Below are 57,433 nucleotides of genomic sequence, written 5' to 3'. Positions count from 1 at the left end.
TGCCGCGCTTAATTGAAGCTTACATGACGTACATTGCTGCGATTAAAGCAGGATTTGTCGTTATTCCAAGCTCAGAAATGTTGCGTAAAAAAGATATTGAGTATCGTATTGGGCACGGAGAAGTGAAAGCAATCGTAAGTTACGAACCGTATATTGGACAATTCGACGGCGTAGAAGCGGTGGAATCTCTTCAAAAATTCGTCTTGAGCGAGCGTTCAGTAGATGGTTGGAAAAATTTAAAAACAGCATTAGAAACAGAAAGTGACATGTTAGAAATGGCGAAGACAGATAAAGAAGATATGGTCTTTTTATCTTATACGTCAGGGACGACAGGAAATCCGAAAGGTGTCGTTCATACGCATGCGTGGGCATACGCTCATTTACGTACGAGCGCCCCAAATTGGCTCGGAATTGAAGAGAATGATGTTGTATGGGCAACAGCTAGTCCTGGGTGGCAAAAGTGGATCTGGAGCCCATTTTTAGCAACTCTCGGTTCAGGTGCAACAGGATTTGTATATAACGGCAAATTTGAACCAAAAACATATTTAAATTTATTAGATGATAATAAGGTGAATGTGCTCTGTTGTACGCCGACTGAGTATAGATTAATGGCAAAGGTAGAAGACTTAAGTGCGTACAATTTAGAAGCGTTACATAGCGCTGTATCGGCTGGTGAGCCGTTAAACAGAGAAGTTATTGAAACGTTCCAAAGGCATTTTGATATTACGGTAAGAGACGGTTATGGGCAAACGGAAAACACATTACTCGTTGGGATAATGAAAGGGATGGACATTAGACCAGGATCAATGGGAAAACCGACGCCAGGCAACCATGTTGATATCGTAAATGAGGAAGGTATTCCGGTGCAGGTAGGAGAAGTTGGTGATATTGCAGTTCACATTGAAACACCAGCACTCTTTAAACAATATTATAAAGACAATGAGCGCACAGCGATGCAATTCCGCGGTGATTATTATATTACCGGTGATAAAGCGAAAAAGGATGAAGACGGCTATTTCTGGTTTGAAGGGCGCGGTGATGATATTATTATTAGCTCTGGTTATACAATCGGACCGTTTGAAGTAGAAGATGCGCTTGTAAAACATCCTTACGTAAGAGAGTGTGCGGTTGTCGCAAGCCCTGATGAAATTCGCGGAAGTGTCGTGAAGGCATTTATCGTGTTAAGAGAGAATATAGAAAAGAACGAAGAAACATTGATTCCAGTACTTCAACAACACGTCAAAGAACTGACTGCACCATATAAATACCCTCGCAAAATTGAATTTGTAGATGAACTACCAAAAACGATTTCCGGAAAAATTCGCCGTATTGAACTTAGAAAACAAGAGATGGAGCTTCCTTCAAAATAATTTTGAAAATAGGGAAGTAAATAGTTGAATGAAATGCAAAACGTATGATATGATAAAAACGAACATAAGTTCGATTTTATAAACTAAAAAATGAGGTGTCCGTATGATTTTAGGTATTAATCCGTACTTAGTTTTAGATGGTAGTGGGCAAGAAGCTGTACAGTTTTACAAAGAGGCGTTAGACGCAAAGGTAGAAGTAATGCAAACTTTTGGTGACATGCCTGAAAATCCAGAATACCCGATTCCAGCTGAAGCAAAAGAGCGCGTTTTACATGCTACTTTAAAAGTTGGTAATACGGAACTTATGATTTCTGATACATTCCCAGGTCAAGGGCATGCAATTGGATCTCAAGTAACAATCGCAATTCAAATTAGTAATGCAGAAAAAGCGAAAGAAGTATTCGATAAGTTACAAGAAGGTGGAGAAGTTATTATGCCACTTCAAGAAACTTTCTGGAGCCCAGCATACGGACAATTGAAAGATAAATTTAATATTGAATGGCAAGTTACAACGTCTACTACTGAACAAAAGTAATTTTTAGAAAAGCACCATGTTTTGAAATGGTGCTTTTTTCTATACAATAAAAATAAGGGGGATGAAATATATGGGGGAAATTTGGTATGGTGGAACCATTTATACAATGAGAGAAGAAAACGAAAAAGTGGAAGCTGTTTACGTTGAAAATGGCATCATTGTGGATAGCGGGAATAAAGAAGAGTTAGAGAGCCGACATTTTGCGGAGAAGTTATACGATTTAGAGGGGAAAACAATGATTCCGGGGCTCGTTGATAGCCATATGCATCTTATTGGGCATGGAGAGAGGTTGCTTCGTCTAGATTTATCAAATTGTACATCATATAGCGAAGTGCTTACCTTTGTTAAGAAGCGAGTAGAAGAAGCGCCACAAGGAACATGGATTATCGGAGAAGGATGGAATGAAAATAATTTTACAGATACAAAACATGTTCATGTACATGATTTAGATGAGATTTCTAAAGAACATCCGATTTTATTAAAGCGCGTTTGTCGCCACGTGACATGGGTGAATTCATACATATTGCAAGAAGCGAACATAACGGAAACGACGCAAGATCCAAAGGGCGGAAAAATTGGTCGTGACTCATTAAATAAATTAACAGGACTTTTATATGAGCAAGGACAAGAGTTAATTAAACATGTTCAGCCCGAAATAGACGGAGCGTATTTGCAAAGTGCTCTGCAAACAGCTATTTCAGACTGCTGGCAATACGGATTAGTTGGCGGACATACGGAAGACTTAAATTATTATGGTGGCTTTCAAAAAACGTACAATGCGTTTTCACACGTTGTAAAAGAAATGCCATTTAAAGCACATTTGCTCGTTCATCATGAAGTAGCGAATGAACGAAAAGAATATGGAAATGAGCACTATATTGAATTTGGAGCGATGAAGATTTTTTCTGACGGTTCTTTCGGCGGAAGAACCGCTTTATTAAGTGAGCCGTATGAAGATGCGCAGGAAACGAATGGAGTTGCGATTTTTTCACGGGAAGAGCTTGCAGGGTTAGTGAAGAAAGCACGTGATTTACATATGCCGGTTGCGATTCATACAATCGGTGACTTATCGCTAGAATATGTCATTGATGCGCTTGAATTATATCCACCAGCAGAAGGATTACGTGACCGTATTATTCATTGCCAGCTAGCTCGTGAAGAGTTGATTGAAAGAATGAAACACTTGCCAGCTATTATTGATATTCAACCGGTCTTTGTTTCATCAGATTTTCCATCAGTCATTGAAAAACTAGGAGAACATCGTCTTCGTTACGCGTACGCTTGGAAGACATTGCTGGACGCAGGATTACATTGTAACGGGGGATCTGATGCACCAATTGAACAAGTGAATCCGTTTTTAGGTATATATAGTGCTGTTACACGTAGAAGCTTTATTGATGGTGTGTGCTATATGCCAGAAGAAAGATTAACAGTATATGAGGCAGTTTCTCTATTTACGACAGGAAGTGCGTATGCAATTGGAAAAGAAGCAAAGCGAGGACAAATTACAAAAGGATATGAAGCAGATTTTACGATATTAGCCCGCGACATATTTGAAATTGATGCGGAAGAAATAAAAGAAGTACAAGCAGAAATGACTGTCATTGATGGGGAGATTGTTTATAGAAAAGATGTCTAAAAGTTTGAGGAAACGGCCTGAAAATACATTTTGGTGCTGCTTCCTCTTTTTAGATAGGTTGATGATATTGTTAATTTTTGTCGGTAAATTGATATTTTGGGTAAAATCGTTGATATATTTTGACTTGTGATAGATATATTCGAAAAATCGTTGATATAATTTCATATACTGTTGTCCTGTTCCAAAATATTTTGTGAAACAGCGTTAAGTTGCATGTGATAAATAAATAACCCTCGAATTATGGAAATCCCATAATTCGAGGGTTATTTGATTACTATAAAAACGTTCTCTGTACTTTTTCCCAGAAGGAATTGTTTTTTAATTTAACAGTTTTAATTTGTTTATCGCTTAAACGAACAACGGCTTTTTCCACTTGTTTAATGCTAAGTGCTTCGTTATCCATTCCGATAACAGGATAATCATTGCCATCTGGTTTAAGGGTTAAAGTTAGCGTACGCTCGTGATTTAAAAGGAACGGTGATCCGAGTGTACGGTATGTGTTGTTATTTAAAGATGCTAGTTCGCTTACTTGGAAACATGGGATAAGTGGATCGACAACTGCACCATGTAATGATTTATTGTAAGCGGTACTGCCTGTTGGTGTGGAGATAACTAATCCATCACCTCTAAATGTTTCAAAATGTAAATTGTCGACGTGTACATCTACGACAAATGTTTTAATGATGCTAGAGCGTAATGAAAATTCATTTAAACAATGGAAAGATGTACCGTGATCTACATCTACTTTAATTGTTGGATATTTTCGCACTTCAATTTCGTTTTTTGTAATTTCTTGAAGGGCTGTATCAACGTGATCGATGTGGAAATCGCAGTAGAAAGAAATTTCATCTTTCGTAGAAATACCTGCGTATAAGCAATCTTCTCTAAAGCCAGTTTTACGAACGGCTTGTAAGAAAGTTCCATCATCTCCAACGCTGACGATAGCGTTTGCATTTTTTGGATGATCTAATATGGTAAATCCATTCTCCTCTAAAATACGATATACTGGTTTCATTTTTTCAACGAGCGTTACTTTGTCATCACCATAAAAGAAAAATAAATTGCGACGATTTGCCATTATGTATCCCTCCACTGCAGTTAAATTTTCTAGTCTTAGTGCTGCATATCATGAAAATGTATTCTGAATAATATGCTCAAATAGTATATTTCGATATAAAATATCAAAACCCTTTTTTATTTTTAGAAAAATTTTTATATTCAATTTTATCAAAGGTTGTTTAATGATGAATAAACTTGTCGATAATGGGTATGGAGTGAAAGGATGGTACGAATGAAATGGCTCGTAATTGGAATGATAATTCTTCTACTTTTTATTTTGCTAATACTATTATCGAAAATATCGCTTAAGGTGACGTTTTTATATTCAGAAATGGAAAAGCAATGTTTATTTCAAGTGAAAATATGGATGATTCAATATACGTTTGATGTATTGGAAAGAATTGAAAAACAGCAGAAAAAGACGGGGCAGAAAATCGAAAAAGCTGAGGAAGATGGCGGAATAGATAATAAAATTATGGCACAACTTGATAGCATTGGAGAACTGATAAAAAAGCTTCAAGAAGTTCATACTATTGTTAAAGATTTTCTCAAACGAGTGAAAATCAATAGTTGGAAGTGGCATTCACAAATTGGAGCAGGCGATGCGGCTAGTACTGGAATTGTCACTGGGTATGCATGGGGGACAAAAGGAATGGCTGCTGGAGTTGTAGGACAATATATGCATATTGTCGACGTACCAGAATTTGAAATTACACCTGTTTTTCAAGGGAAGGGATTTGCATCAAGATGTGAATTGACAGCTTCCTTTCATATATTTCGTACTTTGAAAACAGCGGTAAAACTACTCATGTTTATGAGAAAACAAAAGTCTGGTATGACAGATAAATCTGTTCAAGCATAGGGGGGATATAGAATGGACCATCCAATTCAAGGTTTAATGACAACCGCAATGCAGCATTTAAAACAAATGACGGATGTAAATACAATTGTTGGTGACCCGATTAAAGCAGCAGATGGAAGTGTAATTCTTACCGTTTCGAAAGTAAGTTTTGGATTTGCTGCTGGTGGAAGTGAATTTGGCAAAGTAGAGCATTCAGGCCGTCATCCATTTGGAGGAGGTAGCGGTGGTGGAGTTTCCATTAATCCTGTTGCCTTTCTCGTTATAAATGGAGAAGGTGTGAAAGTTTTACATTTAGATAAACAAACACATGTCATTGACAAAATAATTGAATTAGCGCCACAAGCTGTTGATAAAGTGAAAGAAATGATGGATAAACGAAAAGAAGATGATCCAGAATTTCAAATTTAAGGAATAAAGAAGCTAATCAATGGATTAGCTTCTTTATTTTTTTGTAAATAAAGCGATTTTATTTGCATTATCGATAGGGACAAACTATCATTTACATTGTACATATTTTGTTTAAATAAGGGAGGATTTTTAAGTGGCAAATGTAACTTTTAAAGGTAACCCAATGACTTTAGTTGGAACAGAAGTTAAAGTTGGCGATCAAGCGCCTAACTTCCAAGTATTAGCAAATGACTTATCTCCAGTAAGTTTAGAAACATACAAAGGTGAAGTGAAATTAATTAGTGTTGTACCTTCAATCGACACAGGTGTGTGTGATGCACAAACACGTCGTTTTAACCAAGATGCAGCAGGTATTGAAAATGCGAAAGTATTAACAATTAGCGTTGATTTACCATTCGCTCAAAAACGCTGGTGTGCAGCTAACGGTTTAGAAAACGTTGCGACACTTTCTGATCACCGTGACCTTTCATTCGGTGAAGCTTACGGCTTAGTAATGAAAGAACTTCGTTTACTTGCTCGTGCAGTATTCGTAGTAGATAGCAATGACAAAGTAGTTTACGTAGAATACGTAAGCGAAGGTACAAGCCATCCAAACTATGAAGCAGCATTAGAAGCAGCTAAATCTGCGAAGTAATGTGAAGGAAATGACCTCTTATAAAGAGGTCGTTTTTTCTCATATATTGCTGCACAATGGTACTAATATATGAGAAAAGACGTTACATCATAAACAACTTGAAGGGGAGCTCTTTACAAGAGGTCGCTTTTTCTTTTTGGAAAAAATCACTTTGTGGTATGATATAAGTTATGTGTAAAAGAGAGAAGGAGGAATGTACGTGAGTCAGGCAGTAGAAACATTATTTTCTATTTTTGATTCTTCTACGGTAGTTTTACGTAAAGAATTAGATGTAACATATTTAGAGGCGCTTGTAGAAACAGGTGATAACTTGTTTGAGGGAGCGATTTTACAAGAGGAATTATCCGAATCAACAATTGAAAGGTTGAATCGTGAATATAGTACGTTTAATGAAGAAACATATAAAGGGGAAGAAATTCGTAAAGCATTTCAGCTAGCCATTTTAAAAGGAATGAAAGAAGGCGTGCAAGCGAATCATGAAATGACGCCAGATGCAGTTGGAATGTTCATGAGCTACTTATTCCATAAATTTATGCAAGGTCAAAAAGAAATTACTGTTTTAGACCCTGCAATTGGAACAGGTAACTTAATGACTACAGTGTTTAATAGCGCTAAAGAAGAACTAGCAATGAGTGGATTTGGTGTAGAAGTGGATGAAGTGCTAATTAAACTTGCTTTAGTAAATGCGAATTTACAAAAGCATGCAATCGAATTCTTCCATCAAGATGGACTAGCACCACTTTATATTGATCCAGTTGATGCAGTCGTTTCAGATTTACCGATTGGTTACTATCCAAACGAAATCGGTGCAAGTGAATATACGTTAAAAGCAGATGAAGGAATGTCATATGCGCATCACTTATTTATTGAACAAAGTGTGAAACATACGAAAGAAGGCGGGTACTTATTCTTCTTAGTACCAAACTTTATTTTTGAAAGTGATCAAGCGCCAAAACTACATGCATTTATTAAAGAAACATGCTTTATTCAAGGATTGTTACAACTACCTGTTTCCATGTTTAAAAACGAGAAAAATGCAAAAAGTATATTTGTTCTTCAAAAGAAAGGCCAAGATGTAACAATGCCGAAACAGGCACTACTAGTGGAATTACCTAAATTCTCTAACATGAAGGCTATGGAGAACATTATGGATCAATTGAACACTTGGTTTGCAACACATAAATAATACGATATATATGTAACAGGGTTAGTAATTCATGTAGTACAGTTGTATAGGATTTGTCATATTTTTTAATATATACAAGATTTAACTGAATTTTTTTGAAATCTGTAATATATTTTTTTTCTTGGTGTTACAATTTTTTCACTTGAAATATATGTCGGACGATGTTTAAATTAAAATCGTGAGTATAAAATTTATTAATGATGAAACGTTTTCATTATGAGTGAATTTAATTAGATAAAATCGAGCGGTTTGTGGAATGATCCACACAACTACCAAGAGAAAAAGGGGCGAAAGACTAGATGTCAAAAATCATCGCGATTAACGCAGGAAGCTCTTCCTTAAAGTTCCAATTATTTGAAATGCCAAGTGAAACAGTATTAACAAAAGGTTTAGTAGAACGTATCGGTTTAGAAGATAGTATCTTCACTATTACTGTAGATGGCGAAAAACAAAAAGAAATTACAAACATCCCAGATCATGCAGTAGCAGTTAACATGCTTCTTAAGAAATTAACTGAAAACGGAATCGTAAAATCTCTTGATGAGATTGGCGGTATCGGTCACCGTGTTGTACACGGCGGCGAAAAATTTGCTGATTCTGTTTTAATTGATGATGAAGTATTAGCTGATATCGAAGAATTAAGCGATTTAGCACCACTTCACAACCCAGCAAACCTTGTTGGTATTAAAGCATTCCAAGAAGTACTACCAAACGTACCAGCAGTAGCAGTATTCGATACAGCATTCCACCAAACAATGCCGGAATCTGCATTCCTATACAGCTTACCATATGAATACTATGAGAAATTTGGCATCCGTAAATACGGTTTCCACGGAACTTCTCATAAATACGTAACAGAGCGTGCGGCTGAATTATTAGGTCGTCCACTTGAAAGCTTAAGCCTACTTTCTTGTCACTTAGGTAACGGTGCAAGTATCGCAGCAGTAGAAGGCGGTAAGTCTATCGATACTTCTATGGGCTTCACTCCACTTGCTGGTGTAACAATGGGTACACGTTCTGGTAACATTGACCCTGCGTTAATTCCATACATCATGGAAAAAACAGGCCAAACTGTAGAAGAAGTAGTTAGCGTATTAAACAAGAAGAGTGGTATGTTAGGTCTTACTGGTTACTCTAGTGACCTACGTGACATCATTGCGAAAGAAGAAGAAGGCGACCACCGTGCGAAAGTAGCACTTGACGTGTTCGTAAGCCGTATCCATAAATACATCGGTTCTTACACAGCTCGTATGAAAGGCGTTGACGCTATCATCTTTACAGCTGGTGTAGGTGAAAACAGTGCGATTATTCGTGAGCGCGTATTAGAAGGCCTTGAGTACATGGGCGTATACTTCGACGTAAAACGCAATAACGTATTCGGTGAAGAAGCATTCATCAGCTTCCCACACTCTCCAGTAAAAATTATCGTAATTCCAACTGACGAAGAAGTTATGATTGCTCGTGACGTATTACGTCTTGGAGATATTGGTTAATATATGCATGAAAAAGACGAGATCCTAAAGGATTTCGTCTTTTTTCTTTTATATATATTTTAAAATTCGATCTGGATATAGTATTTTTTCCTTTTGAATGAATGCAGTGAGGGGAATCCATTTTGCATATGAGGCTGTTTGTTCAGCTTTTATATTCAGCATTTCCATTTCATAGCGACTTAGGCTGTAAATAAAGAACACGCGATGTACAAGCATATTTGCAAATATGATACAATAGAAAAAAATCGAACGAGGTGGTTGTTGCGATGCGATCGAAGCGAGAACAAGCCATTTTAGAAAATATAAAAGAGTGGGAAGGGCAATTAGTAGAGCAAGAAGCGACCGATTTTCAAAAGATGTTTGATAAGTGGTTGCATACTACAGTTGCAAAACTACCTGAGAAAAAACGAAAAGACTTTTTTACGAAAGCAGATGGATGGCTCTTTCATTTGCATGCACTTATTCAAAGTTCACAATCACAGTTAGATGCACGTAATCGTATTTTAGGAACGTCGAGATTATTTAATGAATCAATTGAGCAACTTGAAGATTTGAAGGCGTTATCTATTGATCAATTAACATACATAGCAGAGCAGCAAACAGCACGTCATCGTCTATATTCATTCGTACAAGGCGGAGCAACAGGTGCTGGCGGTCTATTATTATTAACGGCTGATTTTCCGGTTATGATTGCATTAAATGTGAAGGCTGTACAACTTATTGCGACATCATTTGGACATGATGTGAACAAGCCGTATGAAATGATGCTTGCGTTAAAGGTATTTCATGCAGCATTACTACCGGCGAGACTTCAGCAATATGCATGGTACAATTTACTGAGAGAACTTGAGCAAGAAGATTCATTCTTTTATGAAGGAGACGAAGAGGTGTTAAAGCCAGCTTCTACTGAGGTTGTGTTAAAACAAATTTTGAAGACATTTTCGATTTATGCTCTTCGTCGTAAATTATTCCAAGGCATTCCTGTACTTGGAATGGCAATTGGCTCTACAGTGAACTATCGCTTAACGAGGAATGTTACTGAATTTGCAAATAAGTTTTATCAAGTACGCTACATATTAGAAAAAGAAAAGAGAGCATGAAAAAAAGCGAGAGGCCGAAGCCTTTCGCTTTTTAGTTTGTCGCATGTTTTTTGGACATTGGAATAGATACTGGTTGCTTTGCTGCTTTCTTTTCTGTTTTTGGATAGTAAATTAAATCCAATGTTTTTGCCTGTACGGCAATCGAAAGAATAGTAAAAGCAATTTCTGTCCAATTTAAATAATATAATGAAAGCGCAAGAACAATCGCGTCAAAGACGAAGAAAATTTGCCCAATTGTAAACCGAGTTCGTTTACTTAATATAATTGTTAAAATATCGTCTCCACCGGTTGCACCGCCAAATCGCAATATAAAACCGAGTCCAATACCAGCTAACGCACCACCAACTACTGCAGCTACAAATAAATTATTTGATAAATCTACCGTAAAAGGAGAATAATTTTCCATAAGGGAATAAAATACTCCGAATGAAAGTGAACCTAAGAATGAATAGCCAACCATTTTTCTACCTAAAAATGAAGCACATAGTAAAATAATAGGGATATCCATTACTACAGTTGAAATAGATGGTGAAATATCATAAAAATTTTGGATAAATAGTGCAATACCTACAAAGCCACCTTCTGTTAAGTGGTTTTGGAAGTGAATGTGATATAGCGCTGCTGCTAAAATAAATGAACCGATTAAAACCATAAAAACTTCTTTAATAATTTGTCGACTTTGGATGTTCCTCATCGTTATTCCTTCTTTCCGTAGTTAGTAGTCCTTTTGGTGTTGTAAACTAACTACGAGCTCACATGTAGCTTTCAGTTAGTTTACGTAAAACTAACTACGCTATATGTCGCTGAAGAAATAACGAATAATCCTCTCGTCCATCAATTCTCCCTACCTTCGTTTTAGTTTAAGTCTTAAAGCGACTAAACAAAACGTGGAGTAGAATTCTTCATTTAGCAATCCTGCTCTTCTTTGTTTTGTTTAGCTAGTAACAATTAAGTCCTAAACAAAACGCTATGTGTAAGAAGAGTCTTTTTTTTGCCAAATTATCCTTCGGGCAATCATAATTTCCCCACTCTCGTATTTTTTTCGCTAGACTAAAGTATCTGAGCTGAAAAATACGCTACGTGTATGATTCGTCAATACGATGCCACATGCTCCTTCGAGCGATCATGATATCAAAATCCCTTCCTTCAAGATTTATATTATTATATCATACTTTCAAAAAATGTATGCGGATGGAAACCGACAATAACCGGAGGGAATCTACAAAAAATGTTATGTTTAAATATTTTTGTAGAAAAGCCTAAGTTATTTTGCAGGATTGGGTAGTTTTTAGAAGTTTGTCCAATAAGTAAGAAAAGAAGAGTTTTCATTTAGTTGTATTGTTTTCGTCACTTTTATCTTTAAAAAATGCATCCCAGCTAATCACACTTAAAAATGTTAGAGCGATAATAATGAAAGCACGCATAATTTTGAGGCCTCCTTTTGTACATAGTATATGAATCCCTTACTTTGTGATGTGTCATTTTTTTACAGATTATAATTGTTATGAGATTATATTAATATAGATAGATGAAAGGGAGGATGGAGATATGCTAAAAGACATGTTTAAAAGAAAAGAATTAAAATGCGTTTTATGTCAGAAAAAGATTGAATATGAAGAAGAGCTAGTTGCTTTTGTGAAGTTGCCGAAAGAAAGAAGTATATTAGTAGGCCCGTTTGATGTATGTTTAGCAAAAACGGCGCAAGAAATATATTGCAAAGCTTGTTACGACAAAAAAGCATGACCCAAAGTACTCGAGGGGCATGCTTTTTTCATTGGTGTGCTTTTCCCTCAGATACGTTTTGGGTTAGACGATACCAAAGCCAAAGATCGTTAATAATTGAAGCAAGATCAGCAATCTCAGAATTAAGCCTACAGGAAATTTCAAAATTCTCTTCGTTATTTAAACAATGTTGTTTTTGATTAATATGACGTTCAAGCTCTTGTATACGATCAGGTATTTTTCCGCGAACTTGCTCCCATTTTAATAAAATAGCTTGCTGCATTTTTTCGGGGATATCTTCCCAGTCTTCTTGTAAATGTGGAATTTCAATTCCTAGATGTTCATCGTATAAGAAATACTTTTCCATAAGTTCACCCCCGTTTTCCTGCTTATATTGTACATAAAAACAGAAAGAAGTTCGACGGAATTGTTTGAAAAAAATTGAAAATGACCCTTGATACATTTTTTAAAAGGTGTTAAAGTATGAATTATTATAAAAGAAAATGAATATTTATTCTTTAGGGGGATGCAAAATGGAGAAGAAAAAAGTTGTATTAGCATATTCCGGAGGTCTTGATACTTCCGTTGCAATTAAATGGTTACAAGAGAAGAATTATGATATTATCGCGCTTTGTTTAGACTTAGGGGAAGGTAAAGACTTAGCATTTGTAAAAGAAAAGGCACTTTCAGTAGGTGCAATTAAATCATATATGATTGATGTTCAAGAAGAATTTGCAAATGAATATGCATTGATGGCGATGCAAGCACACACGTTATACGAAGGGAAATACCCTCTTGTCTCTGCATTATCTCGTCCGCTTATTGCGAAAAAATTAGTGGAAATTGCAGAGCAGGAAGGCGCAAGTGCAGTTGCACATGGATGTACAGGGAAAGGGAATGATCAAGTTCGTTTTGAAGTTTCTATTCAAGCGTTGAATCCATATTTAGAAGTTATTGCGCCTGTACGTGAATGGAAATGGTCACGTGAAGAAGAAATTGCATATGCAAAAGAAAATGATATACCGATTCCAATTAATTTAGATAGCCCGTTTTCAATCGATCAAAACTTATGGGGACGCAGCAACGAATGTGGAATTCTAGAAGATCCATGGGCAGCGCCGCCAGAAGAAGCATACGAGATGACATTGGCATTAGAAGATACACCGAATAAACCAGAGTTTGTAGAAATCGGATTTGAAGCAGGAGTACCGACGACTTTAAACGGCGCTGCATATTCAATTTCAGAATTAATTAAAACGTTAAATGCACTTGCTGGAAAACATGGCGTTGGACGTATCGATCATGTAGAAAATCGCCTTGTCGGTATTAAATCTCGTGAAGTGTACGAATGCCCAGCGGCAATGACATTAATAACAGCGCATAAAGAACTTGAAGATTTAACACTTGTGAAAGAGGTCGCTCATTTCAAACCGATGATTGAGCAAAAACTAACAGAGTTAATTTATAACGGTTTATGGTTCTCACCTTTAAAACAAGCACTCAATGCTTTCTTACAAGAAACGCAAAAAAATGTAACAGGTACAGTGCGTGTGAAATTATTTAAAGGTCATGCGATTGTAGAAGGACGTAAATCTGAGTACTCTTTATATGATGAAAAACTTGCAACGTATACTGCCCAGGATGAATTTAATCATGATGCAGCAGTCGGATTCATTTCATTATTCGGTTTACCTACAAAAGTATACAGCCAAGTGAATCAAAAGAAGGTGGAAGCGTGAGCAAACTTTGGGGCGGACGTTTTACAGAAGAAGCGGAAGCATGGGTAGAAGAATTCGGAGCTTCTATTTCCTTTGATAAGCAATTGGTTAGCCAAGATATAAAAGGGAGTATCGCACACGTAACGATGCTAGCAAAGCAAGGCATCGTTACGAAAGAAGAAGCGGAGAAAATCAAGATAGGGCTTCAATATTTATTAGAAGAAGCGAAGGAGAATAAACTTCATTTCTCGGTAGAAGCGGAAGATATTCACTTAAATATTGAAAAAATGTTAATTGAACAAATCGGTGAAGTAGGAGGGAAACTTCATACAGGCCGAAGCCGTAACGATCAAGTGGCGACAGATATGCACTTGTATTTAAAAGAAAAAGTAGAACATATTATAAAAGCTACAAAACAATTGCAAACTGTTCTTGTTCATCAAGCGGAAAATAACATTGAAACAATTATGCCCGGCTATACGCACTTACAGCGTGCACAGCCGATTTCATTTGCTCATCATATTCTTGCTTACTTTTGGATGTTAGAGCGAGATGTGAATCGTTATGAAGATTCGTTAAAGCGTATTAACATTTCACCATTAGGAGCAGGAGCACTAGCGGGTACAACATTCCCAATTGACCGAGAATATAGTGCGGAGCTTCTTGGATTTAACGGAATCTATGAAAATAGTTTAGATGCGGTAAGCGATCGTGATTTCATACTGGAGTTTTTAAGTAACTCATCTATGCTCATGATGCATTTATCACGCTTTTGCGAAGAACTTATTTTATGGAGTAGCCAAGAGTTTCAATTTATTGAAATGAGCGATCAATACGCAACGGGAAGCAGTATTATGCCGCAGAAGAAAAATCCAGATATGGCGGAGCTCATCCGCGGAAAAACAGGCAGAGTATACGGTAATTTATTCAGTTTACTTACAGTAATGAAAGGATTACCGCTTGCTTACAATAAAGACTTACAAGAAGATAAAGAAGGAATGTTTGATACAGTAAAAACAGTAGAAGGATGCCTTCATATTATGGCAGGCATGCTAGAAACGATGACTGTAAACAAAGAAAAAATGGGGCAAGCTGTGACGCAAGATTTCTCTAACGCAACAGAAATTGCCGACTATTTAGCAAACAAGGGACTGCCGTTCCGCCAAGCTCATGAAATTGTCGGGAAACTAGTTCTTCATTGTACGCAAAAAGGAATTTATTTATTAGATGTACCACTTGAAACATATAAAGAAATGAGTCCGTTATTTGAAGAAGATTTGTATGAGGTTCTGTCACCTTATGCAGCTGTAAAGCGTCGTAACAGTGCTGGCGGGACAGGGTTTAAGCAAATTGAAAAAGCTTTGGAGAAGGCGAAGGGGTTAGTCGGAGAGTTTGTTGGAAGTTAAATGATGTATGATATAGAAGGTAAGGTGCTTTTTTAGAAGTACCTTACCTTTTTGTATTTAGATTTTTAGGTATGTATCTATCATTTCATAATTATGTTTCATAATCATAAAATGATGCTTCTCATGAATCGCTAAAAGTTGAATAGATTGAATAAGGTTAGGATAGTGAGCAATCGGATCTAAAAATACGATATGTCCTGCAATATTTTCTTCTGTATTTTGAACTAGTTTTTTTATTTCATCTGTTTCACGTGAAAGTAAGTCTTCTAATTCTGTTACATTCATAGAATCATAAACTTTTTTTGAAGGGATTAAAATCCAAGGTGCTTTCATTCCTCTGCCATGCTTCTCCTTGTATTCGGCATAAATGTCATGAATTTCAGTTGCGAATGGGGTGTTTCTTCTTAGTTTGGCATAGGGGATAAGAGTGAAAGAGAATTTAATCGCTACTTTTAGCATCCTTGTAATTAAATATAAGTGATAAAAGTGCTCCCCAATAGACCATTTTCCGTCCTCTTTCCTATACCATAGTTGTTCTTGTGAAAGTGAATGAAGCTTAGGAAGAAACTGGTTTCTTTGCACATGTAATGTGTGAAAATGTTTTGAGATATTTTCAGATTGCATATTTTGGTATCCTCCATATTTTTCCTAATTATAACATTTTTCGTATGGATTTAATTAAGCCTAGAGCAATATGCTCTAGGCTTAAAGTTTCATTGATTAATCATACTTGTGTCGATCTTCTGTGATACGAATATACTCAATATCCATTAAATCTCGAAACAGCGCACCATGACTTAGTTCAACGCCATGTTTTTCTTTAAAATGTGAGCATATTGTATTTAACATTTCAATCTCTTGCTCGTTGACATCTAAAATAATACGTTCATGATCTCCCATATAAATCCTCCTTTTCTAAACACATATATTTTGTCCGTCTATTTCTAAAAAATGTATGTTAATGTAATGTTAGGAAATGAGAAAGGAATGGAAGATGAGGCGTATTTATTTTATAGGGTTAATTTTGTACACATTAATTGTGCTACATGTGGCATTCCCATCAATATTTTCATTTGAGAATGTAGAAACAGTGCATGTTGCGATATTTATCTTTACTCTATTTGTAGTAGATTGCTGTATTTCTTTATGGCTTTCGAGAAAAAAGAAAGTACAAGGTGCAAAAGATAAAAAAGAAATAGAACGGAAAAAGAGAAAACGTTCATTCTGGATGACAACGTATTGTTTTTCATTAGTTATCACGGCTGCTTTTGCAAGTGAGCATATTCCGCTAGAAAGGTTAAATATCGAATTTTGGGCAATTGTATTTGCATGTTATTTTTTCATGCATTTTCTTCCTTATATGAAAGAAAGGCGAGGAGAAGAGGAAGATCCGATTGAAGAAGAAGCGAGAGAACAAGAGAGTAAGAGAATAGAAGAGGAAATAAAGAAGCTTGGCGAACAAAAGTGGTATTTAAAATCTAAAATCATATATGTTCTTTGTTTCATTACGCCGCCAATCGGTTATTTGTATGTTTTCTTGCTTCGTAAAAAAATGACAGAAGATGCAAAGCAAACGTACTTAACGGTTGCGACGATCATGATGGCACTATGGTCTTTGAAGTTCCTTCCGCCCTATGTGCTGGCAGTTACCGTTGTTGTTGTTGTTGTTGTTGTTGTTGTTGTGGCTTGTCTTGTATTTATAGTGAAGTTTGTGAAATGAAAAACACCAAGCCCATGTGGACTTGGTGTTTTTTTATTATAAATTAAAGATCACCTTGCTCCTCATCACCACGAACAACAAGGACATCGCATTTCGCATAGCGAATAATATGTTCAGAGACGCTACCAATTAGGAAACGTTCTACAGCATTTAAACCAGTTGCACCACACATAATTAAGTCCACTTTATTGTTTGGAGCAATTTCTTTTGAAATTTTAGATTTAGGATTACCGAATTCTAATACAGTTTCAATTTTTTCAAGGCCAGCTTCAAGCGCAGTTTTTTTGTAGTCTTCTAATAAGTCTTCTGCAAATAGATTTGCACGTTCAGCAATTGCTCGGCTATACGCCTCTACTGCGGAATATGCTTTTACATCAACAATATGAGCGATTGTTAATGTTGCATTGTTTCGTTTTGCAACTTGAATTGCTTTTTTAAAGGCTTTTTCTGCTTCTTTAGAACCGTCCACCGCAATTAAAATATTTGTATATGTATTATTCATAGTAAATTCCTCCCAATCATTTTTATAACTGTTTACAACTTAATTATAAAACAAATTATGGTAATGTGCCTGTTAAAACGTTACAGAATTTTGAAAACTCTGTTTTGATTCTTTTTAGTTGTAATTGGAGCGAGAACTTGTTACATATGAAGTATAGCAATTTAAAAGGAGGCAGTTTTGTGAGACATGCGCTCATTACAGCCGGTACGAAAGGTTTAGGAAAGCAAGTAACAGAAAAGTTATTGGCTAAAGGGTATTCAGTAACAGTAACGTATCATAGCGATACAAGTGCTATGGAAACAATGAAAGAAACATGTAAAAATATGGAAGAACGTCTACAGTTCGTGCAAGCTGATGTCACGAAAAAGGAAGATTTACATAAAATGGTAGAAGGAGCGGTGAGCCGTTTTGGCAAAATTGACTTCTTAATTAATAATGCTGGTCCTTACGTATTTGAAAGGAAAAAATTAGTCGATTACGAAGAAGACGAATGGAATGAAATGATCCAGGGTAATTTAACAGCGGTGTTTCATTTATTAAAACTTGTCGTGCCGATTATGAGAAAACAAAACTTTGGCCGTATTATTAACTACGGATTTCAAGGAGCAGATAGTGCGCCTGGATGGATTTATCGTTCAGCTTTTGCAGCTGCGAAAGTAGGGCTTGTTTCGTTAACAAAAACAGTTGCTTACGAAGAAGCAGAATACGGTATTACTGCGAATATGGTTTGTCCTGGTGATATAATTGGTGAAATGAAAGAGGCGACGATTCAAGAAGCGCGTGAGCTGAAAGATAGTAACACACCAATTGGTAGATCTGGAACAGGTGAAGATATCGCAAGAACCATTTCGTTTTTATGTGAGGACGATTCCGATATGATCACCGGTACAATCATTGAAGTGACTGGTGCTGTTGATGTTATTCATAGACATCGATAGAATTGAATAAAAAGAACTTTCTAATAATTGGACAGTTTATCCTTTATACTGAGAGGTAAGGATAATACTGTCCTTTCATGTAAGATTAAATCTATCGGAAAACTTGTATTATTTTTTGTCAAATATTGAGATATTATGTTAGAATATAAGAGCGTAGAAAGCGCTTTAAAAAATGATTCAGGGGTCATTTCATAACTCAAGGGGGAACTAATAATGCGTATCGGTATTCCAACAGAAATTAAAAACAATGAAAACCGTGTGGCAATGACGCCAGCGGGAGCTGTACATTTAGTACAAAATGGTCATGAAGTTTTTGTTCAAAAAGGAGCAGGTATAGGATCAGGCTTTACAGATGAAGAATACGTACAAGCTGGTGCGAAACTTGTTGAAACTGCTGAAGAAGCATGGAATCAAGATATGGTTATGAAGGTAAAAGAGCCAGTTGCAAGTGAATACGGTTATTTCCGCGAAGGTTTAATTTTATTCACATACTTACACTTAGCTCCAGAACCAGAATTAACAAAAGCATTAATTGATAACAAAGTGGTATCAATTGCATACGAAACAGTACAATTAGACAATCGTTCTTTACCATTACTTGCACCAATGAGTGAAGTAGCTGGTCGTATGTCTGCGCAAATCGGTGCACAGTTCCTTGAGAAAAACAAAGGCGGAAAAGGTATTTTACTTGCAGGTGTTCCAGGGGTTAAACGCGGTAAAGTAACAATTATCGGCGGTGGTCAAGCTGGTACAAACGCAGCGAAAATTGCAGTAGGTTTAGGTGCAGATGTAACAATCATCGACTTAAGTGCAGAACGTCTTCGTCAATTAGATGACATTTTTGGAAACCAAGTAAAAACGTTAATGTCTAATCCATACAACATTGCAGAAGCTGTAAAAGAATCTGATCTTGTAATCGGTGCAGTATTAATCCCAGGTGCAAAAGCGCCAAAACTTGTAACTGAAGAAATGATTCAATCAATGGAACCAGGTTCTGTCGTTGTAGATATCGCGATTGACCAAGGTGGTATTTTCGAAACAACTGACCGTATTACAACTCATGATAACCCAACTTACGAAAAATATGGTGTTGTTCATTACGCAGTTGCAAACATGCCAGGTGCGGTTCCACGTACATCAACTCTTGCATTAACAAACGTAACAGTACCATATGCAGTACAAATTGCTAACAAAGGCTACAAAGAAGCTTGCCTAGGCAACACTGCATTATTAAAAGGTATTAACACATTAGATGGATATGTAACATTCGAAGCAGTTGCAGAAGCGCACGGCTTACAATACGCTGATGCAAAAGAGCTACTTGAAAAAGCTCCTGCTTTATCATAATAGATATACATGTAAGCCCCTCCTTTTGTAAGGAGGGGCTTTTTATTTGGATTAATTGTCTAGTTTCTTTACAATTCTCAATCCGAACATCATTGTAAAGAAAAGAATGCCGAACAAGTAATACAAGGCATACTCAACTCGTATCATCGAATTTTTGTCAGTGATATATAAAATAAATAGTATCGCAGAACCGATTAAATGAGAGAGACCGAAAATTTGCGCCATAAGTTTTAAACTCATCTTCTCGATTCTTTCATCAATCTCAGGTAATGGATATTTCTCGGACTCGTTCTTTTTTTTCTTAAAGAATATTCGTTTCACTACAAATAGTATCAAGGCTAAGAGTATGTATACGCCAGCGAAAAGAAGGACAGAACTAATCTTTTCTTCATCATTACTATTGAAATAAAGAAAAGTTGAACCTAACAATAAAATGGTAAGATGCGAAATGAACTCTTGATTAAAAGTATTTTTCATTCTTTTTCCTCCCCAGTTTTATCTAATTGAAATAAATCCTCCACTTTACAGCCGAAAAACTCACATAATTTCAATGCCAATTCTAAACTTGGGTTGTATTTATTCTTCTCGATAGCGATGAGGGATTGTCTAGTGATTTGAACAGAGGAAGCTAATTGCTCTTGAGTGATGTCTCTAACGACGCGGAATTGTTTCACTTTATTTTTAATCAAATATACAAAGTCTCCTTTTTGTAAATTTGTTACATTTATTATATCCATTTTTAGGTAAAAAGTAAATAAAACTTTACAAAAAGTAAATGAAACTTTACGAGAGATATTGCTTGTTATAATGTATATTTTTGTGATAATTTGGAATTAAACGGAAAATAAAAGCCGGTAGAGGGGATTCGATGGGGAGCAAAAATAGGAAGAAAAGGCAAGTTAGGAAACAAAAATATATAAAGAAAAAACAGGAACAGAACATACCCATTTCAAAAAAAGTAGCTCTTATTATGGAAAAAACATTTCGATATATTTGTATGGCCCTGTATGTAATTTTGTGTCTTTATTCAGGTGGGGTGTTTTACAGTTTTGGGATAACCCCCAATATTATTGAGAATGTTTTAGGATATATCCTTGTCGCAATAGAGTTAGTCTTATTTTTTATATTATTTGATAAAGTGTGGCCTAGTCATGAAAGTAAAAAAGATGGAAAAAGAAGCAAAAAATCGTCATACGCTTCAAGCTCATCAAGTGGATTCGGTGACTACAGTAGCAATGATTGTAGCGGCTCAAGTGATGGTGGAGGAGATTGCGGAGGTGGTGGAGACTAAGTTAGTTTTTTTCAGAAGAACGACTAATGAAAGGATGAGACGAAAGATGGAAACTGTGAACTTAATAGAATTAACAAAGGATATTCAAGATCAACATAAAAACTTCGTCGTTTCAAATGTGAATAGTCATTGCTTACGAATTGCAGTATTTACTGGCGAATATAATTGGCACTATCATTCTAATTCGGACGAATTATTCATTGTATTAGAGGGGGAATTACTTATTGATTTTCAAGATGGAGAGACGGCGGTTTTAAAGCCGAATGATTCAATTTTAATTCCAGCATGTACTATTCATAGAACGAGAGCATTAAAGAGAACGGTAAATCTTTGTTTTGAAAATATAGAAGCTGATACGATCATAGTGGAGCAATTATGAGGGAATTATCTGTAGCTGAGTATGGAAAAATTCTTCTGATTTTAGAAGGGAATATAAGAACAACAACTTTTGCTTATGCGGTATGTGATCAAATGATAGATGGTGAGGTTTTTGTAAACGAACAATTAACAGCAGGGCTAATCGTCACAGCTAATGGCATTTATTATTTATTCGGTGACACTCATGACGAAAGTTATAACGAAGATTTATTTTCATATATAACAACAGCTATTGAAAAAACAGAGAAACGATTTACACTGTTCACTTCGAGTAAAGAGTGGGAAATGATAATTGAAGAGCGTTTTAGTAATGTATTTCGGAACATCCCGCGAATGACATTTCAATTTCAAAGAGACGTTTTTGAAGATAGAAAAATAGAATTAAACAAAAATACATATGAAATTAAACGTATTGATAGAAGAGATATAGAACGAAGTAATGAATTTACAATGGGTTATTACAAAGAGTATTGGGGATCAAACGAAGTGTTTTTGAATAATGGCTTCGGATTTTGTATAGAACAAGATGGGATAATTATAGCCGAATGCGTCTCAATATTTAGCGGGAATAGTTTTGCAGAAATAGATATTGCAACACATGAAGCACATCAAGGGAAAGGGTTAGCTCAAATTGTTGCAACATGTTTCATTGAACATTGTATAAAAAACGATATTACACCGTGTTGGGATTGTAATATAGACAATATTCCTTCGCAAAAATTAGCTAGTAAATTAAGTTTTCATAATCCAGTAGAATATAGCTTATTTGTACGCAAGAGGACGGGGGAATAAAAATGAACGTAGAATTAACCAGATTCAAAGTAAAGCATGGTAAAAGTCATCGTGTAGATGAATGGATGCAGCTTCTTAATGACAATATGAAAGAAGTACTTTTGACATTAAACGACGAAAAGATGTATGTAGAGACAATTTTCCGGGAAATAAGAGATGGAGAAGAGTACTTATATTGGTATTCTGTGCAAGGGGAAGGTGGTACTCTTGTCGAAAATTCTCATCATGAAATTGATAAAAAGCATTTAGAGTTTTGGTATGAATGTATTGATGAGGATGGTCCGGCTGTCGATATGAAGACGGAAGTCGTTATGATTCAAGATGTTGTGAAAGAAGTAATGAAATAATAGAATGGTATTTTTGAGAGGAGCACATCAAAATGGATGTGCTTTTTATTATGAAAAGTTTTTTTAGAAAAGTTGTATATATTTTACACTCTCAAACGTTGAGTATATAGAAAGGAGAGCCGGATGAGCCATGATACGTTTGAAACATTATTAATAGAGAAATCAAAAGCTGTGTTTGGATACCTTTAAGTGAAAATAAAGGGGGATTTTAAGAACATTTTAGGGCAAACTATAATGAGATGAAAAACACCAAACCAAAAGACTTGCCAATATACGGTGTAGTCGTAACTGGAAAAACAGAGGATTTACAAAGTTTACAAGGAGCACCATATATTAAAGCAGCTGTTAGAGGTGTAACAGTTGAGAAATATTGATCACAGTCTATTAATGTGAATAATCAGAAAATTTATGTTATACTATATGAAAAGGAGGTTTATATGAGGCAAATACATGGAGCAATTTATATTTACATAACAATGTTTTTCGTGGTGATATCCTATGGTTTAGGGCACGTGTATTCGCATCCTATATTAACTTTTTTAAGCGGAGCATGTATGGCGTTTGCGCTTCTTGTCCACCTTTTCTCAGTCTGGATCGTGAAATTTCAATTAAATATTAGTGAAATAGAAGAAGGCACTTTTTAAAGGGCCTTCTTTTTTAATAATATTGGCGGAGCCCCTGTAGTAACTTTTCAATTTCGCATTCAGTTTCTTTACATATAGACATTGTACGTAATCTGAAAAATAAGCTGCGTAAGAAAGATTTTATATTTCCGTATAGAAATTCGTATGATTCAATATGTAGTATTGATTTTTGGATTTGTAATTGAGCTACTAAATCACGAAGGGCTAATATGAGTACTTCTTCCTCTAGGCCATTTTGCAGCATTACGACAATTGGACAAACGATACGTTCATCTTCTTCATACTTGTAATAGATGGAATGGACACAAACTTTATTTAATAAAGTTGTTAGTATTTCTTCGTAATGTGAAGCTCCTAGTTTAGGATTATTAACAAGCGCTTCAAATGTATCTGAAGCATGAGCGACACTATGTGCCCAGCCACGTTCTTGGACATAGCCTCGTAAGTCATGCTCTTTGTTCATATATAGAATTAATTTATCTTTTACATTTGAAATATCAGTCTGTGATAAGAAATTATGATTTGTATCCGCATCTATAATGAGGGCGATTAATAATGTTGTAAATGCACGGGTAAATACAGCGTCATCGTCATCTGCATGAATTTTATAGAATAAATAGTTTTCACTGATGCTTTCTGATAATAGTTTTTGTAAGTGGGTGTGTGAAATATAGTCCTTCTTGATTAGATGATAAAAAGTAGAGTAAATGAGTTTGTCTCTTAAATAGCTATCGGTAACACCGATATGTTGAAGCATACTTGAACTTAATGAATCAATATGAAGTGTGTTGTTGATTATGTAATTATTATTACGAATTTCTTCTAACTGTTGTTGTAACATATAAACCTCCTATTTTAGAAGATTCTGTATATTAATAGTATAATGTGTGGAAGAAATAGACAAGAAATAATTTCTTTTGAATGACTCGATGTGGGAGGAAGCGTTATGGGGAAAGCCATGTTCTTCTTCATTAGTATTTTATTTTCAGGTGTGTTTCTAATAATATTATCAGCCTGTACTACGAAACCTGTAGAGCAAGTAGGAGTAAAAGAAGAACCTAAAGAAGGGTATGTAATATTGAGAAATGGCACAATATTTTTTGACAGTGATAAAACTTTTAAAACAAAAGTAGAATTGCAAAATTATATGGAACAACAAATAAATAAAGAGGTTCCGTCGGATATAATTTTGAGTTTGAATGATAAAAGAGCATATAAGCAGTTAGAAACAGGAAATAAAATAAAAGTATGGTCTTCTAAAATACTTGAAAGTTACCCAGCACAAATGATTGTAGAGAAATAGAAAAAGGTAGCAATCACGCTACCTTTTTTATCCCGCATTAACGGGCAGTAAGACTCCCACCTCAAAATTCGGCTGGAGCAAAGAAGTTAGGTGGGAGATCAACTGCCCGTAAACGCCCGATTGGTTCAACTAATAATCAGTGGGGGATGAACAAAACCCCCACTGATTAAAGTTTCACTTTATTATTTCACAAATTGTAATTCTTTCGGGAACTTCGTTAAAATTTCTGATCCGTCTTTTGTGATGTAAATATCATCTTCAATACGAACGCCACCTACGTTTGGTACGTAAATACCTGGCTCGATTGTGAAGACCATACCTTCTCTTAATAGAGACTCGTTGCCTTCTTTTACATCTGGATATTCGTGTACGCTAATTCCAAGTCCGTGACCAAGGCGGTGTGGGAAGAAGTCTCCGTAACCTGCATCTGCAATAACAGAGCGAGCAGCGTTGTCAATTGCACCAAATGTAACGCCTGGTTTACATGCTTCAACTGCTTGTAGTTGTCCAGCAAGTACAGTGTTGTAAATACGAGTTTGTTCTTCAGAAATATCACCAAATGCTACTGTACGTGTAATGTCAGAGCAATAACCTTCAATGATTACACCTAAATCAAATAGTACGAAATCGCCGCGTTTCATTTTGTTTGCGCCTGGAATACCGTGTGGAAGAGCAGAGTTTGCACCTGCTAATACCATCGTATCGAATGACATTTTATGGATGCCTTTTGTTTTTAATTCATGCTCAATAATTGCTAATACTTCTAGCTCGCTACGATTTTCTTTAATTGCATTTACACCAACTTCAACAGCATAGTCTGCCATTTTAGCTGCTTCACGTAAAATAGAAAGTTCTTTTTCGTCTTTAATTAAGCGAAGCTCGCGAACTTTCTCTTCAGCTGATTTGAAAGCTGCATTTGGGAATAATTTTGTTAATTCTTCGTAACGCTCTACGTTTAAATGTTCTTTTTCAATTGCAACTGCATTTGCATCAATACCACGATCTTTAATTGCTTTTGCAATCATATCCCATGGTCTGTCAGTATCAGTAAATCCGATAATTTCATGTGCCCAGCCAGCGTTACGTGCTTGACCTTCTTCCATTTTAGGACAAATTAAAATAGGCTCTTTTTCTTGGAATACAAACATACCAAGTAGTCTTTCATGTGGTTCACAGTGGAAGTTCGTCATGTAGAAAACGTTTGGTGTAGAAGTTAAGAAGGCAGCTTCTACATTTTTTTCTTTTAGCCATTGCATTAAATTTTCTAATCTAGCATTCATCGATTGGCACCCCCGAGATATTTAATTACAAATATAACTTTACATCGGAGGAAAGCGTTATGACAAGTAAATAGATGTTAGAAAAGACAGGGAATTGAGAAATCATGTAGAATAAAAAGTGAGAATGTGAATAGGGGAGGAATGTAATGATGAAAGTATCGTATCACGGGCATTCAGTTGTAAAGATTGAAACGAATGGAAAAGTTATTTTAATTGACCCATTTTTAACAGGGAATCCGACAACAGATTTAAAAGCTGGAGATGTAAATGTGGACGCAATTCTTTTATCTCATGGACATGGTGATCATGTTGGAGATACAGTAGAGCTTGCGAAGAAAAATAATGCAGTTGTTATAGCGCCGTTTGAACTAGCGACATTTTTAGGATGGCAAGGTGTAAATACACATCCAATGCATATTGGTGGTTCACATGAATTTGACTTCGGAAAAGTGAAATTTACTCAAGCATTCCACGGCTCTAGTTATATTGATGAAGAAAATAAGACGATTACATATACAGGTATGCCAGCTGGTATTTTGTTTATGGCAGAGGAGAAAACGGTATATCATGCGGGAGATACTGCACTGTTCTCTGATATGAAGTTAATTGGAGAACTTAATAATATTGATGTAGCATTTTTACCAATTGGTGATAATTTCACAATGGGGCCAGAAGATGCTGTTTTAGCTGCAAAATGGATTGGTGCGAAAACGGTTGTACCGATGCACTACAATACGTTCCCAGTTATTGAACAAGATCCATATCAATTTGTAGAAAAGCTACAAAATTGTACAGGGAAAGTATTAGAAGCTGGAGAAAGTATTACACTATAAAAGAGAAACCCTTCATTTGAAACGACAAGTGAAGGGTTTTTTATGTGTGTAGTACAGTTTTTAAAGTTTGCACTTGTTTTGGTGATTCTTTTCTTTTTGGAAGTGGCTGTTCGGGTGTTTCATTCAACTCCATTGCAACTTTTTTTCCATCTACGAAAGCTAAAAATACAGCACCTACAACTCCTAAAAATTTTTTCATCATTTATTCGCTCCTTTGTTTCATTTCTTGTCTTAATTGTATATGGAATCGAGTGGACAAACTATCGAACGAGATGACAACAGCATTACATTGTTGTAATGGAATGACTGGTGGAATGTAAGGGTTATTTTGTTATAAAAAAAATAGTACAGGTATACAAAGAGAGAGTGTAACAGTTTTGAAAATATAGTATACTGAAAATACAACACATGAAGAATTTAGGGAAAAGAAAGTATGGTGAAACCATTTGGCTACCAAGCATAATCAAATTTTAGAACATATTAATAGCCTGCCAGTAGGGCATAAAATTTCTGTGCGGCAAATTGCGAAAGATTTAAGTGTAAGTGAAGGGACAGCTTACCGTGCAATTAAAGATGCAGAAAATAAAGGGTATGTTAGTACAATTGAACGTGTCGGAACAATTCGAATTGAGCAAAAGAAGAAAGAGAATATCGAAAAACTGACATATGCAGAAGTCGTTAACATTGTTGATGGCCAGGTACTTGGGGGCAGAGAAGGACTACATAAAACGTTAAATAAATTCGTTATTGGGGCTATGAAATTAGAAGCGATGATGCGCTATACAGAAGCGGGTAACTTACTTATTATCGGTAACCGTACGAACGCACATCAATTAGCATTAGAAACAGGGGCTGCTGTATTAATTACAGGTGGATTTGATACAGAAGAGCATGTGAAAAAGTTAGCAGATGAATTGAAATTGCCAATTATTTCGAGTAGTTATGATACATTTACGGTCGCAACGTTAATTAACCGTGCAATTTATGATCAACTTATTAAGAAAGAAATTGTACTAGTTGAAGATATTTTAACACCAATTGAAGAAACACTATATTTAAAGCCTAGTGACATAGTGCAGAAATGGCATGAGTACAATGAAGAGACGATGCATGGACGCTATCCAATTGTGGATGAAAATAAAAAGGTGTTAGGTATCGTAACTTCGAAAGATATGATTGGTGTTGCGAAAGATACACCGATTGATAAAGTGATGACGAAACACCCTATTACGGTAAATGGAAAAATGTCTGTCGCAGCTGCAGCACGTATGATGGTGTGGGAAGGTATTGAATTACTTCCTGTTGTGGAGGATGGAAATAAATTGCAAGGTATCATTAGTCGTCAAGATGTACTTCAGGCCTTGCAGATGATTCAGCGTCAACCACAAGTTGGTGAAACGATTGATGACATTGTAACGAATCAATTTATGACGCCGAAAGAAGCAAAAAATGAGCATTTATATCAATTTTCAGTGACACCACAAATGACGAATTCAATCGGGACGTTATCTTACGGTGTATTCACAACAATTGTGACAGAAGCAACAAACCGCGTCATTCGTGCGCAGAAGAAGAGCGATTCAATTGTTGAGAACTTAACAATTTATTTTGTAAAACCGGTTCAAATTGATAATGTTGTATCGGTTCATCCGAAAGTATTAGAAATTGGCCGTAAATTTGGTAAGGTTGATGTAGAAGTGCATCATGAAGGTAATGTCGTTGGGAAAGCGTTGCTTATGGTGCAATTGATCGATAAATAAAAAGATGGAACAAATCGCTTTGGTTTGTTCCATCTTTTTTTGTTTTATCCCGCATTAACGGGCAGTAAGACTCCCACCTCAAAATTCGGCGAATGCGAGGAAGTTAGGTGGGAGATAACTGCCCGTTAATGCGGGATTGGTGAAGGCTAATAATCAGTGGGGGATGGACAAACCCCCCACTGATTAAAGTTTCGCTTTATTGGGTTTTGAAGCTGTTGCTAAAGATGTGGAAGAGTTTTAGCGGGAAAGCAAAGGAGTAGCAGGATATATTTAAGGAGAGATAATTGTATAATTAGAAAAAACAGAATATTAATTCATTTAGATTGCATACTATGATATAATTAGATTGTAATATAATGGATGTCGGAAGGGGGATGCAATATGTCATCAGAATTACTCTTTTTTGGTGGTATCGCGCTCTTTTATTTCCTTGTGATGATACCAATTCAATACTTATACTTACAAGGATTAAATGAAAAAAAGAAACGAACAGGATTATCTCAGCAAGAACTATACAAACAGATGTCTTTTGAAGAAGAGCAATTACATTTTCACGTGCAAGGTAATCTCTTTAATATACCATCTGCGTTTGTTGCATATATGATTTTGAAAGTTAAGGGACGTAAAAAAGCATCACAATATTGATGCTTTTTTTACGTTGTTTTATAAGATTCGGCTTCTTTGACTGCTAATGGTAGAAAGTGTTTATATTGACGGAATCCATTAAATGTACTCGCACTGCCAAGTAAAATAAACAAAACACCAACGATAATGCGCGCAGTTGAAAGTTCTAAAAAGAATTGGTTTATCCCAAAGAATAGGACGAATAAGCCGAGTGCCATTGCGGATTTTCCTGAGAGCCAACCTTTCTCCATTGGACGGTTTGTACGCAAGAATTTTGTTTTGTAGAAGAGGTACAACACAAATGAGATGATAATACAAAAGACGAATACTGGCATAATACACGCTCCCATCGATTGGTATAAAAATAACAATTTAGAAAAAAGAAAAATCTAAACTTTCTAATTTTTATTATAAAGCAATTGTTCGCATGTATGAAATGTTTTCCGTTATAATGGGGGATAAAGTGAAACTTTAATTAGTATGGGGAGATCCCACGTACTAATTATTAGCCCTCACCAATCAGGCTTTTACGTGCATCTGGGCTCCCACTTAATTTTGCCCCATTGTTTTTAATACTTTTGAGGCGGGAGTCTTACTACACGTTAATGCGGAATAAAATGAAGAAGTTGAATAAAAAGGAGATTATACATATGCATGAGCAAATTTTAGGAGCAATTAAAGAGTTTGATACAATTATTATTCATCGTCATGTACGTCCGGATCCAGATGCGTTAGGTTCTCAGTGCGGACTTGGTACAATTCTGCAAGAATCGTTTCCAGAGAAAAATATTTATATGGTTGGGTACAACGAGCCTTCTTTATCATTTTTACGAGTAATGGATGATATTGAAGATAGTGTATATGAAGATGCACTTGTTATTGTTTGTGATACAGCAAATCAAGAGCGTGTTTGTGATCAGCGTTATGCAAAAGGAAAGATGTTAATTAAAATTGATCATCATCCGAATGAAGACCCGTACGGAGATATTACGTGGGTGGATACGGCAGCTAGTTCTACAAGTGAAATGATTTATGAGTTTTACAGTTATGGAAAAGATAAAGGGTTAACGATTTCAAAGGAAGCAGCTCGCCTTATTTTAGCGGGTATTGTTGGAGATACAGGTCGTTTCTTATTCCCGAATACAACAGCGAAAACACTTCGTTACGTAAGTGAGCTTGTTGAAATGGATGTTAAATTTACGGATCTATACAATGAAATGTATAAGACAAAAGAAAAGATCGCTCGTTTAAATGGTTATATTTTACAAAACTTTACAATGGTAGAAGAAGGCGCAGCGTACATTAAATTAACGAAAGAGGTACTAGAAGAGTTTGATGTACTTTCTACCGAAGCATCTGCTGTTGTTGGAGCGCTTGGTAATATTGATGGATTAAAGGCATGGGTTCTATTTTTAGAAGAAGACGATGTTATTCGTGTTCGTCTTCGTTCAAAAGGACCAGTTATTAATAAATTAGCAATGCAATATAATGGCGGAGGACATCCGATGGCTTCTGGTGCAAAAGCATCTTCTTGGGAAGAAGCGGATCGCCTGTTTGCTGATTTACGTGAGCTGTGTAGATAAGCGATTATATGTTGCAATGAAAAGAAGGAGAGGCATAGAAGCCCTCCTTCTTTTCGTTGCGTTTTGTTATTTTTCTTTCTCTATATCAATACTAATTTCAAGTACGGTATCAAAAGAGACTGTGTCTACTTTAAAGCGGTATATACGATCGTAATGTTTGTACGTTTTATTTTCGATGACTTTTTTGAGCAGGTCTTTATTTTTTGCGATGCTTTGAATGTTTTTCGTTAAAAGATGCTGGAGATCATTATGGATAGAAGTGGTCATGTTTTCAAGTGTAAGATTGTCTAAATCATATTTTTTTCGATTTATAATTTTTATTTTGATTTCTTGAATTGTTAAGAGCCGTTTATTTTCTGTGTTCAATTTCTCTTGGTCTTCGAGAAGGACGTGGAGTTTTGCTTCTTGTTTTTCGATGATTTCTTTTTGTTCTGCTATTTTACTAGCTTGTTCTTCTTGAAAAACACCGTATATGTACAAAAAAATAAACCAGCTCAACACTCCTCCAACAGCAGCGCCAGCTAAAACTAAATACCACCTTTTGGCTGTATTGGCACTGGGTACTCTCATACATGTTCCTGTGTAAGCCATTTAATAATAATAAGACCAGTTTGCATACCGCCAGTTGCAAAAAAAATAAGGAGAATTTGTTTTACGATATCTTTCATATCTCCGCCAAAGAAGCTTCTTTCAAAGCTATAAAAGGTATCGAACGTTCCGCCAATTGCTGCAACGAGTGCCCAAATTCTTAAATTTTGGGCGAATTGATTAATATAAGTTAGAGCTGGTTTTCCGATGAGAAATGCACCAAATCCGCCAATTAATGAACCACCAAGTATAACTCCAAAGGCAATAAAATAACTAATAATAAGCAGAGAGAAAAAAGTATGTTCTCTTACATCCATCGTCATTCCCCTTTCTTCTTCATATATATGGACAAAGTATGAGAAGTATGTTTTGATTTCCGCTTTCCCCATCACCTATAATAAAAGTAGTCACATAGGTAAAGAGAGGGTACAACAGTGAAGTTTGTGCATTTACAATGTCAAACCGTTTTTAGTTTGTTAAAAAGTGCTTGTAAAATTGATGAGCTTGTCATTCGGGCGAAAGAGCTTGGATTTTCATCGCTGGCTATTACAGATGAAAATGTTATGTATGGAGTTATTCCGTTTTATAAAGCATGCAAGAAAAATGGTATACAGCCTATTATCGGCTTAACAGCTTCTATTTTTAGTGAAGAAGAAGAAAGGTCTTATCCACTCGTCTTACTTGCTGAGAATGAAATAGGCTATCAAAATTTATTAAAGATTTCTAGCAGCATTATGACGAAGTCAAAAGAAGGTATTCCGAAGAAGTGGCTTGCTCATTATGCGAAAGGATTAATTGCAATTTCACCAGGGAAAGACGGAGAGATTGAACAGCTATTATTAGAAGACAAAGAGAGTCAGGCTGAAGAAGTAGCTCATACGTATCAAAATATGTTCAGCAATTTTTATATAAGTTTGCAGCATCATGCGATTCAAGATGAACTGCTTTTACAAGAAAAACTGCCTGAATTTATTAATAAGGTAAACGTTCCAGTCGTTGCAACAAATGATGTTCGCTATATTAATCAAAGTGACGCACTTGTTCATGAATGTTTATTATCTGTTGAAGGCGGAACGAAAATGACTGATCCAGATAGACCGAGAATGAAAACGGATCAGTATTATTTAAAGTCATCAGATGAAATGGAAGCACTATTTTCTCATGCTGAGGAAGCGGTTCAAAATACAATAACAATCGCGGAACGTTGCCAAGTAGAAATTCCTTTCCATGTAAATCAACTACCGAAGTTTCCTGTTCCATCTAACGAGACGAGTGATATGTACTTGCGCCGTGTTTGTGAAGAGGGCTTGCAAAAACGATATGGCGTACCGAAAGAAGCGCATATAAGACGTTTGGATCATGAATTAAATGTTATTTCTCGTATGGGATTTAGCGATTATTTCCTCATCGTATGGGACTTTATGAAATATGCACATGAAAATCATATTTTAACTGGGCCAGGCCGTGGATCGGCAGCTGGTTCACTCGTTTCTTACGTATTGGAAATTACAGATATTGATCCGATTGAATATGAATTATTATTTGAAAGGTTTTTAAACCCTGAGCGTGTGACACTTCCAGATATTGATATTGATTTTCCAGATATAAGACGTGATGAGATGATTCGATATGTGAAAGATAAATATGGTCAGCTTCGTGTTGCTCAAATTGTAACGTTCGGAACTCTTGCAGCGAAAGCCGCAATTAGAGACATTGCTCGTGTAATGGGGCTCCCGCCAAGAGATATTGACATATTTTCAAAACTTATCCCATCAAAGCTTGGTATAACGTTAAAAGATGCATATGAGGAATCGCAATCGCTCCGTGAGTTTATACAAGGGAATCTGTTACATGAGCGTGTGTTTGAAATTGCAAAACGTGTAGAGGGATTACCGCGTCATACGTCTATTCATGCAGCTGGCGTGATTATGAGCCAAGAACCGTTAACGGGAAGTGTAGCAATTCAAGAAGGGCATAACGATGTTTATGTTACGCAATATCCAGCTGATGCATTAGAAGAACTTGGGTTGCTCAAGATGGACTTTTTAGGCTTACGTAATTTAACGTTACTTGAAAATATTATAAAGTTTATTGTTGAAAAAACTGGGAAACAAATTGATATAAGAAATTTACCTTTGCAAGATGAAAAGACGTTTCAATTGTTAGGAAGAGGGGATACAACAGGTGTATTCCAGCTTGAATCAGGTGGTATGCGAAATGTACTTCGTGGGTTAAAACCGAATGAATTTGAAGACATAGTCGCTGTTAACTCGCTATACAGACCAGGACCGATGGAACAAATTCCAACCTTTATTGAATCGAAGCATGGGAAAAGACGAATTGAATATTTACATCCGGATTTAAAGCCGATTTTAGAAAGAACATACGGCGTAATTGTATACCAAGAACAAATTATGCAAATCGCATCGAAGTTAGCTGGATTTTCGCTTGGAGAAGCGGATTTGCTGCGCCGTGCAGTGAGTAAAAAAAATCGTGATATTTTAGATCAAGAACGTAAGCATTTTGTTCAAGGTTGTTTGGAAAACGGATACGACGAGACATCTTCAGAACAAATTTACGATTTAATTGTAAGATTTGCGAATTACGGTTTTAACCGAAGTCACGCTGTAGCTTACAGTATGATCGGATATCAGCTTGCATATTTAAAAGCAAATTATACGCTGGAATTTATGACTGCGTTATTATCAAGTGCAATTGGAAATGAAGATAAGATTGTGCAGTATGTACGAGAAACGAAGCGGAAAGGTTTTCATGTTTTACCGCCGTCTCTTCAGAGAAGTGGTTACAACTTCCAAATAGAAGGGAATGCGATTCGATATAGTTTACTTTCGATTCGGAATATCGGAATGGCTACCGTGACGGCATTACTCGAAGAACGAGAGAAAAAAATGTTCGAAGATTTATTTGAGTTTTGTCTTCGTATGCCATCAAAATTTGTAACAGAGCGAAATTTAGAAGCGTTTGTCTGGTCTGGGTGTTTTGACGATTTTGGAGTTTCGAGGACGACGTTATGGAAAAGTCTTAAAGGAGCGTTGGAGTATGCAAATCTTGCACGTGATTTTGATTTAGGGGATGCTGTTCCGAAATCAAAATACGTACAAGGAGAAGAGCTATCCTTTATTGAACAGTTAAATAAAGAGAAGGAAGCACTCGGTTTTTATTTATCTAGCTATCCAACGGCGCAGTATGCGGAGTTAGGAAAAGAATTAGAAATCCCATCTCTTGCTCAGGCGATGCGACATAAGAAAAAAGTACAAAGAGCGATCGTATATATAACAAGTGTGAAAGTTATTCGTACGAAAAAGTTGCAAAAGATGGCGTTTATTACATTCTGTGATCAAAATGATGAAATGGAAGCCGTTATTTTTCCAGAAACGTATATACATTTTTCGGACAGGTTACAAGAAGGTGCAATTGTTTTAGTTGATGGTACGATCGAGCAAAGAAATCATAAGTTGCAATGGATCGTGAATGGACTATATCCGCTAGAAGAAATGGATGTTTATGAAGAAATGAAAGAAGCATCTGTTTACGTGAAATTGCTGTCTCAATATGAAAAAAAGCTTGTAAATCAAGTTACGAAAACATTGTTTGATTATTCAGGTTTTGCGAAAGTACTAATTTATTATGAAAAGGAACATAAAATGGTACAATTATCTCGAAGTTTATCGATTCATCCAAGTGAAGAATGTCTAGGAGCACTTCGTGAAATTGTCGGTGACGAAAATGTCGTTGTGAAAATATAATGGACAATTTCCCTACACTTCGATTATTATAGTAGTAGTGTTCGTGGTCAGACCACTTGGAGAAATTGATATCAGCAAGAATAATTTGAGGAGAGTGGATAGTTTGTCAACACTTCGTGAAGAAGCACTTCACATGCATAAAGTGCATCAAGGAAAATTAGAAACTGTATCAAAAGTAAAAGTAGAAAATGCAAAAGATTTAAGTCTTGCATATTCTCCAGGGGTTGCAGAGCCTTGTAAAGAAATTTATGACGATAAAAGTAAGGTATATGAATATACAATGAAGGGAAATATGGTAGCAGTTGTGACAGATGGAACGGCTGTACTTGGTCTTGGTAACATTGGACCTGAAGCATCTCTTCCAGTAATGGAAGGTAAAGCTGTATTATTCAAGAGCTTTGCTGGTGTAGATGCATTCCCGATTGCCTTAAATACAAACGATGTAGATAAAATTGTTGAAACTGTAAAATTAATGGAGCCAACTTTTGGCGGTGTAAACTTAGAAGATATCGCAGCACCAAACTGCTTCGTTATTGAAGAACGTTTGAAAAAAGAGACAAACATTCCAATATTCCATGATGATCAACACGGAACAGCTATCGTAACAGTAGCAGGCCTTGTGAACGCGCTGAAGTTAGTTGGAAAGAAAATGTCTGACATTAAAGTTGTCGCAAATGGTGCAGGTGCAGCAGGTATTGCAATCATTAAACTTTTATATCGCTATGGTGTACGTGACGTTATTATGTGTGACCGTAAAGGTGCAATCTATGAAGGTCGTCCTGTCGGTATGAATCCGGTGAAAGATGAAGTTGCAAAATATACAAATAAGAATCGTATAGAAGGTTCTTTAGCTGACGTTTTACAAGGTGCGGACGTATTCATTGGTGTATCTGCAGCAGGTGCATTAACTGAAGAGATGGTTCGTACAATGAATGACGATGCAATTATTTTTGCAATGGCGAATCCGGTTCCAGAAATTATGCCAGAATTGGCAAAAGCAGCGGGCGCAGCTGTTGTTGGAACAGGTCGTTCTGACTTCCCGAACCAAGTAAATAATGTACTAGCGTTCCCAGGTATTTTCCGCGGTGCACTTGATGTACATGCGACACAAATTAATGAAGAAATGAAGATGGCAGCTGTACAAGCCATTGCAGAGCTTGTATCAGAGGATGAGTTGAATGCAGACCATATCATTCCAGCGCCATTTGACGCGCGTGTAGCGCCTCAAGTAGCGGCTTACGTTGCGAAAGCAGCAATGGAGACAGGAGTAGCTCGCCGTCAAGTAGATCCAAATGAAGTCGCTGAGAAAACAAAACAATTAGCGCTGATTGGTAAAGAATAAGCGAGGAATTTCCATTGACATCATCAAATACAAAAGTATATCTCGAAATTGTAAAAAAAATCCGTTCCATTATGGAAGAGGATTGTTTAGTAGCAGGGGATCGTTTGCCATCTGAGCGTGAGTTAAGTTCACGCTTAAATGTTGGACGTTCCTCTGTAAGAGAAGCATTACGTGCGTTAGAACTGGTAGGATTAATTGAAACGAGACGTGGTGAGGGGACGTTTATTCGAAACTTTTACGATAACGGTCTTGTACAATTAATTGCTCCGTTCTTGCTGCAAGATGAGAAAACAATTCGTGATTTATTACAAACAAAACGATTGCTTGAGAAAGATATGATTCGAATTGTATGTAATTTACCGAAAGAAACGTTTTCTAAAGTACTAAGTAAATTACACCAAGTGCTTGAAGAAAATGAAAGTTCAATTCCAATGCTTCATCAAACGTTCTTTAAAACACTTATTGAACAATTCGATAATTATTTACTATATCGCATTTGGATGATCGTAAATGATTATGTTGCAACTCTTTCTTGTGAAGTTTCAGGAGATTCTATCGAAATGTATAGAAAGCTTTATGCTACTTTGGAAGTGAAACAAGAAAATGATGCGTTAAAAATTTACGATGAATTAGTAGAGAATATACAGTTTCACTCGTAATGTATAAAATTTGTCGAAATGACCATGACACGTTATGACAAACATTCTACCGCATTGCGGTTAAAGTTAAACGTAAAGAGAGAGGTTATTAGACAGATTGAGAAGATAAGGCTAACATCAAACATTGGTGTTAGCCCCATTTTCTTCTTACGCTAACCTTAGCTCTCAACGAAGGGGGTCAAATTGTGCTAAGAGATTTATTCGTGAAAAAGAAAAAGTACGCTGCAATACCTTCAGAACAAGTACGAAAAGATGTACCAGATGGCGTTATGACAAAATGTCCGAAATGTAAAAAAATCATGTATACGAAAGAGCTTCTTAAAAATTTAAAAGTATGCGTGAATTGTGGATATCATCATCCGATGAATGCATGGGAACGCCTTGATAGTATATTGGACGAAGGTTCATTTCGTGAGTATGACAAAGAGATGGTTTCACTAAATCCACTTGAGTTTCCGGGATATGAAGAGAAACTAGAAAACGATCGTAAGAAGACTGAATTGAATGAAGCGGTTGTAACTGGTGAAGGAACAATTGATGACATGCTTGTTGTTGTTGCAGTAATGGATTCTCGTTTTCGAATGGGCAGCATGGGCTCTGTTGTAGGAGAGAAAATTGCCCGTGCGGTTGAAAAGGCATACGACTTACAAGTTCCATTTATTATCTTTACTGCGTCGGGTGGTGCTCGTATGCAAGAAGGGATATTAAGTTTAATGCAAATGGCAAAAACAAGCGTAGCTTTGAAAAAGCATAGTAATGCAGGAGGGCTATTTATTTCTGTTATGACTCACCCAACGACGGGCGGGGTTTCAGCGAGTTTCGCTTCACTTGGTGATTACAATCTTGCAGAGCCAGGTGCACTTATCGGATTTGCTGGTAGACGCGTAATTGAACAAACAGTGCGTGAGAAACTGCCGGAAGATTTCCAAACGGCAGAATTTTTACTAGAGCACGGTCAATTAGATGCGGTGGTGCATCGTGATGATATGAGAGAATCACTCCGTAAGATTTTAGAAGTTCATCAAGGAGGGGAAATGGCTGTATGGCAGAGCTAGAATTTGAGAAACCAGTTGTTGAGCTAAGAAATAAGATTCGTGAACTGAAAGACTATACGAAAAACAGCCAGATGGACTTCAGTGAGGAGATTCGTATTTTGGAAGACAAGCTAGAAAAACTAGAGGAAGATATATACGGCAATATGAAAGTATGGGACCGTGTTCAAATTGCTCGTCATGCAGAACGACCGACAACGCTCGATTATATTGAGCACTTATTTACTAATTTTTTTGAATGTCATGGAGATCGCCTATTTGGCGACGATGCAGCGATTGTCGGCGGCATTGCGAAATATAAGGGGATGCCTGTAACTGTAATTGGGCATCAACGCGGAAAAGATACGAAAGAAAATATTCGTCGTAATTTTGGGATGCCTCATCCAGAAGGATATCGAAAAGCACTGCGTCTAATGAAACAAGCGGAGAAGTTCAATCGTCCAATTATTTGTTTCATTGATACGAAGGGAGCTTATCCTGGTAAAGCAGCTGAAGAACGTGGACAAAGTGAGGCAATTGCCCGTAATTTATTTGAAATGGCGGGTTTAACTGTACCTGTTATTTGTATCGTTATCGGTGAAGGTGGTAGCGGTGGTGCATTAGGTCTTGGAGTAGGAGATTACATTCATATGCTGGAAAATTCCACTTATTCTGTTATTACACCAGAGGGTGCGGCGGCGATTCTTTGGAAAGATGCTGGTAAAGCAAAAGAAGCTGCAGAAGCGATGAAAATTACAGCATTAGATTTGAAAGAATTAGGTGTAATTGACGAAATTATTCCAGAGGCAAAAGGCGGAGCGCATCGTAATGTTTTGAAACAATCAGAAAATATAGATTTAATGCTTAAGAAAACTTTTGAACAATTAAGCAGAATTTCGAAAGATGAATTAATCGAAAAACGTTATGAAAAATATATGAAAATTGGGCAAGTTTCGTTTTCAAACGCTTCCATTGGGATAAAATAAGAAAAGCGTGCGTTCCTCTTCGCGAATGCACGTTTTTATTATGAAAAGACACATCTTCTCCATTGTGTTTTTATATTTTTTCGTGTTATTTTATTATAAGGCAAATAATCTTTATGAGGTGAGTACAAATGAAACGTATTGGTGTATTAACAAGTGGTGGAGATTCACCTGGTATGAATGCTGCCATTCGTGCAGTTGTTCGTAAAGCGATTTTCCATGATATTGAAGTATATGGTATTTACCATGGATACGCTGGTTTAATTTCTGGTCATATTGAAAAATTAGAACTTGGTTCTGTTGGCGATATTATCCACCGTGGTGGTACAAAATTATATACAGCAAGATGTCCTGAGTTTAAAGACCCAGAAGTACGACTAAAAGGAATCGAGCAATTAAAGAAACATGGTATTGAAGGACTTGTTGTTATTGGTGGAGATGGTTCTTACCAAGGCGCAAAAAAATTAACTGAGCAAGGATTCCCATGTGTAGGTGTACCAGGTACAATCGACAATGATATCCCTGGAACAGACTTCACAATTGGTTTCGATACAGCTTTAAATACTGTTATTGATGCAATTGATAAAATCCGTGATACAGCTACATCTCATGAACGTACATATGTTATTGAAGTAATGGGACGTCATGCTGGAGATATCGCATTATGGGCTGGTTTAGCTGATGGTGCAGAAACTATCTTAATTCCAGAAGAAAAGTATGACATGGAAGATGTTATCGCTCGTCTGAAACGCGGTAGTGAACGTGGCAAAAAGCACAGTATTATCGTTGTAGCTGAAGGTGTTGGAAGTGCAATTGACATCGGTAAGCACATTGAAGAAGCAACAAGCTTTGATACTCGTGTAACTGTATTAGGTCACGTACAACGTGGTGGATCACCAAGTGCACAAGACCGTGTGTTAGCTAGTCGTCTTGGCGCAAGAGCAGTTGAATTGTTAATTGCTGGTAATGGCGGACGTTGTGTTGGTATTCAAAATAATAAACTTGTTGATCATGACATTATCGAAGCGTTAGCTCAAAAGCATACAATCGATAAAGATATGTATCAATTATCTAAAGAATTATCTATCTAATCGGCTTAATGCCTTGTATTTGGGAACGGTTTCATAATTTTCGGAGGTGCAATATGCGTAAAACTAAAATTGTATGTACTATAGGTCCTGCTAGTGAAAGTATTGAGAAATTAGAGCAATTAATGGAAGCGGGTATGAACGTTGCTCGTTTAAACTTCTCTCATGGTAGCCATGAAGAGCATGGAGCTCGTATTAAAAATATTCGTGAAGCTTCAAAGAAAACTGGTAAAACAGTTGGTATCTTACTTGATACAAAAGGTCCAGAAATCCGTACACATGACTTCGTAGACGGACAAGCTGAGCTTGTAACAGGTGCAGAAGTAATTCTTTCTACTGAACAAGTATTAGGAACTGCAGAGAAGTTCTCTGTATCTTATGCTGGTCTTTATGATGATGTTGATCCAGGTTCTCGTATTCTAATCGATGACGGTCTTATCGAACTAGAAGTAATCGAGAAAGCTGACGGAAACATCCGTACAAAAGTATTAAACAGCGGAACTGTAAAAAATAAAAAAGGTGTTAACGTACCAAACGTAAGTATTAAGCTTCCTGGTATCACTGAAAAAGACGTACAAGATATCGTTTTCGGTATCGAGCAAAAAGTTGATTTCATAGCAGCATCTTTCGTACGTAAAGCATCTGACGTATTAGAAATTCGTGAATTATTAGAAGGGCATAACGCTCAATACATCCAAATCGTACCAAAAATCGAAAACCAAGAAGGTATCGACAACATCGATTCAATCTTAGAAGTTTCTGACGGTTTAATGGTTGCTCGTGGTGATATGGGTGTAGAAATTCCACCAGAAGAAGTACCATTAGTACAAAAACGTCTAATCAAAAAATGTAACGTATTAGGCAAACCAGTTATTACTGCAACACAAATGTTAGATTCTATGCAACGTAACCCACGTCCAACTCGTGCGGAAGCAAGTGACGTAGCAAACGCAATCTTCGATGGAACAGATGCAATCATGCTTTCAGGTGAAACTGCTGCGGGTCAATACCCTGTAGAAGCTGTAACAATGATGGCTAACATTGCGGTGCGTGTTGAAAAATCATTACAATATGAAGATATGTTCAAAAAACGTATTAAAGAGTTCACTCCAACAATTACAGATGCAATTAGCCAATCTGTTGCGCATACAGCACTTGCTCTTGATGTAGCTGCAATCGTAGCTCCAACAGAAAGTGGACATACTGCGAAAATGATCTCTAAATACCGTCCAAAATCTCCAATCGTAGCTGTAACATCTGACGAGCAAGTAGGACGTCGTCTTGCACTTGTTTGGGGTGTACAAGCGTTTATGGCTGGAAAACGTGCAGCGTCTACTGACGAAATGTTAGATACAGCAATTCAAACAGGTATGGATGCGGGTCTAATCGGACTTGGAGATACTGTAGTAATCACTGCTGGTGTTCCAGTTGCTGAAACTGGTACAACAAACTTAATGAAAATCCACGTTGTTGGTGAAGAAGTTGCTAAAGGGCAAGGAATCGGTCGTAAAGCTGCAAAAGGTAAAGTAGTTGTAGCGAAAACAGCTGCTGAAGCTGTAGCGAACGTAAACAAAGGTGATATCCTTGTTACAACAAGCACTGATAAAGATATGATTCCTGCAATTGAAAAAGCTGCTGCTCTAGTTGTAGAAGAAGGCGGTCTAACAAGCCATGCTGCTGTTGTAGGTGTATCAATCGGTATTCCTGTTATCGTTGGTGTAAACGGCGTAACAGCAACTTTAAAAAGTGGCCAAGAAGTAACAGTTGATGCAGCACGCGGAATTGTTTATAATGGACATGCGGAAGTGCTATAAGTAATACGGAGAGAAGGATCGGAGTCCTTCTCTTTTTTTTACACAAAAACGAGGCAGAATCATCTTGAAACGCCTGGAATTGCTTTTAAAAGCTGTTTGTTACGAGGTTTAATAGGGAAGGGTATTTAGTTTTTGTGTGATGTATATGGGCGCTCTGAGGGCGTTTAAAGTGATGCGTGAGAGGAGTGTAGAACTATGAAGTGGTTGCTATTCTTGTTTATTTTAATACCGGCGATTGAAATTACAGTCTTAATTGGATCGAGTCATGTAATAGGTTTATGGTCTACGTTCGCTATGATTGTATTTACGGGTGTTGTAGGTGTGTATTTGGCGAAAAGGCAAGGATTTAAAGTACTTGGAGAGATTCAATCTAAGTTGAATAGAGGAGAAATGCCAGGAGGAGCAGTACTGGATGGTATTTTTATCTTTGTAGGAGGTATTCTTTTGGTACTTCCTGGATATGTAACGGATATAATAGGTTTTATCTTTGTTATACCTATGACGAGGGCTTTGTTGAAGCCGTTTGTTATGAAGTGGATGGAATGGAAGTTTAGAAAGAACTCTACTATTATTGTGCAGAAATAGTGCTTAGATTATAGCGATCTAAGTACTATTTTTTTTCCCGTAAAAGGATGAGGAGGATGGAAAAAGCTCTGTTAATTAAAGTTTTACTTTATTCTGCCTTAAATTTCGGCGAGTGCGAAGGAGTTAGGTGGAAATCGGACTGCCCATAAAAGTCTGGTTGGTGAAGGTTAATAATCAGTGGTGGACAAAACCCTCGTGGATTAAAGTTTTGCTTTATTGTATTCGTTGTGTATTTCTCGATTGGGTATGTGGTTTGAGGGATATTAGCTCTTAATGAGTGTGGTGTAGGAAAAACCTTATGAGCTCAAGCTTGTTTTTGTATATAAAAAAGAATCAATTGGTATGGAAAAGTTAGATAAGAGCAGGAAAATTATTAGTTTAAGTCTCATTTTATGTTATTTTGTATATTTATTCATTTACATAAAAGGTAATAAATGTAAGTAATAATTATAGAAAAAACAGAATAAATATGTAAAAACACCTCGAAATATGCGTTTTTTATGCAAAAAAACAAGAGAATTATCCTTTTTCTGGGCAATTCTCTTGTTGTATGTAATGAGTGTGAAAAATAAGTACAAGGAATAATCAGTGGGAAATTCCCACTGATTACATGTAAGTTTTTTGTTGTATATGAATTAGAAACTATTATTTTGAAGGTGAGCCTTTAATATATTTCCACAAATCATGGAATACACGAGCTTTGTGCAATGTATTAAGTAGTACTAAGATGACTGGACCGATGATTAATCCTAAAAAGCCAAAAAGCTTAAAGCCGACAAATAGAGCAACCAGTGTTGCTAATGGATCAAGACCGATATTAGAGGAAAGTACTTTTGGCTCCATAATTTGTCTTTGGACAATCACGACGATGTATAGGATGAGGAGACCGATGGCGAATGCAGTATCGCCTGTGAAAAATACGTATATAACCCAAGGAACGAAGACAGCTCCAGTTCCTAAATACGGGAGTAAATCTACAACCCCTGTAATAATCGCGATAGTAATGGCGTATGGCACGCGTAATATTAAAAGGCCAATTAGTACAATGATAGTTGTCATAGATACGAGTGTAAGTTGCGCTTTAACAAAACCAAACAAAGCTTTTCTTAAATCGACAAAAATAGTTTTTCCGTATCCATGTACACGATTAGGTAGAAGTTTTCTTACTTTATGAGCAAGACGATGCCAATCGTAACTAATGAAGAAGGTGGCTAATAAGACGAATACAAGGACAGTTAAAGTTGTTGGTAATGCACTAATGAAATTTGTTAATCCACTTATAATGGTGGTTAAAAGTTCTTTCATTTGTGTCGTTGCTTCGGTGCCTAAGTTTTGAATGTTTTGTGTAATAGTGTATCGCTGTGGTTCTCCAAGATGATTAAATTTAGAGATTAAATCATCATAGAGAGGCATAATATGATTAAGTGCAAATTGTTGGGCGAATGCAACGATATCTGGAAACTTCACTGTAACAATTTGTAGTAAGTATGTTGTGGCAGATATTGCTTCAGTTACAAGGTATGTAACAAGTCCGACGATAGCTCCGAATACGAGAATTAAGCTAACGAGTACCGCTAATGCGCGAGGGAATTGTAGTTTTTGATTAAGGAAATTGACGACAGGATTAATCAAATAAGCAAATGCAAAAGCGATAATAAAAGGGTAGATAAGGCCTGACATGTACAGCAATGCATAGAACCCAACTACCGTTGCTACAATGACAAATATGAGTCGTAATATCATATATAGTAAGTTTCGGTTCAAAGATGTATACCTCCCATTCCAATTTGGATTATCCTAATTCGTTCAACTTATAACGAGTGAGATTCACTGATCAAAGTTTCACTTTATGTTATAGTGGAATGATGGATTTTTCCTGCTTTTTCAGTACATGAGTGACTGTAAAAGCTTGGTGTTGATGCTTCTACTATATGGTAAAAACTTCATTTTCTCTTCTTTTTATTTTACCTGTTTCTTATTAGAAAAGAAAGGAGAGACATCCGCTTTTAAATGTATATACATGCTTTGTTTTTTTCTGGTTAAAGTCTTGTTTGTAATTTTGAAATGTATATAAAAATCAATTCGTTTCTTTATTATAATTAACAAATATAATTCGATATAGCATGTATAACGATAGGTTTAAAGGTATTTTTTGTTTGGAAGCGAGTTCATTATTTTCAGAAAGGAAGTGCAATCATGATTAGTCAGTCAACGTTATTTTTATTCATACTACTTATTATAGGAATAATTGCTAAAAATCAATCGCTTACTGTAGCTGTTGGAGTTTTATTTTTATTGAAGTTTACGTTTTTAGGCGATAAAGTTTTTCCTTATTTACAAACGAAAGGAATTAACCTTGGTGTGACGGTTATTACCATTGCGGTGCTCGTCCCAATTGCGACGGGGGAAATAGGGTTTAAACAACTCGGAGAAGCGGCGAAATCATACTATGCATGGATCGCTTTAGCCTCAGGAGTGGCGGTTGCTTTGTTGGCGAAAGGTGGGGTGCAATTATTAACGACGGATCCTCATATTACAACTGCACTTGTTTTTGGGACAATTATAGCTGTAGCTTTATTTAATGGAGTCGCTGTAGGTCCATTAATTGGGGCTGGAATTGCCTATGCAGTTATGAGTATTATACAAATGTTTAAATAAGGAATTTTATAGTAATATAAAATTTTTGAATTCTTTCTGTTCACAAAAGTCAGATAATTGTTTATAATAGGATTAGAAACTTTGAAAAGTTACATAACAGCAGAGACTTTACACCAGATAAAATAAAAACAACATAAAACAATTTTATAACGATATTGTTTTATGTTGTTTTTATCATAAACTCTTCGGAATTCATTTTCCTCACTAACTTGTTGTTCTGAGCGTGAGGATTCGGGGAGACATTCACGCTCATGCTTTCCATGTAAGCAATGGACAATAAGAGGGGAACATCGCAATAAATTTGCATGAACGTGCATTTTGCTTGCCTAAAGAGTGAACGAGCGTTCATAATTTATAAGGGGAGCAAATAGATATAAGGAGCAAGGTTGGGAGAATTTTCAGGAAAAGGAGAGAATGTCATGACTGTTATTCGAGGTTTAGAAGGGGTAGTAGCAACAACATCATCTGTGAGCTCTATTATTGATGATACATTAACTTATGTTGGGTATAATATTGATGATTTAGCTGAGAATGCTACGTTCGAAGAAGTAGTGTACTTATTATGGCACCGCAAGCTTCCTAACGAAAAAGAACTAGCGGAATTTAGTGAAACTGTATCTGAATACTATAAAGTACCAGGTGAGATTTTAACATATTTGAAACAAGTAGATTTAAAAATCGCGCACCCGATGTCGGTTTTACGAACTGCGATTTCCATGCTATCATTATATGATGAGAGCGCTGAAATAATGGATGGAAAGTCTAATTATTTGAAAGCGGTTAAATTACAGGCTCAAGTCGGAACTTTAATTGCGGCTTATGCAAGAATTCGTAAAGGTTTAGATGTTGTTGAGCCAAGAAAAGATCTATCATTAGCTGCAAACTTCTTGTACATGTTAAATGATCGTGAGCCAAATGAAGTTGAAATTGAGGCTTTTGATAAGGCGCTTGTACTTCATGCAGATCACGAGTTAAACGCTTCTACATTTACTGCACGTGTTTGCGTAGCTACACTTTCAGATGTGTATTCTGGTATTACAGCAGCAATCGGTGCATTAAAAGGTCCTCTTCACGGCGGGGCAAATGAAAATGTAATGAAGATGTTAACTGAGATTGGTGAAGAAGAAAATGTAGAATCATATATTCATAATGCTCTTCACAATAAAGTGAAAATTATGGGATTTGGTCATCGTGTATATGAGCATGGTGATCCACGCGCGAAACACTTACGCGAAATGTCTAAGAGATTATGCGTGCTTTTAGGAGAAGACAAATGGTATAATATGTCTATCAAAATTGAAGACATTGTAACAAAAGAAAAAGGTCTTCCACCAAATGTTGATTTTTATTCAGCTTCTGTATACCATTGTTTAGGAGTTGACCATGACTTATTTACACCTATCTTTGCGATTAGCCGTATGTCAGGCTGGTTAGCTCATATTCTAGAACAATATGAAAACAACCGTTTAATCCGTCCGCGTGCTGATTATAATGGACCTACGCATCAAGTATATGTTCCAATCGCACAACGATAAGTGAAAAACACTATTTTGATAGTGAAAATACGCTTTCAAAAGTCTGATTTTTTCGGAAAGATATAATGATTAGAATATTTTAATTTGACTAACGGTTTGAACTGAGGGGTTACTCCCTCAGTTTCATACATATGAAATTTCAAACATGGGGGTTATCACATTGACAACAGGTGAAAAAATTACTGTAACTAATGGTGTTATGAATGTACCAAACAATCCGATTATTCCATTTATCGAAGGAGATGGAATTGGTCCTGATATTTGGGCTGCAGCATCTCGCGTAATAGAAGCAGCAGTTGAGAAAGCATATGATGGTGAGAAGAAAATCGTTTGGAAAGAAGTGCTTGCAGGGGAAAAAGCATTCAACCAAACAGGCGAGTGGTTACCAGAAGAGACTTTAAATTTAATTCGTGAATATTTAATCGCAATTAAAGGTCCACTTACAACTCCAGTTGGCGGTGGTATTCGTTCTCTAAACGTTGCGCTTCGTCAAGAATTAGATTTATATGTATGTCTACGTCCAGTTCGTTACTTTGAAGGTGTTCCTTCACCTGTAAAACGTCCGGAAGATACTGATATGGTTATTTTCCGTGAAAATACAGAAGACATTTACGCTGGTATTGAATATGCACAAGGTTCTCCAGAAGCGGAAAAAGTTCTTGCATTCTTAAAAGAAGCAATGGGCGTTAATAAAATTCGTTTCCCAGAAACATCAGGGATTGGTATTAAACCAATTTCAGAGGAAGGAACAAAGCGTCTTGTTCGCGCTGCAATTCAATATGCAATTAACGAAAAACGTTCTTCTGTTACATTAGTTCATAAAGGAAACATTATGAAATTTACAGAAGGTGCTTTCAAAAACTGGGGCTATGAAGTAGCTGAACAAGAATTTGGCGATAAAGTATTTACTTGGGCTGAATATGATCGCATTGTTGAAAAAGATGGCAAAGATGCAGCGAATAAAGCGATGGCAGAAGCAGAATCTGCTGGAAAAATCATCGTAAAAGATTCTATTGCAGACATCTTCTTACAACAAATTTTAACTCGTCCACGTGAGTTCGATGTTGTTGCAACAATGAACTTAAATGGAGATTACATCTCTGATGCACTTGCTGCACAAGTAGGTGGAATTGGTATTGCACCTGGTGCAAACATTAACTACGTTACTGGACATGCTATCTTTGAAGCTACACACGGTACAGCTCCAAAATATGCAGGTTTAGATAAAGTAAATCCATCTTCTGTTCTTCTTTCTGGTGTATTATTACTAGAACATTTAGGATGGAATGAAGCTGCGAAATTAGTAACTGATTCAGTTGAAAAAACAATTGCATCAAAAGTAGTAACATACGACTTCGCTCGTCTAATGGAAGGCGCAACAGAAGTGAAATGTTCTGAATTTGCTAATGAGCTTATTAAAAACATGGATGTAGCGATAATCAAAAACGCATAATTAAAGCGGGGGGTAAATTATGACAATCAAACGCAAGAAAGTTTCAGTCATCGGTGCAGGATTTACAGGAGCAACAACAGCATTCTTATTAGCACAAAAAGAACTTGCAGATGTTGTATTAGTGGACATTCCACAGCTGGAAAATCCAACAAAAGGGAAAGCGTTAGATATGTTAGAAGCGAGCCCAGTACAAGGTTTTGATGCTAACATTATTGGTACATCGGATTACGCAGATACTGCTGATTCTGACGTTGTCGTTATTACAGCAGGTATTGCGCGTAAGCCTGGTATGAGCCGTGATGACTTAGTAGCAACAAACTCTAAAATTATGAAAAGTATTACGCGCGACATTGCAAAACATTCACCAAACGCGATTATTGTTGTATTAACAAATCCAGTTGATGCAATGACATATTCTGTATTTAAAGAAGCTGGATTCCCGAAAGAGCGTGTTATCGGTCAATCAGGCGTATTAGATACAGCTCGTTTCCGTACATTCATTTCACAAGAATTAAATCTTTCTGTGAAAGACATTACAGGATTTGTTCTTGGTGGACATGGTGACGATATGGTACCTCTTGTGCGTTACTCATATGCGGGTGGTATTCCGTTAGAAACATTAATTCCAAAAGAGCGTTTAGAAGCAATCGTAGAACGTACACGTAAAGGTGGCGGTGAGATTGTAGGCTTATTAGGAAACGGTAGTGCATATTATGCGCCAGCAGCTTCTTTAGTTGAAATGACAGAAGCAATCTTGAAAGATCAACGCCGTGTATTACCTGCTATTGCATACCTTGAAGGTGAGTATGGTTATAGTGACCTTTATTTAGGGGTACCAGTAATTCTAGGTGGTAACGGAATTGAAAAAATTATTGAATTAGAACTTCTTGAAGATGAAAAAGAAGCGTTAGATCGCTCTGTAGAATCTGTACGTAACGTTATGAAAGTTCTTGTTTAATAATTAAATATAAGTAGAAAAAGATTCGGGGCCCCGAATCTTTTTCTACTATTTACTAAATTGTTTTTTTGAAATAATATGAAAACGCTATCATTTGTAGTATCCTATAATGAAACTATAGACTTATACTATACATTGCCCTCGTCATAGTAATTTTCGGATAAGGTATCGCTTTTAGTAGGATAATAAGGTGAAAAAATCGGAGGGGGTTGTAACATGTTAAAGAAAAAAGTTCAAATTGGTCGTAGAATGGATGAAATTACAGTAGGAGAGAAATTATCTATCACTGAAAAAATTGAGGATAAAGATTTGTTATTGTATTTAGGGTTAACGAATGATGCCAATCCATTATATATTCAGCATGATTACGCATCCCAAACTCCGTATGAAAAGCCGATTGTACCAAGCATTATGCTAACGGGGTTGATTACAACGGCAGTTACGAAATATTTACCAGGTCCAGGTAGCCATATTACTAGGAAGGACCTTACATTCGTGAAGCATGTTCACCATTATGAGACGTTACAAATCCACTTTGAAGTTGTGGCTGTTTCAGAGGAGGAACATACAATTGATATGCTTGTATCTGCTCATGACGAAAAAGGAGATACTGTTGTGAAAGGCTCATTAACAGTAACACCACCTTTTAAATCTGTTTCCATTATGGAAAAAGCATTAGATAATTTTTAAAACATGAAAATATGAATAGCGCTAGCATACCTTACTATAAGGGGCTAGCGCTATTTTTAGTTGAAAAATCCTTCTTTAAACCCTTCAGTAAATTCTGAACAACCTGTTTTAATCGTATCCCAGCTCGGTACGTTAAAAGTAAGGAAACATGTTACTAATAAAGTTAAAATAGGTAGTAATATTCGCATAATGGCCCCTTTATTGTATTTATTTATTTATTTATATATTAAAATTAATGATATATTTATTGGTGATTAAAGTCAATGAAAGGGGTGGTTTTTTAAGATGAAGTGGAAGCGAGAAGACATTATTTTTGAAACGATAAGAGAAGCTGAAGTGTGGGCCGATTCAATCGCGAATGAAATGTACGGGAGAGTATTTGATGGATATGAAACACCGGATTATAAAATAGCGTATGCTCTTGCGTTTTTTCTAGCATCTATTCCTAGATTTACAGTTCATGCGGAAACAGTTGTAGAGAACGATACATTCATTTACAAAGTGTGGATCACTATTACAGCGGATAAGACAGATTTCTACTGAAAAGTTATGGTTTATTCTATTTCTTAGTAAAACTATACAGTAACTTTCTTTCATGAAGGGACAATTATATTGAGGGAGACCTTGTTTTCTAGTATGATGAGAATAACGGGGAAAATACTAGGATGAAGAAGGTTTCAAGTCTATAACTTGGAGGAAAAGAATGAACAATCGTATTTTAGTAGTTGATGATGAGGAATTTATCTTAACTTTAATTGAATTTAATTTACAACAAGCTGGGTTTGAAGTTATTACAGCAATGGATGGAGAAATGGCGCTTCAAAAAGCGACTACAGAACGCCCAGATTTAATTATATTAGATTTAATGCTTCCGAAAATGGATGGTATGGAAGTTTGTAAAGAATTACGATTGCAGCGTGTTATGACGCCGATTTTAATGTTAACAGCAAAAGATGATGAATTTGATAAGGTGCTAGGTCTTGAACTTGGGGCTGATGATTATATGACGAAGCCATTTAGTCCAAGGGAAGTTGTTGCTCGTGTGAAGGCGATTTTGCGCCGTACGAAATTACAGCAGGAAGAGCAAGTTTCAGAATCGCCAGATGAAGATAGCATCATAATTGCAGAGCTGAAAATTTTACCTGAGTTTTATGAAGCGTACTTCCGAGGGAGAAAGATCGAGTTAACTCCGAAAGAATTTGAGTTACTTGTTTATCTTGCGAAAAATAAAAGTCGTGTATTAACTCGTGATCAATTATTAAGTGCTGTATGGAATTATGATTTTGCCGGTGATACAAGAATTGTTGATGTCCATATTAGCCATTTGCGCGATAAAATCGAACAAAATACGAAAAAACCGACGTACATTAAAACGATACGTGGTTTAGGTTATAAATTAGAGGAGCCAAAAGGGGATGAATAAATTTCGTTCCAGGCTTCTTTTTACATTTGTTTCTCTTATCGTCTTTATTTTAGTTGGACTAGGTGTATTATTAGAAACTGCATTTGAAAACTACTATATAGATCATGCTAAAGAGAGAATGGTAAAAGAGACACAGTATGTTGCGGTATTAGCAGAAGAGCAAGGGTTTGATGCTGTTTTAAAAAAGCCTTATGTATTTGAAAAGTTAGAAGAAAAAATACCAGCTTCTATTATATTTGTTGATGAAAAAAAGAAAGTTCAATATAGCGGAGGGCAACCATCTGCATTTAGTCAAGAGATGATTAAAGAACTTTCTTCCGAAACAGCAAAGCAAAGAAATAAAGTCATTACGAAAGAAACAGATCAAAAGAATGAATTTTATCATGCGGTGTTCGTCCAGGATGTAGAAGGGAAACAAGGATACATTTTGGTGAAAAGTACAATTGATACTTTGAGGGACGTTCACCAAAAAACGTGGGGATTATTAATTATCGGATTTGTCATTGCTTGTCTCGTAGTTGTATTCCTTGGGGTGAAAATTACAGGGCAATATATTAGGCCGATTGAATCAGTTACGAAAGTTGCGATTGAATTAGCGAAGGGTAATTATAAAGCGCGTGCATATGAAAGTCATTCGGATGAAACAGGAATGCTGAGTAAAGCAATTAATATTTTAGCTCGTAATTTACAAGAGATGACACTTGAACAAGAAATGCAACAAGATCGTTTACACACATTAATTGAAAATATGGGAAGTGGAATGATTTTAATTGATAGTCGTGGTTATATAAACCTTGTAAACCGTTCTTATAAGGAAACTTTCCACGTAACTGATGAAGAATATTTAAATCGTTTATATTATGAATCGTTTCACCATACGGAAATTATTGAGCTTGTGGAAGAAATTTTTATGACAGAAGTGAAAGTGCGTAAACAAATGTTATTGCCGCTTGGTATTGAGCGAAAGCATTTCGAGGTATATGGAGCGCCAATTATTGGGACGAACCATGAGTGGAAAGGGATTGTTCTCGTATTCCATGACATTACTGAGCTGAAGAAATTAGAACAAATGAGAAAAGACTTTTTAGCGAATGTTTCTCATGAATTGAAGACACCGATTACTTCTATTAAAGGCTTTTCAGAAACGCTCTTAGATGGGGCGATGGATAACAAAAGATTTTGTGAACATTTCTTACATATTATTCTAAAAGAAAGTGAACGCATGCAAGGATTAATTGAAGATTTATTAGATTTGTCAAAGATCGAGCAACAAGGATTTAAGTTAAATATGGGTACGGTTGATATGAAGGGACTTCTTGAAGACATACACATGGTGCTTGATAATAAAGCGGGAGAAAAAGAAATCTCGTTACAAGTGAATGTATTGAAACGAGTTTCTGTTATTGGAGATCCGAGCCGCTTAAAACAAATCTTTATTAATTTAATTAATAATGCGATCGTATATACGCCGGCTGGAGGCGTTGTTTCTGTTGAATTATTTGAGGATAAATATAATGCGTATATAAAAGTGTCGGATACTGGAATTGGTATTAGTAAAGAAGAAATCCCTCGTATATTTGAACGTTTTTATCGAGTTGATAAAGCGAGAAGTAGAAATACGGGTGGAACGGGTCTTGGTTTATCAATTGTAAAGCATTTAGTTGAAGCACATCAAGGTACGATTACAGTGGATAGTGAGGTTGGAGAAGGAACAACATTTACAGTTGTTTTACCAAAATCAGCTACTGAAAAATAGGATGAAGGATATTTACAATATATTAACATTGTCTTAATTAAATATTAATAAAGCTCTGTTAATATAATACATGAAAACCCCTTCATCCAAGGAGTAATTTTGGACGAGAGTAGTTATGCTATTCTCGTCACTTCCCTTTTATGCCAATGTAAGTCTGTTTATATATGATAGAAAAAAACCGTTATTTTTCTTCTCTCTATTAGTCATGTTAATATAGAGAGAGGAAAAGAACGGTTTTTTCTGTGGAAAAATCGTTTCAAATTTGTATGGGGAGGTTTGTAGTTTGGAAAAAAAAGTCGTATTAGTAGATGGTAATAATATCGCGTATCGTGCTTTCTTTGCACTACCGCTTTTAAATAACGACAAAGGTATACATACGAACGCAATTTATGGTTTTACGATGATGCTAATGAGAATATTAGAGGAAGAAAAACCGACGCATATGCTTGTGGCGTTTGATGCGGGGAAAACAACATTCCGTCATAAAACGTATAGTGATTATAAGGGAGGGCGTCAAAAGACTCCACCTGAGTTATCAGAGCAATTCCCGTTTATTCGTGAGATGCTTGATGCATTCAATGTACCGCGTTATGAGCTGGAAAATTATGAAGCGGATGACATTATGGGGACGTTAGCGAAAGAAGCGAGTGAGCAAGGGTTTCATGTGAAAGTTATTTCAGGAGATAAAGATTTACTGCAACTTGTTTCAGATAATACACTCGTATGTATTCCTCGCAAAGGGATTACAGAAGTAGATGAATATACGAAAGAAGCTTTATTTGAGAAATATAGCTTATCACCAAAGCAAATTATCGACATGAAAGGTTTAATGGGAGATCAATCAGATAACATTCCAGGTGTACCAGGTGTTGGTGAAAAAACTGCGATTAAATTGTTAACACAATTTGAAACGGTAGAAGCGGTATATGAAAACTTAGATCAAGTAAGTGGCAAGAAATTAAAAGAAAAGTTAGAAGAAAATAAAGAACAAGCTCTTATGAGTAAAGAACTTGCGACTATTATTACAGACGCACCGATTACTGTGCATGTAGATGATATGGCATATAAAGGGTATGAACCAAGCGATTTAATTCCAATGTTCGAGAATTTAGGATTTACATCCCTTTTAAATAAATTAGGCGTTACGCCGGAGGAAACGGCTCCAGCTGAATTAGATGATATTACATTTGATATTGTAGAAGAAGTTACAGAAGAAATGCTTCAGCAAGATAGTGCGCTTATTGTTGAAGTACAAGAAGATAACTATCATAAAGCCGATATTCAAGGTTTTGGTATTCAAAATGAAAATGGTTGTTACTTCATTCCGGCCGATGTTGCTCTTAAATCAGATGCTTTTAAAGAGTGGCTTGCAAATAGGGAAATGAGAAAACATACATTTGATGCGAAGCGTGCTATCGTTGCGCTCAAATGGAATGGTGTAGATATTCAGGGAATTGATTTTGATTTATTAATTGCCGCTTATTTACTTGATCCAGCTGATACCGATAAAGATTTCCGTGCTGTTGCGAAAATGAAAGAAACACATGCGGTAAAATCTGACGAAGAAGTTTACGGAAAAGGTGCGAAGCGTGCTGTTCCGGAGCAAGAGGTAGTAGCTGAGCATGTAGCTCGTAAAGTGCATGTATTATATGATGTGAAGCAAACCTTCGAGGAAGAATTAGAAAAGAATGAGCAATATGAACTATTTACAGAGTTAGAATTACCTCTTGCTCGTGTATTAGCTGACATGGAAGTGAAAGGTGTTACAGTTGATACGGAGCGTCTCCGCAATATGGGAGAAGAGCTTGCGGGTAGATTAAAGGAAATGGAAAAAGAGATTTATGAGCTTGCAGGAACGGAATTTAATATTAATTCACCGAAGCAGCTTGGGGTTATTCTGTTTGAGAACTTAAATTTACCTGTTATTAAAAAGACGAAAACAGGTTATTCTACGTCTGCTGATGTACTAGACAAGCTTATGGATCATCATGCAATCATTCCGAAGATTTTACACTACCGTCAATTAGGGAAACTAAACTCTACGTATATTGAAGGGTTATTAAAAGTTGTACATGACGATTCATCTAAAATTCACACTCGCTTTAACCAAGTGTTAACGCAAACGGGACGACTAAGTTCAACGGAACCAAACTTGCAAAATATCCCGATTCGCTTAGAAGAGGGAAGGAAGATTCGTCAGGCGTTTATTCCTTCAGAAGAAGGATGGATTATGTACGCAGCCGATTATTCACAAATTGAACTTCGTGTGCTTGCTCACATTGCAAAAGATAAAGGTTTAGTTGAAGCGTTCCAACATGACATGGATATTCATACGAAAACAGCTATGGATGTATTCGGTGTTGGAAAAGATGAAGTGACATCTAATATGAGACGACAAGCAAAAGCTGTAAACTTCGGCATTGTATACGGTATTAGTGATTACGGCCTTTCACAAAACTTAGGAATCACGAGAAAAGCGGCAGGGGAATTTATTGAAAGGTATTTAGAAAGCTTCCCTGGAGTACAAGAATATATGGCTGACATTGTAAAAGATGCGAAGCAAAAAGGATATGTTTCAACGTTATTAAATCGCCGTCGTTACATTCCAGAAATTACGAGCCGTAACTTTAATTTGCGTAGCTTTGCAGAGCGTACTGCAATGAATACACCAATTCAAGGTAGTGCGGCGGATATTATTAAAAAGGCTATGATTATTATGGCGGATCGTTTAGAAGAAGAGGGATTAGAAGCGCGTCTTCTCCTGCAAGTACACGATGAATTGATATTTGAAGCGCCAAAAGAAGAATTGGAAAAACTAGAGCAGCTTGTACCTGAAGTAATGGAGCATGCAATTGAATTGGCAGTTCCGTTAAAAGTGGATTATTCTTATGGCCCAACTTGGTACGACGCGAAATAAGGAAGTGATGAAATGCCTGAATTACCAGAGGTTGAAAACGTTAGACGGACACTTGAAAATCTTGTAACGGGAAAAGTGATTGAAGATGTTATTGTAACTTATCCCAAAATAGTAAAACGACCGGATGATGCAGAAATCTTTAAAGACATGCTGAGAGGCGAGAAGATTGAAAATATAAAGCGAAGAGGCAAGTTTTTGCTTTTGTATGTAACGAACTATGTAATTGTTTCACATTTGCGTATGGAAGGTAAGTTTTTGCTTCATCAGGAGGATGAGCCGATTGATAAACATACGCACGTCCGTTTCCTATTTACAGATGGAACTGAATTACATTATAAAGATGTGAGAAAGTTTGGTACGATGCATCTCTTTAAGAAAGGCGAAGAATTGAATCAAATGCCCCTTGCTGACTTAGGTCCAGAGCCATTTGATGCTGAATTGACACCACAGTATTTACAAGAAAGATTGCAAAAGACAAATCGTAAAATAAAGGTTGTATTATTAGACCAGCGTCTTTTAGTAGGGCTTGGGAATATATATGTAGATGAAGTTTTATTCCGTTCTCACATCCATCCAGAACGAGAAGCGTCATCTTTAACGGAAGAAGAAATCGAAAGAGTGTACGAAGCAATTGTTACAACGCTAGGCGAAGCAGTAAAGCGGGGCGGAAGTACAATTAGAACGTATATTAATTCGCAAGGGCAAATTGGTTCGTTCCAAGAACTTCTAAATGTATACGGGAAAAAAGGAGAACCATGTGTGACTTGCGGTACGATATTAGAAAAAACAGTTGTTGGCGGAAGAGGAACGCATTATTGCCCAATTTGTCAGCCTAGAATATAGAAAAGAGATAACATCGGATAGGCATTTGTCATATACATACATCAGAGCTATGTATAAGGGAGGAGCTTACCGATGTACCTTTATTTATCTCTTATTTTATTAGCTTTTACATTAAGCTTAGATAGCTGTAGTGTAGGGCTGACATACGGGTTAAGGAGCGTAAGAATTCCACTAAGATCAATTATAATTATCGGGATCTGTTCAGCAGCTGTAATGCTCGTTTCCATGGGAATTGGACATATGATCGCGAAAATATTTTCACCTGTTATCGCAACGCGTATTGGTGGGTTTGTTCTTATTGGAATAGGTATTTGGGTATTATATCAATTTTTCCGAAGTGATAAAAAAGAAGAATCAAAGCAAGAAGAGAAGGTTTGGAAACTAGAAATTGCTTCTCTAGGGCTAGTGATTCAAATTTTGAGGAAACCCACTGTTGCGGATTTTGATAAATCAGGAACTATCTCTGCAGGAGAAGCACTACTTCTCGGTATCGCTCTTTCTGTAGATTCGTTTGGTGCTGGAATTGGCGCATCTTTATTAGGTTATGCACCTGCGATGATGGCGATATTAGTTGCGGTTATGAGTTCTTTGTTTTTATTTATTGGTATGAAGCTCGGTACGATTTTATCAAATATGAAATGGTTACAAAAATTTACATTCCTGCCTGGGGTATTACTCATTATTATTGGAATTTGGAAAATGTAAGTATGGGCGTGGAACATTAGTTTCGCGCCTTTTATATTGGAGGAGGGTTATTATGACAGTAGTAATTGGATTAACGGGAGGCATTGCAAGTGGGAAAAGTACAGTATCACAAATGTTTCGCGAACTAAATATACCAGTTATTGATGCAGATATTATTGCGCGAG

61 protein-coding genes and 3 pseudogenes (2 of these 64 only partly in view) are annotated in these 57,433 nt (G+C 36.4%); 47 read left to right on the top strand and 17 right to left on the bottom strand.

Annotated features, from left to right (window positions below; all coding sequences use genetic code 11):
- From mbcS to BWGOE10_RS23145, 3 genes are all read left to right on the top strand, one after another.
- Positions 1–1,370 carry the 3' portion of an acyl-CoA synthetase MbcS gene (gene mbcS, locus BWGOE10_RS23155; protein ID WP_070145118.1) on the top strand. Its footprint begins 217 nt before the window's first position, so only the last 1,370 of its 1,587 coding nucleotides appear in the window; its start codon lies beyond the left edge, outside the window; it ends in the stop codon at positions 1,368–1,370.
- Between the two features lie 103 nt (positions 1,371–1,473).
- A complete protein-coding gene (locus BWGOE10_RS23150) occupies positions 1,474–1,905 on the top strand; it encodes a VOC family protein (RefSeq protein WP_070145117.1) in 432 nt (143 codons plus the stop codon).
- A 70-nt stretch (positions 1,906–1,975) separates the two neighbouring features.
- On the top strand, positions 1,976–3,544 hold the full coding sequence (locus BWGOE10_RS23145) for an amidohydrolase (protein ID WP_070145116.1): 1,569 nt from the start codon (positions 1,976–1,978) through the stop codon (positions 3,542–3,544).
- Between the two features lie 274 nt (positions 3,545–3,818).
- Here the strand turns inward: BWGOE10_RS23145 and BWGOE10_RS23140 are convergent, their stop codons facing one another.
- Positions 3,819–4,622: an NAD kinase gene (locus tag BWGOE10_RS23140; protein WP_016120893.1), complete on the bottom strand. Its 804-nt coding sequence runs from the start codon at positions 4,620–4,622 to the stop codon at positions 3,819–3,821.
- A 204-nt stretch (positions 4,623–4,826) separates the two neighbouring features.
- Here BWGOE10_RS23140 and BWGOE10_RS23135 point away from each other — a divergent pair, with 204 nt between their 5' ends.
- From BWGOE10_RS23135 to ackA, 5 genes are all read left to right on the top strand, one after another.
- On the top strand, positions 4,827–5,465 hold the full coding sequence (locus BWGOE10_RS23135; protein WP_070145115.1) for a DUF2953 domain-containing protein: 639 nt from the start codon (positions 4,827–4,829) through the stop codon (positions 5,463–5,465).
- 12 nt (positions 5,466–5,477) lie between these two features.
- Complete coding sequence (gene ytfJ, locus BWGOE10_RS23130; RefSeq protein WP_000350005.1) at positions 5,478–5,873, top strand: GerW family sporulation protein; 396 nt, start codon at positions 5,478–5,480, stop codon at positions 5,871–5,873.
- 133 nt (positions 5,874–6,006) lie between these two features.
- Entirely contained in the window at positions 6,007–6,507 is a 501-nt protein-coding gene (gene tpx / locus BWGOE10_RS23125; RefSeq protein WP_002123029.1) for a thiol peroxidase, read from the top strand.
- Positions 6,508–6,706: 199 nt separating this feature from the next.
- Positions 6,707–7,693 (top strand): class I SAM-dependent methyltransferase, encoded by a 987-nt coding sequence (locus BWGOE10_RS23120; RefSeq protein ID WP_070145114.1) that lies wholly within the window; start codon positions 6,707–6,709, stop codon positions 7,691–7,693.
- Between the two features lie 299 nt (positions 7,694–7,992).
- The gene (gene ackA, locus BWGOE10_RS23115; RefSeq protein WP_070145113.1) at positions 7,993–9,186 is read left to right on the top strand and encodes an acetate kinase; all 1,194 of its coding nucleotides are present in this window, start codon (positions 7,993–7,995) and stop codon (positions 9,184–9,186) included.
- A 48-nt stretch (positions 9,187–9,234) separates the two neighbouring features.
- On the opposite strand, the pseudogene BWGOE10_RS31980 reads toward ackA, so the two are convergent.
- Positions 9,235–9,366 (bottom strand): annotated as a pseudogene (locus BWGOE10_RS31980) (DNA mismatch repair protein MutT); the annotation flags it as partial.
- An 86-nt stretch (positions 9,367–9,452) separates the two neighbouring features.
- Here BWGOE10_RS31980 and BWGOE10_RS23110 point away from each other — a divergent pair.
- Positions 9,453–10,286, top strand: a complete 834-nt coding sequence (locus BWGOE10_RS23110; protein ID WP_070145112.1) for an EcsC family protein — start codon at positions 9,453–9,455, stop codon at positions 10,284–10,286.
- Positions 10,287–10,317: 31 nt separating this feature from the next.
- On the opposite strand, the gene BWGOE10_RS23105 is transcribed toward BWGOE10_RS23110, so the two are convergent.
- Positions 10,318–10,980, bottom strand: coding sequence for a YitT family protein (locus BWGOE10_RS23105; protein WP_002112250.1), 663 nt, complete (start codon positions 10,978–10,980; stop codon positions 10,318–10,320).
- A gap of 854 nt (positions 10,981–11,834) precedes the next feature.
- On the opposite strand from BWGOE10_RS23105, the gene BWGOE10_RS23100 reads away from it, so the two are divergent.
- Complete coding sequence (locus BWGOE10_RS23100; protein WP_070145111.1) at positions 11,835–12,029, top strand: hypothetical protein; 195 nt, start codon at positions 11,835–11,837, stop codon at positions 12,027–12,029.
- Between the two features lie 28 nt (positions 12,030–12,057).
- Here the strand turns inward: BWGOE10_RS23100 and BWGOE10_RS23095 are convergent, their stop codons facing one another.
- Positions 12,058–12,375, bottom strand: a complete 318-nt coding sequence (locus tag BWGOE10_RS23095) for a radical SAM protein (protein ID WP_070145110.1) — start codon at positions 12,373–12,375, stop codon at positions 12,058–12,060.
- 166 nt (positions 12,376–12,541) lie between these two features.
- On the opposite strand from BWGOE10_RS23095, the gene BWGOE10_RS23090 reads away from it, so the two are divergent.
- Together BWGOE10_RS23090 and argH are read left to right on the top strand one after the other, a co-directional pair.
- Positions 12,542–13,747 carry an argininosuccinate synthase gene (locus BWGOE10_RS23090; protein WP_070145109.1) on the top strand — a complete coding sequence of 402 codons (1,206 nt, stop codon included), beginning with the start codon at positions 12,542–12,544 and terminating at the stop codon, positions 13,745–13,747.
- Entirely contained in the window at positions 13,744–15,132 is a 1,389-nt protein-coding gene (argH, locus tag BWGOE10_RS23085; RefSeq protein WP_070145108.1) for an argininosuccinate lyase, read from the top strand. The genes BWGOE10_RS23090 and argH overlap by 4 nt, the downstream gene beginning before the upstream one ends.
- 57 nt (positions 15,133–15,189) lie before the next feature.
- Here argH and BWGOE10_RS23080 read toward each other — a convergent pair whose 3' ends face one another.
- Both BWGOE10_RS23080 and BWGOE10_RS23075 read right to left on the bottom strand, forming a co-directional pair.
- Positions 15,190–15,756 (bottom strand): DinB family protein, encoded by a 567-nt coding sequence (locus BWGOE10_RS23080; protein WP_070145107.1) that lies wholly within the window; start codon positions 15,754–15,756, stop codon positions 15,190–15,192.
- 96 nt (positions 15,757–15,852) lie between these two features.
- Positions 15,853–16,032: a ProA domain protein gene (locus BWGOE10_RS23075; protein WP_070145106.1), complete on the bottom strand. Its 180-nt coding sequence runs from the start codon at positions 16,030–16,032 to the stop codon at positions 15,853–15,855.
- Between the two features lie 94 nt (positions 16,033–16,126).
- On the opposite strand from BWGOE10_RS23075, the gene BWGOE10_RS23070 reads away from it, so the two are divergent.
- Positions 16,127–16,852, top strand: coding sequence for a hypothetical protein (locus BWGOE10_RS23070; RefSeq protein WP_070145105.1), 726 nt, complete (start codon positions 16,127–16,129; stop codon positions 16,850–16,852).
- 43 nt (positions 16,853–16,895) lie between these two features.
- On the opposite strand, the gene BWGOE10_RS23065 is transcribed toward BWGOE10_RS23070, so the two are convergent.
- Positions 16,896–17,354, bottom strand: coding sequence for a universal stress protein (locus tag BWGOE10_RS23065; protein WP_001066674.1), 459 nt, complete (start codon positions 17,352–17,354; stop codon positions 16,896–16,898).
- 146 nt (positions 17,355–17,500) lie between these two features.
- Between BWGOE10_RS23065 and BWGOE10_RS23060 the strand changes: the two genes are divergently transcribed.
- Together BWGOE10_RS23060 and ald are read left to right on the top strand one after the other, a co-directional pair.
- Complete coding sequence (locus BWGOE10_RS23060) at positions 17,501–18,292, top strand: SDR family oxidoreductase (protein ID WP_070145145.1); 792 nt, start codon at positions 17,501–17,503, stop codon at positions 18,290–18,292.
- A 213-nt stretch (positions 18,293–18,505) separates the two neighbouring features.
- Positions 18,506–19,639, top strand: coding sequence for an alanine dehydrogenase (ald, locus tag BWGOE10_RS23055; RefSeq protein ID WP_070145104.1), 1,134 nt, complete (start codon positions 18,506–18,508; stop codon positions 19,637–19,639).
- Between the two features lie 51 nt (positions 19,640–19,690).
- On the opposite strand, the gene BWGOE10_RS23050 is transcribed toward ald, so the two are convergent.
- Both BWGOE10_RS23050 and BWGOE10_RS23045 read right to left on the bottom strand, forming a co-directional pair.
- Positions 19,691–20,116, bottom strand: a complete 426-nt coding sequence (locus BWGOE10_RS23050; RefSeq protein WP_070145103.1) for a hypothetical protein — start codon at positions 20,114–20,116, stop codon at positions 19,691–19,693.
- On the bottom strand, positions 20,113–20,376 hold the full coding sequence (locus tag BWGOE10_RS23045) for a helix-turn-helix transcriptional regulator (protein ID WP_033713772.1): 264 nt from the start codon (positions 20,374–20,376) through the stop codon (positions 20,113–20,115). The genes BWGOE10_RS23050 and BWGOE10_RS23045 overlap by 4 nt, the downstream gene beginning before the upstream one ends.
- 131 nt (positions 20,377–20,507) lie before the next feature.
- On the opposite strand from BWGOE10_RS23045, the gene BWGOE10_RS23040 reads away from it, so the two are divergent.
- From BWGOE10_RS23040 to BWGOE10_RS23020, 7 genes and pseudogenes are all read left to right on the top strand, one after another.
- Positions 20,508–20,930 (top strand): hypothetical protein, encoded by a 423-nt coding sequence (locus tag BWGOE10_RS23040; protein WP_070145102.1) that lies wholly within the window; start codon positions 20,508–20,510, stop codon positions 20,928–20,930.
- A gap of 46 nt (positions 20,931–20,976) precedes the next feature.
- Entirely contained in the window at positions 20,977–21,309 is a 333-nt protein-coding gene (locus BWGOE10_RS23035; RefSeq protein ID WP_070145101.1) for a cupin domain-containing protein, read from the top strand.
- A complete protein-coding gene (locus tag BWGOE10_RS23030; protein ID WP_070145100.1) occupies positions 21,306–22,100 on the top strand; it encodes a GNAT family N-acetyltransferase in 795 nt (264 codons plus the stop codon). Before BWGOE10_RS23035 ends, BWGOE10_RS23030 begins: the two co-directional genes overlap by 4 nt.
- Positions 22,101–22,102: 2 nt before the next feature.
- Positions 22,103–22,447: a DUF6176 family protein gene (locus BWGOE10_RS23025; protein WP_070145099.1), complete on the top strand. Its 345-nt coding sequence runs from the start codon at positions 22,103–22,105 to the stop codon at positions 22,445–22,447.
- A 123-nt stretch (positions 22,448–22,570) separates the two neighbouring features.
- Positions 22,571–22,633: pseudogene (locus BWGOE10_RS33155) on the top strand (RNA polymerase subunit sigma-70); the annotation flags it as partial.
- Positions 22,633–22,821 (top strand): annotated as a pseudogene (locus tag BWGOE10_RS30500) (anti sigma factor C-terminal domain-containing protein); the annotation flags it as partial. The pseudogenes BWGOE10_RS33155 and BWGOE10_RS30500, both read left to right, overlap by 1 nt.
- 63 nt (positions 22,822–22,884) lie before the next feature.
- Positions 22,885–23,091: a hypothetical protein gene (locus BWGOE10_RS23020; protein WP_070145098.1), complete on the top strand. Its 207-nt coding sequence runs from the start codon at positions 22,885–22,887 to the stop codon at positions 23,089–23,091.
- A 13-nt stretch (positions 23,092–23,104) separates the two neighbouring features.
- Here the strand turns inward: BWGOE10_RS23020 and BWGOE10_RS23015 are convergent, their stop codons facing one another.
- Positions 23,105–23,932 carry a DUF2785 domain-containing protein gene (locus BWGOE10_RS23015; RefSeq protein WP_070145097.1) on the bottom strand — a complete coding sequence of 276 codons (828 nt, stop codon included), beginning with the start codon at positions 23,930–23,932 and terminating at the stop codon, positions 23,105–23,107.
- 105 nt (positions 23,933–24,037) lie between these two features.
- On the opposite strand from BWGOE10_RS23015, the gene BWGOE10_RS23010 reads away from it, so the two are divergent.
- Positions 24,038–24,394 (top strand): DUF3221 domain-containing protein, encoded by a 357-nt coding sequence (locus tag BWGOE10_RS23010; protein ID WP_070145096.1) that lies wholly within the window; start codon positions 24,038–24,040, stop codon positions 24,392–24,394.
- A 182-nt stretch (positions 24,395–24,576) separates the two neighbouring features.
- Here BWGOE10_RS23010 and pepQ read toward each other — a convergent pair whose 3' ends face one another.
- Positions 24,577–25,674 carry a Xaa-Pro dipeptidase gene (gene pepQ / locus BWGOE10_RS23005; RefSeq protein ID WP_070145095.1) on the bottom strand — a complete coding sequence of 366 codons (1,098 nt, stop codon included), beginning with the start codon at positions 25,672–25,674 and terminating at the stop codon, positions 24,577–24,579.
- Positions 25,675–25,823: 149 nt separating this feature from the next.
- On the opposite strand from pepQ, the gene BWGOE10_RS23000 reads away from it, so the two are divergent.
- Positions 25,824–26,507, top strand: a complete 684-nt coding sequence (locus tag BWGOE10_RS23000) for a metal-dependent hydrolase (protein ID WP_070145144.1) — start codon at positions 25,824–25,826, stop codon at positions 26,505–26,507.
- 40 nt (positions 26,508–26,547) lie between these two features.
- On the opposite strand, the gene BWGOE10_RS32990 is transcribed toward BWGOE10_RS23000, so the two are convergent.
- Positions 26,548–26,709: a hypothetical protein gene (locus BWGOE10_RS32990; protein WP_098786620.1), complete on the bottom strand. Its 162-nt coding sequence runs from the start codon at positions 26,707–26,709 to the stop codon at positions 26,548–26,550.
- 244 nt (positions 26,710–26,953) lie between these two features.
- On the opposite strand from BWGOE10_RS32990, the gene BWGOE10_RS22995 reads away from it, so the two are divergent.
- Together BWGOE10_RS22995 and BWGOE10_RS22990 are read left to right on the top strand one after the other, a co-directional pair.
- Positions 26,954–28,267, top strand: coding sequence for a DRTGG domain-containing protein (locus BWGOE10_RS22995; RefSeq protein WP_000201581.1), 1,314 nt, complete (start codon positions 26,954–26,956; stop codon positions 28,265–28,267).
- Positions 28,268–28,648: 381 nt separating this feature from the next.
- The gene (locus BWGOE10_RS22990; RefSeq protein ID WP_070145094.1) at positions 28,649–28,912 is read left to right on the top strand and encodes a DUF3949 domain-containing protein; all 264 of its coding nucleotides are present in this window, start codon (positions 28,649–28,651) and stop codon (positions 28,910–28,912) included.
- An 8-nt stretch (positions 28,913–28,920) separates the two neighbouring features.
- On the opposite strand, the gene BWGOE10_RS22985 is transcribed toward BWGOE10_RS22990, so the two are convergent.
- A complete protein-coding gene (locus BWGOE10_RS22985; protein ID WP_070145093.1) occupies positions 28,921–29,226 on the bottom strand; it encodes a YtpI family protein in 306 nt (101 codons plus the stop codon).
- Between the two features lie 315 nt (positions 29,227–29,541).
- Between BWGOE10_RS22985 and BWGOE10_RS22980 the strand changes: the two genes are divergently transcribed.
- Positions 29,542–30,474, top strand: a complete 933-nt coding sequence (locus BWGOE10_RS22980; RefSeq protein ID WP_070145092.1) for a DHH family phosphoesterase — start codon at positions 29,542–29,544, stop codon at positions 30,472–30,474.
- 66 nt (positions 30,475–30,540) lie between these two features.
- Here the strand turns inward: BWGOE10_RS22980 and ytrI are convergent, their stop codons facing one another.
- Both ytrI and BWGOE10_RS22970 read right to left on the bottom strand, forming a co-directional pair.
- Positions 30,541–31,044: a sporulation membrane protein YtrI gene (ytrI, locus tag BWGOE10_RS22975; RefSeq protein WP_070145091.1), complete on the bottom strand. Its 504-nt coding sequence runs from the start codon at positions 31,042–31,044 to the stop codon at positions 30,541–30,543.
- The gene (locus BWGOE10_RS22970; protein WP_081338201.1) at positions 31,041–31,454 is read right to left on the bottom strand and encodes a YtrH family sporulation protein; all 414 of its coding nucleotides are present in this window, start codon (positions 31,452–31,454) and stop codon (positions 31,041–31,043) included. Before BWGOE10_RS22970 ends, ytrI begins: the two co-directional genes overlap by 4 nt.
- A gap of 42 nt (positions 31,455–31,496) precedes the next feature.
- Between BWGOE10_RS22970 and dnaE the strand changes: the two genes are divergently transcribed.
- From dnaE to BWGOE10_RS22930, 8 genes are all read left to right on the top strand, one after another.
- Complete coding sequence (gene dnaE / locus BWGOE10_RS22965; RefSeq protein WP_070145090.1) at positions 31,497–34,829, top strand: DNA polymerase III subunit alpha; 3,333 nt, start codon at positions 31,497–31,499, stop codon at positions 34,827–34,829.
- 133 nt (positions 34,830–34,962) lie between these two features.
- The gene (locus BWGOE10_RS22960) at positions 34,963–36,171 is read left to right on the top strand and encodes an NADP-dependent malic enzyme (RefSeq protein WP_165763976.1); all 1,209 of its coding nucleotides are present in this window, start codon (positions 34,963–34,965) and stop codon (positions 36,169–36,171) included.
- A gap of 14 nt (positions 36,172–36,185) precedes the next feature.
- Entirely contained in the window at positions 36,186–36,830 is a 645-nt protein-coding gene (locus BWGOE10_RS22955) for a FadR/GntR family transcriptional regulator (protein WP_070145089.1), read from the top strand.
- A 185-nt stretch (positions 36,831–37,015) separates the two neighbouring features.
- A complete protein-coding gene (accD, locus tag BWGOE10_RS22950; protein ID WP_002173724.1) occupies positions 37,016–37,885 on the top strand; it encodes an acetyl-CoA carboxylase, carboxyltransferase subunit beta in 870 nt (289 codons plus the stop codon).
- Entirely contained in the window at positions 37,873–38,847 is a 975-nt protein-coding gene (gene accA / locus BWGOE10_RS22945; protein WP_070145088.1) for an acetyl-CoA carboxylase carboxyl transferase subunit alpha, read from the top strand. Before accD ends, accA begins: the two co-directional genes overlap by 13 nt.
- A 128-nt stretch (positions 38,848–38,975) precedes the next feature.
- Positions 38,976–39,935 carry a 6-phosphofructokinase gene (gene pfkA / locus BWGOE10_RS22940; protein ID WP_002034288.1) on the top strand — a complete coding sequence of 320 codons (960 nt, stop codon included), beginning with the start codon at positions 38,976–38,978 and terminating at the stop codon, positions 39,933–39,935.
- Between the two features lie 53 nt (positions 39,936–39,988).
- Entirely contained in the window at positions 39,989–41,746 is a 1,758-nt protein-coding gene (pyk, locus tag BWGOE10_RS22935) for a pyruvate kinase (protein ID WP_070145087.1), read from the top strand.
- 195 nt (positions 41,747–41,941) lie between these two features.
- Entirely contained in the window at positions 41,942–42,331 is a 390-nt protein-coding gene (locus BWGOE10_RS22930; protein ID WP_070145086.1) for an FxsA family protein, read from the top strand.
- 645 nt (positions 42,332–42,976) lie between these two features.
- On the opposite strand, the gene ytvI is transcribed toward BWGOE10_RS22930, so the two are convergent.
- A complete protein-coding gene (gene ytvI, locus BWGOE10_RS22925) occupies positions 42,977–44,095 on the bottom strand; it encodes a sporulation integral membrane protein YtvI (protein ID WP_070145085.1) in 1,119 nt (372 codons plus the stop codon).
- A 432-nt stretch (positions 44,096–44,527) separates the two neighbouring features.
- Between ytvI and BWGOE10_RS22920 the strand changes: the two genes are divergently transcribed.
- The 5 genes from BWGOE10_RS22920 to BWGOE10_RS22900 all read left to right on the top strand — a co-directional run bounded on the left by BWGOE10_RS22920 (position 44,528) and on the right by BWGOE10_RS22900 (position 49,625).
- Positions 44,528–44,989, top strand: coding sequence for a DUF441 domain-containing protein (locus BWGOE10_RS22920; protein ID WP_070145084.1), 462 nt, complete (start codon positions 44,528–44,530; stop codon positions 44,987–44,989).
- Between the two features lie 386 nt (positions 44,990–45,375).
- Positions 45,376–46,524 carry a citrate synthase gene (gene citZ / locus BWGOE10_RS22915; RefSeq protein WP_081338200.1) on the top strand — a complete coding sequence of 383 codons (1,149 nt, stop codon included), beginning with the start codon at positions 45,376–45,378 and terminating at the stop codon, positions 46,522–46,524.
- A gap of 160 nt (positions 46,525–46,684) precedes the next feature.
- Positions 46,685–47,977, top strand: a complete 1,293-nt coding sequence (icd, locus tag BWGOE10_RS22910) for an NADP-dependent isocitrate dehydrogenase (protein WP_070145082.1) — start codon at positions 46,685–46,687, stop codon at positions 47,975–47,977.
- 19 nt (positions 47,978–47,996) lie between these two features.
- Entirely contained in the window at positions 47,997–48,935 is a 939-nt protein-coding gene (mdh, locus tag BWGOE10_RS22905) for a malate dehydrogenase (RefSeq protein WP_070145081.1), read from the top strand.
- 216 nt (positions 48,936–49,151) lie between these two features.
- Entirely contained in the window at positions 49,152–49,625 is a 474-nt protein-coding gene (locus BWGOE10_RS22900) for a MaoC/PaaZ C-terminal domain-containing protein (RefSeq protein ID WP_070145080.1), read from the top strand.
- Positions 49,626–49,681: 56 nt separating this feature from the next.
- Here the strand turns inward: BWGOE10_RS22900 and BWGOE10_RS33750 are convergent, their stop codons facing one another.
- Positions 49,682–49,813: a hypothetical protein gene (locus BWGOE10_RS33750; protein ID WP_098786349.1), complete on the bottom strand. Its 132-nt coding sequence runs from the start codon at positions 49,811–49,813 to the stop codon at positions 49,682–49,684.
- A gap of 97 nt (positions 49,814–49,910) precedes the next feature.
- Here BWGOE10_RS33750 and BWGOE10_RS22895 point away from each other — a divergent pair, with 97 nt between their 5' ends.
- The 7 genes from BWGOE10_RS22895 to coaE all read left to right on the top strand — a co-directional run.
- The gene (locus BWGOE10_RS22895; protein ID WP_070145079.1) at positions 49,911–50,168 is read left to right on the top strand and encodes a hypothetical protein; all 258 of its coding nucleotides are present in this window, start codon (positions 49,911–49,913) and stop codon (positions 50,166–50,168) included.
- 160 nt (positions 50,169–50,328) lie between these two features.
- Entirely contained in the window at positions 50,329–51,048 is a 720-nt protein-coding gene (gene phoP / locus BWGOE10_RS22890; RefSeq protein WP_070145078.1) for a two-component system response regulator PhoP, read from the top strand.
- The gene (gene phoR / locus BWGOE10_RS22885; protein ID WP_070145077.1) at positions 51,041–52,804 is read left to right on the top strand and encodes a sensory box histidine kinase PhoR; all 1,764 of its coding nucleotides are present in this window, start codon (positions 51,041–51,043) and stop codon (positions 52,802–52,804) included. Before phoP ends, phoR begins: the two co-directional genes overlap by 8 nt.
- Before the next feature lie 283 nt (positions 52,805–53,087).
- On the top strand, positions 53,088–55,721 hold the full coding sequence (polA, locus tag BWGOE10_RS22880) for a DNA polymerase I (protein ID WP_070145076.1): 2,634 nt from the start codon (positions 53,088–53,090) through the stop codon (positions 55,719–55,721).
- A 12-nt stretch (positions 55,722–55,733) separates the two neighbouring features.
- A complete protein-coding gene (mutM, locus tag BWGOE10_RS22875; protein WP_070145075.1) occupies positions 55,734–56,564 on the top strand; it encodes a DNA-formamidopyrimidine glycosylase in 831 nt (276 codons plus the stop codon).
- A gap of 72 nt (positions 56,565–56,636) precedes the next feature.
- Entirely contained in the window at positions 56,637–57,269 is a 633-nt protein-coding gene (gene ytaF, locus BWGOE10_RS22870) for a sporulation membrane protein YtaF (RefSeq protein ID WP_070145074.1), read from the top strand.
- Positions 57,270–57,321: 52 nt separating this feature from the next.
- A protein-coding gene (coaE, locus tag BWGOE10_RS22865) for a dephospho-CoA kinase (RefSeq protein WP_070145073.1) crosses the window boundary here: on the top strand, positions 57,322–57,433 show its beginning. Its footprint extends 491 nt past the window's final position; the window shows 112 of its 603 coding nt (coding positions 1–112); it begins with the start codon at positions 57,322–57,324; the stop codon falls past the right edge of the window.

The organism is Bacillus mycoides, from assembly GCF_001757995.1.
In the GTDB taxonomy this organism is placed as follows: domain Bacteria; phylum Bacillota; class Bacilli; order Bacillales; family Bacillaceae_G; genus Bacillus_A; species Bacillus_A mycoides_B.
This window is presented reverse-complemented; position numbering and strand designations above follow the sequence as displayed.

What these genes read in the sequence shown, in the direction of transcription:
- BWGOE10_RS23150 (WP_070145117.1), top strand. Translation starts at nt 1,474, where the DNA reads ATGATTTTAGGTATTAATCCGTACTTAGTTTTAGATGGTAGTGGGCAA.
- BWGOE10_RS23145 (WP_070145116.1), top strand. Translation starts at nt 1,976, where the DNA reads ATGGGGGAAATTTGGTATGGTGGAACCATTTATACAATGAGAGAAGAA.
- BWGOE10_RS23140 (WP_016120893.1), bottom strand. Translation starts at nt 4,622, where the DNA reads ATGGCAAATCGTCGCAATTTATTTTTCTTTTATGGTGATGACAAAGTA.
- BWGOE10_RS23135 (WP_070145115.1), top strand. Translation starts at nt 4,827, where the DNA reads ATGGTACGAATGAAATGGCTCGTAATTGGAATGATAATTCTTCTACTT.
- ytfJ (WP_000350005.1), top strand. Translation starts at nt 5,478, where the DNA reads ATGGACCATCCAATTCAAGGTTTAATGACAACCGCAATGCAGCATTTA.
- ackA (WP_070145113.1), top strand. Translation starts at nt 7,993, where the DNA reads ATGTCAAAAATCATCGCGATTAACGCAGGAAGCTCTTCCTTAAAGTTC.
- BWGOE10_RS23110 (WP_070145112.1), top strand. Translation starts at nt 9,453, where the DNA reads ATGCGATCGAAGCGAGAACAAGCCATTTTAGAAAATATAAAAGAGTGG.
- BWGOE10_RS23105 (WP_002112250.1), bottom strand. Translation starts at nt 10,980, where the DNA reads ATGAGGAACATCCAAAGTCGACAAATTATTAAAGAAGTTTTTATGGTT.
- BWGOE10_RS23100 (WP_070145111.1), top strand. Translation starts at nt 11,835, where the DNA reads ATGCTAAAAGACATGTTTAAAAGAAAAGAATTAAAATGCGTTTTATGT.
- BWGOE10_RS23095 (WP_070145110.1), bottom strand. Translation starts at nt 12,375, where the DNA reads ATGGAAAAGTATTTCTTATACGATGAACATCTAGGAATTGAAATTCCA.
- BWGOE10_RS23090 (WP_070145109.1), top strand. Translation starts at nt 12,542, where the DNA reads ATGGAGAAGAAAAAAGTTGTATTAGCATATTCCGGAGGTCTTGATACT.
- BWGOE10_RS23080 (WP_070145107.1), bottom strand. Translation starts at nt 15,756, where the DNA reads ATGCAATCTGAAAATATCTCAAAACATTTTCACACATTACATGTGCAA.
- BWGOE10_RS23075 (WP_070145106.1), bottom strand. Translation starts at nt 16,032, where the DNA reads ATGGGAGATCATGAACGTATTATTTTAGATGTCAACGAGCAAGAGATT.
- BWGOE10_RS23070 (WP_070145105.1), top strand. Translation starts at nt 16,127, where the DNA reads ATGAGGCGTATTTATTTTATAGGGTTAATTTTGTACACATTAATTGTG.
- BWGOE10_RS23065 (WP_001066674.1), bottom strand. Translation starts at nt 17,354, where the DNA reads ATGAATAATACATATACAAATATTTTAATTGCGGTGGACGGTTCTAAA.
- BWGOE10_RS23060 (WP_070145145.1), top strand. Translation starts at nt 17,501, where the DNA reads ATGAAGTATAGCAATTTAAAAGGAGGCAGTTTTGTGAGACATGCGCTC.
- ald (WP_070145104.1), top strand. Translation starts at nt 18,506, where the DNA reads ATGCGTATCGGTATTCCAACAGAAATTAAAAACAATGAAAACCGTGTG.
- BWGOE10_RS23050 (WP_070145103.1), bottom strand. Translation starts at nt 20,116, where the DNA reads ATGAAAAATACTTTTAATCAAGAGTTCATTTCGCATCTTACCATTTTA.
- BWGOE10_RS23045 (WP_033713772.1), bottom strand. Translation starts at nt 20,376, where the DNA reads ATGGATATAATAAATGTAACAAATTTACAAAAAGGAGACTTTGTATAT.
- BWGOE10_RS23040 (WP_070145102.1), top strand. Translation starts at nt 20,508, where the DNA reads ATGGGGAGCAAAAATAGGAAGAAAAGGCAAGTTAGGAAACAAAAATAT.
- BWGOE10_RS23035 (WP_070145101.1), top strand. Translation starts at nt 20,977, where the DNA reads ATGGAAACTGTGAACTTAATAGAATTAACAAAGGATATTCAAGATCAA.
- BWGOE10_RS23030 (WP_070145100.1), top strand. Translation starts at nt 21,306, where the DNA reads ATGAGGGAATTATCTGTAGCTGAGTATGGAAAAATTCTTCTGATTTTA.
- BWGOE10_RS23025 (WP_070145099.1), top strand. Translation starts at nt 22,103, where the DNA reads ATGAACGTAGAATTAACCAGATTCAAAGTAAAGCATGGTAAAAGTCAT.
- BWGOE10_RS23020 (WP_070145098.1), top strand. Translation starts at nt 22,885, where the DNA reads ATGAGGCAAATACATGGAGCAATTTATATTTACATAACAATGTTTTTC.
- BWGOE10_RS23015 (WP_070145097.1), bottom strand. Translation starts at nt 23,932, where the DNA reads ATGTTACAACAACAGTTAGAAGAAATTCGTAATAATAATTACATAATC.
- BWGOE10_RS23010 (WP_070145096.1), top strand. Translation starts at nt 24,038, where the DNA reads ATGGGGAAAGCCATGTTCTTCTTCATTAGTATTTTATTTTCAGGTGTG.
- pepQ (WP_070145095.1), bottom strand. Translation starts at nt 25,674, where the DNA reads ATGAATGCTAGATTAGAAAATTTAATGCAATGGCTAAAAGAAAAAAAT.
- BWGOE10_RS23000 (WP_070145144.1), top strand. Translation starts at nt 25,824, where the DNA reads ATGAAAGTATCGTATCACGGGCATTCAGTTGTAAAGATTGAAACGAAT.
- BWGOE10_RS32990 (WP_098786620.1), bottom strand. Translation starts at nt 26,709, where the DNA reads ATGATGAAAAAATTTTTAGGAGTTGTAGGTGCTGTATTTTTAGCTTTC.
- BWGOE10_RS22990 (WP_070145094.1), top strand. Translation starts at nt 28,649, where the DNA reads ATGTCATCAGAATTACTCTTTTTTGGTGGTATCGCGCTCTTTTATTTC.
- BWGOE10_RS22985 (WP_070145093.1), bottom strand. Translation starts at nt 29,226, where the DNA reads ATGCCAGTATTCGTCTTTTGTATTATCATCTCATTTGTGTTGTACCTC.
- BWGOE10_RS22980 (WP_070145092.1), top strand. Translation starts at nt 29,542, where the DNA reads ATGCATGAGCAAATTTTAGGAGCAATTAAAGAGTTTGATACAATTATT.
- ytrI (WP_070145091.1), bottom strand. Translation starts at nt 31,044, where the DNA reads ATGAGAGTACCCAGTGCCAATACAGCCAAAAGGTGGTATTTAGTTTTA.
- BWGOE10_RS22960 (WP_165763976.1), top strand. Translation starts at nt 34,963, where the DNA reads ATGCATAAAGTGCATCAAGGAAAATTAGAAACTGTATCAAAAGTAAAA.
- accA (WP_070145088.1), top strand. Translation starts at nt 37,873, where the DNA reads ATGGCAGAGCTAGAATTTGAGAAACCAGTTGTTGAGCTAAGAAATAAG.
- pfkA (WP_002034288.1), top strand. Translation starts at nt 38,976, where the DNA reads ATGAAACGTATTGGTGTATTAACAAGTGGTGGAGATTCACCTGGTATG.
- pyk (WP_070145087.1), top strand. Translation starts at nt 39,989, where the DNA reads ATGCGTAAAACTAAAATTGTATGTACTATAGGTCCTGCTAGTGAAAGT.
- BWGOE10_RS22930 (WP_070145086.1), top strand. Translation starts at nt 41,942, where the DNA reads ATGAAGTGGTTGCTATTCTTGTTTATTTTAATACCGGCGATTGAAATT.
- BWGOE10_RS22920 (WP_070145084.1), top strand. Translation starts at nt 44,528, where the DNA reads ATGATTAGTCAGTCAACGTTATTTTTATTCATACTACTTATTATAGGA.
- mdh (WP_070145081.1), top strand. Translation starts at nt 47,997, where the DNA reads ATGACAATCAAACGCAAGAAAGTTTCAGTCATCGGTGCAGGATTTACA.
- BWGOE10_RS22900 (WP_070145080.1), top strand. Translation starts at nt 49,152, where the DNA reads ATGTTAAAGAAAAAAGTTCAAATTGGTCGTAGAATGGATGAAATTACA.
- BWGOE10_RS33750 (WP_098786349.1), bottom strand. Translation starts at nt 49,813, where the DNA reads ATGCGAATATTACTACCTATTTTAACTTTATTAGTAACATGTTTCCTT.
- BWGOE10_RS22895 (WP_070145079.1), top strand. Translation starts at nt 49,911, where the DNA reads ATGAAGTGGAAGCGAGAAGACATTATTTTTGAAACGATAAGAGAAGCT.
- phoP (WP_070145078.1), top strand. Translation starts at nt 50,329, where the DNA reads ATGAACAATCGTATTTTAGTAGTTGATGATGAGGAATTTATCTTAACT.
- phoR (WP_070145077.1), top strand. Translation starts at nt 51,041, where the DNA reads ATGAATAAATTTCGTTCCAGGCTTCTTTTTACATTTGTTTCTCTTATC.
- mutM (WP_070145075.1), top strand. Translation starts at nt 55,734, where the DNA reads ATGCCTGAATTACCAGAGGTTGAAAACGTTAGACGGACACTTGAAAAT.
- ytaF (WP_070145074.1), top strand. Translation starts at nt 56,637, where the DNA reads ATGTACCTTTATTTATCTCTTATTTTATTAGCTTTTACATTAAGCTTA.